Annotated in this window: 61 protein-coding genes and 2 pseudogenes (1 of these 63 running past the window's edge); 40 read left to right on the plus strand and 23 right to left on the minus strand. The window is 42.1% G+C overall.

Translation table 11 applies throughout. The features are described from left to right. Positions 1-108 precede the first annotated feature (108 nt). Positions 109-633 (minus strand): IS5 family transposase, encoded by a 525-nt coding sequence (locus Xenpb_RS08200; protein ID WP_255523082.1) that lies wholly within the window; start codon positions 631-633, stop codon positions 109-111. A 271-nt stretch (positions 634-904) separates the two neighbouring features. On the opposite strand from Xenpb_RS08200, the gene Xenpb_RS19945 reads away from it, so the two are divergent. From Xenpb_RS19945 to trmL, 8 genes are all read left to right on the plus strand, one after another. Further along, positions 905-1,216 (plus strand): ISAs1 family transposase, encoded by a 312-nt coding sequence (locus tag Xenpb_RS19945; protein WP_255523083.1) that lies wholly within the window; start codon positions 905-907, stop codon positions 1,214-1,216. 133 nt (positions 1,217-1,349) lie between these two features. Continuing rightward, a complete protein-coding gene (locus tag Xenpb_RS19950; RefSeq protein WP_368666807.1) occupies positions 1,350-1,649 on the plus strand; it encodes an ISAs1 family transposase in 300 nt (99 codons plus the stop codon). Further along, the gene (locus tag Xenpb_RS19955; protein WP_368666810.1) at positions 1,612-1,845 is read left to right on the plus strand and encodes a hypothetical protein; all 234 of its coding nucleotides are present in this window, start codon (positions 1,612-1,614) and stop codon (positions 1,843-1,845) included. Before Xenpb_RS19950 ends, Xenpb_RS19955 begins: the two co-directional genes overlap by 38 nt. Positions 1,846-1,851: 6 nt before the next feature. Next, a complete protein-coding gene (locus Xenpb_RS19960; protein ID WP_255523084.1) occupies positions 1,852-2,049 on the plus strand; it encodes a hypothetical protein in 198 nt (65 codons plus the stop codon). A gap of 126 nt (positions 2,050-2,175) precedes the next feature. Further along, positions 2,176-2,649, plus strand: coding sequence for a helix-turn-helix domain-containing protein (locus Xenpb_RS08210; protein WP_187653881.1), 474 nt, complete (start codon positions 2,176-2,178; stop codon positions 2,647-2,649). Next, positions 2,643-2,858, plus strand: a complete 216-nt coding sequence (locus tag Xenpb_RS08215) for a transposase (RefSeq protein WP_187653882.1) — start codon at positions 2,643-2,645, stop codon at positions 2,856-2,858. The genes Xenpb_RS08210 and Xenpb_RS08215 overlap by 7 nt, the downstream gene beginning before the upstream one ends. Then, a complete protein-coding gene (locus tag Xenpb_RS20440) occupies positions 2,792-3,499 on the plus strand; it encodes an acyltransferase (RefSeq protein WP_187653883.1) in 708 nt (235 codons plus the stop codon). Before Xenpb_RS08215 ends, Xenpb_RS20440 begins: the two co-directional genes overlap by 67 nt. A 171-nt stretch (positions 3,500-3,670) precedes the next feature. Beyond that, positions 3,671-4,174: a tRNA (uridine(34)/cytosine(34)/5-carboxymethylaminomethyluridine(34)-2'-O)-methyltransferase TrmL gene (gene trmL, locus Xenpb_RS08225; RefSeq protein WP_187653884.1), complete on the plus strand. Its 504-nt coding sequence runs from the start codon at positions 3,671-3,673 to the stop codon at positions 4,172-4,174. 71 nt (positions 4,175-4,245) lie between these two features. Here trmL and cysE read toward each other — a convergent pair whose 3' ends face one another. The 4 genes from cysE to Xenpb_RS08245 form a co-directional block, all read right to left on the minus strand. Further along, positions 4,246-5,067 carry a serine O-acetyltransferase gene (gene cysE / locus Xenpb_RS08230; RefSeq protein WP_187653885.1) on the minus strand — a complete coding sequence of 274 codons (822 nt, stop codon included), beginning with the start codon at positions 5,065-5,067 and terminating at the stop codon, positions 4,246-4,248. Between the two features lie 21 nt (positions 5,068-5,088). Next, the gene (gene gpsA / locus Xenpb_RS08235) at positions 5,089-6,108 is read right to left on the minus strand and encodes an NAD(P)H-dependent glycerol-3-phosphate dehydrogenase (protein WP_187653886.1); all 1,020 of its coding nucleotides are present in this window, start codon (positions 6,106-6,108) and stop codon (positions 5,089-5,091) included. Then, entirely contained in the window at positions 6,108-6,578 is a 471-nt protein-coding gene (gene secB / locus Xenpb_RS08240; RefSeq protein ID WP_187653887.1) for a protein-export chaperone SecB, read from the minus strand. The genes gpsA and secB overlap by 1 nt, the downstream gene beginning before the upstream one ends. 77 nt (positions 6,579-6,655) lie before the next feature. Next, positions 6,656-7,093, minus strand: a complete 438-nt coding sequence (locus tag Xenpb_RS08245; protein ID WP_187653888.1) for a rhodanese-like domain-containing protein — start codon at positions 7,091-7,093, stop codon at positions 6,656-6,658. Between the two features lie 367 nt (positions 7,094-7,460). Here Xenpb_RS08245 and envC point away from each other — a divergent pair, with 367 nt between their 5' ends. Together envC and Xenpb_RS08255 are read left to right on the plus strand one after the other, a co-directional pair. After that, positions 7,461-8,774 carry a murein hydrolase activator EnvC gene (gene envC, locus Xenpb_RS08250; protein WP_187653889.1) on the plus strand — a complete coding sequence of 438 codons (1,314 nt, stop codon included), beginning with the start codon at positions 7,461-7,463 and terminating at the stop codon, positions 8,772-8,774. 30 nt (positions 8,775-8,804) lie between these two features. Beyond that, positions 8,805-9,887, plus strand: a complete 1,083-nt coding sequence (locus tag Xenpb_RS08255; RefSeq protein WP_187653890.1) for a divergent polysaccharide deacetylase family protein — start codon at positions 8,805-8,807, stop codon at positions 9,885-9,887. A gap of 24 nt (positions 9,888-9,911) precedes the next feature. Here the strand turns inward: Xenpb_RS08255 and tdh are convergent, their stop codons facing one another. Together tdh and kbl are read right to left on the minus strand one after the other, a co-directional pair. Beyond that, positions 9,912-10,937 (minus strand): L-threonine 3-dehydrogenase, encoded by a 1,026-nt coding sequence (tdh, locus tag Xenpb_RS08260; protein ID WP_187653891.1) that lies wholly within the window; start codon positions 10,935-10,937, stop codon positions 9,912-9,914. Between the two features lie 9 nt (positions 10,938-10,946). Then, positions 10,947-12,143 (minus strand): glycine C-acetyltransferase, encoded by a 1,197-nt coding sequence (kbl, locus tag Xenpb_RS08265; protein ID WP_187653892.1) that lies wholly within the window; start codon positions 12,141-12,143, stop codon positions 10,947-10,949. A gap of 237 nt (positions 12,144-12,380) precedes the next feature. Here kbl and rfaD point away from each other — a divergent pair, with 237 nt between their 5' ends. Genes rfaD through rfaC form a run of 3 tightly spaced genes read left to right on the plus strand, consistent with a single transcriptional unit; the run spans position 12,381 to position 15,364 of the window. Beyond that, complete coding sequence (rfaD, locus tag Xenpb_RS08270) at positions 12,381-13,319, plus strand: ADP-glyceromanno-heptose 6-epimerase (protein WP_187653893.1); 939 nt, start codon at positions 12,381-12,383, stop codon at positions 13,317-13,319. A 9-nt stretch (positions 13,320-13,328) separates the two neighbouring features. After that, entirely contained in the window at positions 13,329-14,381 is a 1,053-nt protein-coding gene (gene rfaF / locus Xenpb_RS08275; RefSeq protein WP_187653894.1) for an ADP-heptose--LPS heptosyltransferase RfaF, read from the plus strand. After that, positions 14,381-15,364: a lipopolysaccharide heptosyltransferase RfaC gene (gene rfaC / locus Xenpb_RS08280; protein WP_187653895.1), complete on the plus strand. Its 984-nt coding sequence runs from the start codon at positions 14,381-14,383 to the stop codon at positions 15,362-15,364. Before rfaF ends, rfaC begins: the two co-directional genes overlap by 1 nt. Here the strand turns inward: rfaC and Xenpb_RS08285 are convergent. From Xenpb_RS08285 to Xenpb_RS08305, 5 genes are all read right to left on the minus strand, one after another. Continuing rightward, positions 15,338-16,225 (minus strand): GNAT family N-acetyltransferase, encoded by an 888-nt coding sequence (locus Xenpb_RS08285; RefSeq protein ID WP_187653997.1) that lies wholly within the window; start codon positions 16,223-16,225, stop codon positions 15,338-15,340. The two genes, rfaC and Xenpb_RS08285, sit on opposite strands and share 27 nt — an antisense overlap. A gap of 296 nt (positions 16,226-16,521) precedes the next feature. Then, on the minus strand, positions 16,522-17,706 hold the full coding sequence (locus tag Xenpb_RS08290) for a glycosyltransferase family 4 protein (protein WP_187653896.1): 1,185 nt from the start codon (positions 17,704-17,706) through the stop codon (positions 16,522-16,524). A gap of 523 nt (positions 17,707-18,229) precedes the next feature. After that, positions 18,230-19,123 carry an ATP-grasp fold amidoligase family protein gene (locus Xenpb_RS08295; RefSeq protein WP_187653897.1) on the minus strand — a complete coding sequence of 298 codons (894 nt, stop codon included), beginning with the start codon at positions 19,121-19,123 and terminating at the stop codon, positions 18,230-18,232. Between the two features lie 214 nt (positions 19,124-19,337). Continuing rightward, positions 19,338-20,435, minus strand: a complete 1,098-nt coding sequence (locus Xenpb_RS08300) for a glycosyltransferase family 9 protein (protein WP_187653898.1) — start codon at positions 20,433-20,435, stop codon at positions 19,338-19,340. 35 nt (positions 20,436-20,470) lie between these two features. Continuing rightward, positions 20,471-21,430, minus strand: a complete 960-nt coding sequence (locus tag Xenpb_RS08305; protein WP_187653899.1) for a polysaccharide deacetylase family protein — start codon at positions 21,428-21,430, stop codon at positions 20,471-20,473. Between the two features lie 193 nt (positions 21,431-21,623). Here Xenpb_RS08305 and rfaQ point away from each other — a divergent pair, with 193 nt between their 5' ends. From rfaQ to Xenpb_RS08375, 13 genes are all read left to right on the plus strand, one after another. Further along, positions 21,624-22,694 (plus strand): putative lipopolysaccharide heptosyltransferase III, encoded by a 1,071-nt coding sequence (gene rfaQ / locus Xenpb_RS08310; RefSeq protein ID WP_187653900.1) that lies wholly within the window; start codon positions 21,624-21,626, stop codon positions 22,692-22,694. Next, positions 22,691-23,821, plus strand: a complete 1,131-nt coding sequence (locus Xenpb_RS08315; RefSeq protein WP_187653901.1) for a glycosyltransferase family 4 protein — start codon at positions 22,691-22,693, stop codon at positions 23,819-23,821. The genes rfaQ and Xenpb_RS08315 overlap by 4 nt, the downstream gene beginning before the upstream one ends. Then, positions 23,818-24,921: a glycosyltransferase gene (locus Xenpb_RS08320; protein ID WP_187653902.1), complete on the plus strand. Its 1,104-nt coding sequence runs from the start codon at positions 23,818-23,820 to the stop codon at positions 24,919-24,921. Before Xenpb_RS08315 ends, Xenpb_RS08320 begins: the two co-directional genes overlap by 4 nt. Positions 24,922-25,024: 103 nt before the next feature. Next, the gene (gene waaA / locus Xenpb_RS08325) at positions 25,025-26,302 is read left to right on the plus strand and encodes a lipid IV(A) 3-deoxy-D-manno-octulosonic acid transferase (RefSeq protein WP_187653903.1); all 1,278 of its coding nucleotides are present in this window, start codon (positions 25,025-25,027) and stop codon (positions 26,300-26,302) included. Further along, a complete protein-coding gene (locus Xenpb_RS08330) occupies positions 26,302-27,075 on the plus strand; it encodes a glycosyltransferase family 2 protein (protein WP_187653904.1) in 774 nt (257 codons plus the stop codon). Before waaA ends, Xenpb_RS08330 begins: the two co-directional genes overlap by 1 nt. Further along, complete coding sequence (gene coaD / locus Xenpb_RS08335) at positions 27,075-27,557, plus strand: pantetheine-phosphate adenylyltransferase (protein ID WP_187653998.1); 483 nt, start codon at positions 27,075-27,077, stop codon at positions 27,555-27,557. The genes Xenpb_RS08330 and coaD overlap by 1 nt, the downstream gene beginning before the upstream one ends. A gap of 260 nt (positions 27,558-27,817) precedes the next feature. Beyond that, positions 27,818-28,345 carry a transposase gene (locus Xenpb_RS08345; RefSeq protein ID WP_368666808.1) on the plus strand — a complete coding sequence of 176 codons (528 nt, stop codon included), beginning with the start codon at positions 27,818-27,820 and terminating at the stop codon, positions 28,343-28,345. Then, the gene (locus Xenpb_RS08350; protein ID WP_187653905.1) at positions 28,342-28,575 is read left to right on the plus strand and encodes a hypothetical protein; all 234 of its coding nucleotides are present in this window, start codon (positions 28,342-28,344) and stop codon (positions 28,573-28,575) included. Before Xenpb_RS08345 ends, Xenpb_RS08350 begins: the two co-directional genes overlap by 4 nt. A 96-nt stretch (positions 28,576-28,671) precedes the next feature. Continuing rightward, positions 28,672-29,856 (plus strand): hypothetical protein, encoded by a 1,185-nt coding sequence (locus Xenpb_RS08355; RefSeq protein WP_187653906.1) that lies wholly within the window; start codon positions 28,672-28,674, stop codon positions 29,854-29,856. Next, positions 29,853-30,473 (plus strand): hypothetical protein, encoded by a 621-nt coding sequence (locus Xenpb_RS08360; protein WP_187653907.1) that lies wholly within the window; start codon positions 29,853-29,855, stop codon positions 30,471-30,473. The genes Xenpb_RS08355 and Xenpb_RS08360 overlap by 4 nt, the downstream gene beginning before the upstream one ends. 72 nt (positions 30,474-30,545) lie before the next feature. Further along, the gene (locus tag Xenpb_RS08365) at positions 30,546-31,184 is read left to right on the plus strand and encodes a hypothetical protein (protein ID WP_187653908.1); all 639 of its coding nucleotides are present in this window, start codon (positions 30,546-30,548) and stop codon (positions 31,182-31,184) included. A 155-nt stretch (positions 31,185-31,339) separates the two neighbouring features. After that, positions 31,340-31,969: a hypothetical protein gene (locus tag Xenpb_RS08370; protein ID WP_187653909.1), complete on the plus strand. Its 630-nt coding sequence runs from the start codon at positions 31,340-31,342 to the stop codon at positions 31,967-31,969. A 77-nt stretch (positions 31,970-32,046) separates the two neighbouring features. Further along, positions 32,047-32,481, plus strand: a complete 435-nt coding sequence (locus Xenpb_RS08375; RefSeq protein WP_368666809.1) for a hypothetical protein — start codon at positions 32,047-32,049, stop codon at positions 32,479-32,481. A gap of 164 nt (positions 32,482-32,645) precedes the next feature. Here Xenpb_RS08375 and Xenpb_RS08380 read toward each other — a convergent pair whose 3' ends face one another. The 3 genes from Xenpb_RS08380 to Xenpb_RS08390 all read right to left on the minus strand — a co-directional run bounded on the left by Xenpb_RS08380 (position 32,646) and on the right by Xenpb_RS08390 (position 34,334). Then, the gene (locus tag Xenpb_RS08380; RefSeq protein WP_187653910.1) at positions 32,646-33,020 is read right to left on the minus strand and encodes a type II toxin-antitoxin system death-on-curing family toxin; all 375 of its coding nucleotides are present in this window, start codon (positions 33,018-33,020) and stop codon (positions 32,646-32,648) included. Beyond that, positions 33,017-33,238, minus strand: coding sequence for a type II toxin-antitoxin system Phd/YefM family antitoxin (locus tag Xenpb_RS08385; RefSeq protein WP_187653911.1), 222 nt, complete (start codon positions 33,236-33,238; stop codon positions 33,017-33,019). The genes Xenpb_RS08380 and Xenpb_RS08385 overlap by 4 nt, the downstream gene beginning before the upstream one ends. A gap of 232 nt (positions 33,239-33,470) precedes the next feature. Beyond that, the gene (locus Xenpb_RS08390; RefSeq protein WP_187653912.1) at positions 33,471-34,334 is read right to left on the minus strand and encodes a YicC/YloC family endoribonuclease; all 864 of its coding nucleotides are present in this window, start codon (positions 34,332-34,334) and stop codon (positions 33,471-33,473) included. 125 nt (positions 34,335-34,459) lie between these two features. On the opposite strand from Xenpb_RS08390, the gene rph reads away from it, so the two are divergent. Next, on the plus strand, positions 34,460-35,203 hold the full coding sequence (rph, locus tag Xenpb_RS08395) for a ribonuclease PH (RefSeq protein ID WP_187653913.1): 744 nt from the start codon (positions 34,460-34,462) through the stop codon (positions 35,201-35,203). Positions 35,204-35,278: 75 nt separating this feature from the next. Beyond that, on the plus strand, positions 35,279-35,920 hold the full coding sequence (gene pyrE / locus Xenpb_RS08400; protein WP_187653914.1) for an orotate phosphoribosyltransferase: 642 nt from the start codon (positions 35,279-35,281) through the stop codon (positions 35,918-35,920). A gap of 281 nt (positions 35,921-36,201) precedes the next feature. Here pyrE and slmA read toward each other — a convergent pair whose 3' ends face one another. The 3 genes from slmA to coaBC all read right to left on the minus strand — a co-directional run bounded on the left by slmA (position 36,202) and on the right by coaBC (position 38,643). Next, on the minus strand, positions 36,202-36,801 hold the full coding sequence (slmA, locus tag Xenpb_RS08405; protein ID WP_099113052.1) for a nucleoid occlusion factor SlmA: 600 nt from the start codon (positions 36,799-36,801) through the stop codon (positions 36,202-36,204). 161 nt (positions 36,802-36,962) lie between these two features. Further along, a complete protein-coding gene (dut, locus tag Xenpb_RS08410; protein WP_187653915.1) occupies positions 36,963-37,421 on the minus strand; it encodes a dUTP diphosphatase in 459 nt (152 codons plus the stop codon). Continuing rightward, positions 37,399-38,643 carry a bifunctional phosphopantothenoylcysteine decarboxylase/phosphopantothenate--cysteine ligase CoaBC gene (gene coaBC / locus Xenpb_RS08415; RefSeq protein ID WP_187653916.1) on the minus strand — a complete coding sequence of 415 codons (1,245 nt, stop codon included), beginning with the start codon at positions 38,641-38,643 and terminating at the stop codon, positions 37,399-37,401. The genes dut and coaBC overlap by 23 nt, the downstream gene beginning before the upstream one ends. 217 nt (positions 38,644-38,860) lie before the next feature. Here coaBC and radC point away from each other — a divergent pair, with 217 nt between their 5' ends. The 7 genes from radC (at position 38,861) to Xenpb_RS08450 (ending at position 45,067) form a co-directional block, all read left to right on the plus strand. After that, on the plus strand, positions 38,861-39,553 hold the full coding sequence (radC, locus tag Xenpb_RS08420; RefSeq protein ID WP_187653917.1) for a DNA repair protein RadC: 693 nt from the start codon (positions 38,861-38,863) through the stop codon (positions 39,551-39,553). A gap of 307 nt (positions 39,554-39,860) precedes the next feature. Next, a complete protein-coding gene (gene rpmB, locus Xenpb_RS08425; protein WP_038239873.1) occupies positions 39,861-40,097 on the plus strand; it encodes a 50S ribosomal protein L28 in 237 nt (78 codons plus the stop codon). An 11-nt stretch (positions 40,098-40,108) separates the two neighbouring features. Then, on the plus strand, positions 40,109-40,276 hold the full coding sequence (rpmG, locus tag Xenpb_RS08430) for a 50S ribosomal protein L33 (RefSeq protein WP_010847629.1): 168 nt from the start codon (positions 40,109-40,111) through the stop codon (positions 40,274-40,276). A 165-nt stretch (positions 40,277-40,441) separates the two neighbouring features. After that, positions 40,442-41,557, plus strand: coding sequence for a glycosyltransferase family 4 protein (locus tag Xenpb_RS08435; protein WP_187653918.1), 1,116 nt, complete (start codon positions 40,442-40,444; stop codon positions 41,555-41,557). A gap of 221 nt (positions 41,558-41,778) precedes the next feature. After that, positions 41,779-42,768 (plus strand): glycosyltransferase family 9 protein, encoded by a 990-nt coding sequence (locus tag Xenpb_RS08440; protein WP_187653919.1) that lies wholly within the window; start codon positions 41,779-41,781, stop codon positions 42,766-42,768. 17 nt (positions 42,769-42,785) lie between these two features. Continuing rightward, entirely contained in the window at positions 42,786-43,889 is a 1,104-nt protein-coding gene (locus tag Xenpb_RS08445) for a glycosyltransferase family 4 protein (protein WP_187653920.1), read from the plus strand. Further along, the gene (locus tag Xenpb_RS08450) at positions 43,889-45,067 is read left to right on the plus strand and encodes a glycosyltransferase family 4 protein (RefSeq protein ID WP_187653921.1); all 1,179 of its coding nucleotides are present in this window, start codon (positions 43,889-43,891) and stop codon (positions 45,065-45,067) included. Before Xenpb_RS08445 ends, Xenpb_RS08450 begins: the two co-directional genes overlap by 1 nt. Before the next feature lie 78 nt (positions 45,068-45,145). Here Xenpb_RS08450 and rfaL read toward each other — a convergent pair whose 3' ends face one another. Then, the gene (rfaL, locus tag Xenpb_RS08455) at positions 45,146-46,390 is read right to left on the minus strand and encodes an O-antigen ligase RfaL (RefSeq protein WP_187653922.1); all 1,245 of its coding nucleotides are present in this window, start codon (positions 46,388-46,390) and stop codon (positions 45,146-45,148) included. Positions 46,391-46,507: 117 nt separating this feature from the next. On the opposite strand from rfaL, the gene mutM reads away from it, so the two are divergent. The 3 genes and pseudogenes from mutM (at position 46,508) to Xenpb_RS19970 (ending at position 48,033) form a co-directional block, all read left to right on the plus strand. Continuing rightward, positions 46,508-47,329, plus strand: a complete 822-nt coding sequence (mutM, locus tag Xenpb_RS08460) for a bifunctional DNA-formamidopyrimidine glycosylase/DNA-(apurinic or apyrimidinic site) lyase (protein ID WP_187653923.1) — start codon at positions 46,508-46,510, stop codon at positions 47,327-47,329. Positions 47,330-47,470: 141 nt separating this feature from the next. Then, positions 47,471-47,623, plus strand: coding sequence for a hypothetical protein (locus Xenpb_RS19965; protein WP_255523085.1), 153 nt, complete (start codon positions 47,471-47,473; stop codon positions 47,621-47,623). Positions 47,624-47,722: 99 nt separating this feature from the next. Beyond that, positions 47,723-48,033, plus strand: a pseudogene (locus Xenpb_RS19970) (transposase). Positions 48,034-48,248: 215 nt separating this feature from the next. Here Xenpb_RS19970 and Xenpb_RS08470 read toward each other — a convergent pair. Beyond that, on the minus strand, positions 48,249-50,795 hold the full coding sequence (locus Xenpb_RS08470; protein WP_187653924.1) for a restriction endonuclease-like protein: 2,547 nt from the start codon (positions 50,793-50,795) through the stop codon (positions 48,249-48,251). Positions 50,796-50,822: 27 nt separating this feature from the next. Continuing rightward, a complete protein-coding gene (locus Xenpb_RS08475; RefSeq protein WP_187653925.1) occupies positions 50,823-52,742 on the minus strand; it encodes a DUF3578 domain-containing protein in 1,920 nt (639 codons plus the stop codon). Positions 52,743-53,308: 566 nt separating this feature from the next. Between Xenpb_RS08475 and cml the strand changes: the two are divergent. Next, positions 53,309-54,499 (plus strand): annotated as a pseudogene (gene cml, locus Xenpb_RS08480) (CmlA/FloR family chloramphenicol efflux MFS transporter); the annotation flags it as partial. A gap of 168 nt (positions 54,500-54,667) precedes the next feature. Continuing rightward, the gene (locus tag Xenpb_RS08485) at positions 54,668-54,997 is read left to right on the plus strand and encodes a DUF305 domain-containing protein (RefSeq protein WP_187653927.1); all 330 of its coding nucleotides are present in this window, start codon (positions 54,668-54,670) and stop codon (positions 54,995-54,997) included. Positions 54,998-55,200: 203 nt separating this feature from the next. On the opposite strand, the gene Xenpb_RS08490 is transcribed toward Xenpb_RS08485, so the two are convergent. Further along, positions 55,201-55,995, minus strand: coding sequence for a hypothetical protein (locus tag Xenpb_RS08490; RefSeq protein ID WP_187653928.1), 795 nt, complete (start codon positions 55,993-55,995; stop codon positions 55,201-55,203). Between the two features lie 413 nt (positions 55,996-56,408). Further along, positions 56,409-57,107 carry the 3' portion of a YgcG family protein gene (locus Xenpb_RS08495; RefSeq protein WP_187653929.1) on the minus strand. The gene runs 213 nt beyond the window's last position, so 699 of the gene's 912 nt are visible here — the last part of the coding sequence; the start codon falls outside the window, past its right edge; it ends in the stop codon at positions 56,409-56,411.

A 57,107-nucleotide genomic window follows, 5' to 3' on the forward strand; every position in this document is an offset into this window, starting at 1 on the left:
CCGGACTTGAATCCCATAGAACACAAATGGGGTGGGGCAAAAGCGATAAGAAGACAAAAAAGATGTTCCGTTGATGAGTTGTTCACCGAGCACATCGAATGTGTCAGATCATGTTGATTCTGCTATATCATAGCCCTTATCTGCAATCACAAAATCTGAGGCCGGAGATTGTGTGACGAGGCTTTCAGCATGAACTATGTCATGGGTTTGACCACCGGAAAGCTCGAAATGCACCGGTAAACCATAACTGTCTACCGCTAAATGGATTTTGGTTGAGAGTCCGTCGGCTTTTTCCGATGGCTTCATCTTCCTTTGTGGCGGCACCCGAACTATGCTGATGTGCCTGTACAATACTGCCATCAATAACCAACCATTCGGTATCTGTATCCTCTGATAACATTTTGAAAAGTAAATGAAAAATGCTTTTTTTGACCAAACATTAAAACGTCGGAAGACGGTGTTCCATTTTCCAAATACGTCAGGTAAGTCCCGCCACGGGATCCCCGTTCTCATGCGGTAAAGAATACCTTCGAAAGTAAGACGATACTCTTCCTTGTTGTAGACAAGTCCATTTTGTTGCATGAATAAAAATAGCTTATTCCACAAAGAAGCTGGTAACATCGTTCTCGGCATGATGGTCTCAAGGTAACCGTTTTTTGGCAAAAACAAGAATACCAGATTATCATGCCGTTCAAGTTTCCTTCACAAAACGTCCACAGCCCCTAGATAGTACGTCATGAAATGATATCTGTTATGAGTATTGTCCATTTCATGTACAGGGCAAACGGGTCTAAATTAACCAATTAATTTTTTTGAGATACTTTTGCTCATTTCAGTACGTTATTAATGGCTGATTGTAGTTTATCATGGGGTTTTCCATCTCCAATTACCCTGAAACAGCACGATGAAAGCGACCTCTATCAGTCACACCTTCGGGCATCTCAGTGATCCTCGAGTCAATCGAACTCAGCGCCACTCGCTTATCGATATTCTCACTATCTCAATTTGTGCCATCATCTGCGGCTGTGAGAATTTCAATGACATTGAAGAACATGGAAAAACCAAAGAAGACTGGTTCCGGCAATTTCTGGCGTTACCTAATGGAATACCCAGTCATGATACCTTCAACGATGTCCTCAACCGACTCAATCCGCACGAGTTTGGCCACGCCTTTACGCCTTTACGCCTTTACCGCGTGGGTGAAAAGTCTGGCTAACCTGACCAAAGATATTATTGCGTTAGATGGCAAAACGATGCGGAGCACACTGGATAAGGCCAAGGATGTCCCAGCTATCCATCTGGTGAGTGCCTAGTCGGTCGCCAATCAGCTTTGTTTTGACCAAGTGAAAGTGTCGGACAAATCTAATGAGATCACCGCGCTCCCCAAGCTGCTGGCCTTGCTGGATATCGAAGAGGCGACAATCACGATTGATGCGATGGGCTGCCAGTATCAGATAGCGGAGCAGATTGTGGCAGGTCAGGCGGATTATGTGTTGGCACTGAAAGGCAATTTTATGAGGATATCAAGCTGTTTTAGATACTCATCTGATCAATCACTTTGCCGGGATAGTACATGGCCGAAACCGATGTGTCGAGGGGGATCATGGGCATATAGAACAGCGGCAGGTATGGCTGGTCAACGATGTTGACTGGCTGAAAGAACGCCATCCACAATGGAAAACACTGGGCGGAATTACCGTGGTTGAATCTCATCGGGAAGTCAAAGGGAAAGCGGAGACGTATGAGCGACGTTACTACATCACCAACCATCAGGCCAGAACCGCCCAGTTTATCGCGTATGCAATACGCAACCATTGGCACATTGAATCGAAATTACACTGGTAGTTGGATGTGAGTTTCAATGAAGATAAAAACCGCCTGAGGAGTGGATACGGTGCGGAAAATCTCGCCTTAATGAATAAAATCGCGTTAAACCTGCTGAAAAATGAGAAAACGGTTAAGGTGAGCATCAAAACCAAGCGGCATAAAGCAGGCTGGGATAATAGTTATATGCTGAAAGTCCTTACGGTGGGTTTTCCATCAGTATAATTTAGACCCGTTTGCCCTGAGACTCAAAACTCAAATCTCAAATCTTTAAAAAATACAATTTAAGTTAATAAGATAAATTACCTGCATTACTGTTATAATCGATAACCCGATTTTCCACCTGTTCTTATGAAATCGAAGATAACACTTTCTGAGTCTGAACGAATTACATTGCAACAACTGGCCTTGAATCACCCACACCGGGACGTCCGTACGCGAGGAACGGGTTTGCTCATGCTTGCCAGAGGCGTCAAGCCGTCCCAGATCACCGCTGAGATAGGATGCAGTCTCCGGGTTATCTACAACTGGGTTCACACATGGCACAATTGCGGGATTGCGGGATTATTAGGGGGTCATGCCGGCGGCCGATATCTCGCCATGACGCCTGAAATGATTGCCACTGCGGTCGAAGCGGCCAGCGCAGAATCCCTGACGCTCGCCCGAATAGCTCAGTGCGTTGAGGCAAAGCAGGGTTCCCTGCCCTGTACGCTTGAAACGCTGGCGAATACCCTGAAAAAGCAGGGTCTCACCTATAAACGAACCCGCCTGTCGCTTAAAAAAAGCGCAACGAAACGGAGTTTGCTGAAAAATCCGCCTTGCTGAGCAAAATTAAGACCGGAGCACAGTTAGGCCATTACCGACTGGTCTATTTTGATGAGGCCGGTTTTGCCGCGTCCCCTCCGGTGCAATATGGCTGGAGTCCACGGGGTAAGCCCCATGAGACTGAGCCTCAAGCCCATGGCAGATGGTCAGTTCTGGGGGCGTTAAATTACACGGACAACATTTTTATATTATTTTTTTCTTATCATTAATAATTAGTCATAAATATAGGGGAGTCATTTGCTCAACCTTAATACTTATTATTTTTTTAGCTTTGCAATTAGGATTTAATGAGACTATCTCTTTAAATGTTTTTCATGATTTGTCAATTCCTTTTGGCGGAATAACTAAAGTAATAATTTCAATATTTTCATCACCCATGATTGTTGAATTTGTTTTAGGGATCTTTTGTTATTATTGTTTAAAATATATAAGAAGTGATTTTCTGAAGCTTCAAGAAGTTAGATTTATTCTTATTTCGTTGGTATCTTGTTGCTTTGTGATTCTTCTTTCTGAATCTACTTTCAAAGGTCATGGTATTCACAAATGGGGATTCATTAGCTTTATGTTAATATTTCTATTTGTTTTATATGAGAGAATTTTTAGTATAAAAAAAATGAAATCACTGTTTTTTTTAGGTGATATATCATACTCCATATATATGACTCACATAATAATTATAAATTTTTTATATAGAGATGAGTTATATTTTAATTTAAATGGAATTCCTAAATTTATATTTTATATTTTTGTGACAATTATATTTTCCACATTAACTCATTTTTTTATTGAAAAGCCATCAATCAATCTATGTCGTAATATTTTGAGAAAAATAAAAAGAACCAATAAATGAACATTATTCATTTGATTGTTCCTGAATTCAGTAACTCTATTGGGATAACATCCCCATCGCTCTATTCGACAAGATAGAGGTTGGTACTATACACTTAGTAGAAAAAACACACGCAGCAGAAATGGATACTGTAGAAAATTACAACTACATCCGTAACAATTTGATCAAACCATGCTAAACATCGTCCTATTCGAACCAGAAATCCCGCCTAATACAGGCAACATCATCCGCCTGTGTGCCAACACAGGCTGTCAACTTCATTTAATCCAACCTTTGGGTTTCACATGGGATGACAAGCGCCTGCGTCGTGCAGGATTGGATTACCATGAGTTTGCCAATATCAAACAACATCACGATTACAACGCATTCCTGGAAAGTGAAGGACTCAGTTCAGTCAATTCACAATCTTCTTCTGGAGCACGTCTATTTGCCTTAACCACAAAAGGCACTCCAGCTCACAGTAATGTAAGTTATCGTGATGGTGATTATCTGATGTTTGGCCCGGAAACCCGTGGTTTACCACCTTATGTGTTAGATAACATGCCCGCAGAACAAAAAATCAGAATACCCATGCTACCAGATAGCCGTAGCATGAATCTGTCCAATTCTGTTGCTGTGGTCGTGTTTGAAGCATGGCGACAACTGGGTTATCCTGGTGCGTTATTGCGGGATTAATATATAACATTCAGCGCCTAATCCGCGCTGAATGTCCTATCTATTGATGATGATAAAGAAGGAACAAAATTTCAAATCCCATCCCCGTTCTCAAATCCATTATTGATACCATTAAAGAGCTGGTTCATATCCAGTGATGGCTTATCACTTTCCGGCTTTCCGACAATCCGCGCCGGTACGCCCGCCACTGTGGTATGTGGTGGAACTGGCCTTAATACAACAGACCCTGCCCCAATTTTTGCGCCGCGACCAATCTCGATATTTCCGAGGATCTTAGAACCCGCTCCAATCATCACCCCTTCACGTACTTTCGGATGACGATCTCCGCTAGTTTTACCTGTTCCCCCAAGAGTCACAGATTGCAAAATGGATACATCATTCTCAACAACCGCCGTCTCACCTATCACAATGCCGGTTGCATGGTCCAGCATGATACCGCAGCCAATTTTCGCGGCAGGATGGATATCTACACCAAATGAAACTGAGATCTGGTTTTGCAGATAGATTGCCAATGCGTTGCGCTCTTGTTTCCACAACCAATGTGCGATGCGGTAGGCCTGTAGTGCATGGAAACCCTTAAGGTAAAGTAATGGAGTAGAGTACTTGTCTACCGCCGGATCACGCAATCGGACAGCTTTGATATCACGTGCTGCCGATTCAATCATCTTAGGGTCACTGCGATACGCGCTTTCAACGACTTCTCTGACTTCAATGGGAGGCATAATCGGGGTTGCCAGCTTATTTGCCAGCATGTAACTCAGGGCACTACCAAGATTTTCATGCTTGAGTAGTGTCGCGTGAAAAAAACTGGCTAACATGGGTTCACAGTCTGCCAGCGCTTTTGCCTCATTTTTTATATTTTTCCAGACTTCGTTCAGTTCTTCTCGCGACATATCAGTCGTTCCTATCATTGCTTAAGAATGAGAGCTTTCTCCTTCATCTCTTGTAGCTCTTCCCAATAGTGCTTGAGCAGCTTCAATCACATTTTTATCGCAGTACAGTATCTGGTAAATCTGTTCTGTAATAGGTAGTTCAACGCCTACTCTTTCCGCCAGCGCACGAACTTCTTTGGTGTTGCGATACCCTTCAACCACTTGCCCAATCTCGTATTGAGCATCATCAACATTGATTCCCTGCCCCAACATCATGCCAAAACGACGGTTACGGGATTGGTTGTCAGTACAGGTCAGGACGAGATCACCTAATCCAGCCATGCCCATGAATGTAGATGGGTCAGCCCCTAATGCCACTCCGAGGCGGCTCATCTCTGCCAATCCGCGGGTAATCAATGCCGTGCGAGCATTCGCGCCAAATCCCATACCATCAGAGATACCCGCACCAATTGCAATAACATTTTTTATTGCACCGCCGAGTTGTACCCCAATGAAATCAGGGTTTTTATATACCCGGAAGCTTTTGCCACAATGGAAAAGCTGCTGGAGTTCCTCGCCAAATTCAGGTGTTGTAGCAGAAACGGCGATCGCGGTTGGTAAACCTGCCGCCAGTTCTTTTGCGAATGTCGGGCCAGAGACGACTGCCAATGGGATTTCATTGCCTAATATCTCACGAGCCACATCTTGTAATAAGCGCCCTGTTTCAGCTTCTAGGCCCTTAGTTGCCCAAACAATGCGGCTATCATGTTGCAAATGTGGTTTTATCTGCTGTAAGACATTACCGAAAACGTGGCTGGGAACCACTATCAGGATATTCTGGCTGGCTGATACCGCGCTCTTCAGATCAGCTTCAAGCAGTAAGCTATCAGGGAAAGAAACATCCGGCAAAAATGCCTGATTGCAACGTGCTTGTTGCAAGGCATGAATGTGCTCAGGGTTATGTCCCCAGAGCACAACCTCATGCCCATTGCGCGCCAACGTAATGGCTAAGGCGGTGCCGTATGAACCGGCACCGATCACTGTCATACAAACAGTATTCATTAGGCTTCCTGTTCTGCCTCATTAGGCTGAGATTCAGCCTGCTGTTGCAGGTAGTTCATGAACAAAGCATCAAAGTTAACTGGAGCCAGGTTCAGTTGTGGGAAAGTACCACGTCCGACCAGACTGGTGATACATTCACGAGCATATGGGAACAGGATGTTCGGGCAATATGCGCCTAAGCAATGTGCCAGTTGGGTTCCTTCGATACCATCAATAGAGAAAATACCCGCTTGCTGAACTTCACACAGAAATGCGGTTTCTTCTCCTAATGTCGCCGTAACGGTGACACGCAGAACAACTTCATAGACTCCCTGAACCAATTCACTGGAAGCCGTATCCAGATCCAATTTGACTTCCGGTTGCCAATCCTGCTGGAAAATCTGAGGCGCTTTTGGTGCTTCGAAAGAAACATCTTTCGTGTAAATACGCTGGATCTGGAAAGCCATTTCTGTGCTGTTTTGTTCTGACATAATAATTACCTTTTTCAGACGTCCTTATTAAACCTTCGATAATGCAAGCATTCTGCTTGCACCTAAACTCGTTATCGCTATCGCTTGCCTCGGGCCAATGGCAAGTTTTCACCCGCCCACCCGGCAACTCCCTCTTTCAGGGAATAAACCTGCTCAAAGCCGACACGAACCAAATTTTCTGCCGGTGTTCTGGATTCCAATCCATTCGCTGAAACAACAATGACAGGCTGTTTTTTGTGTTTTTCCAGCTCACCCAGATTATTATCTTTAATCTCGGATGGTGTCAGGTTAACGGCACCAATAATATGCCCTCTGCGGAAATCGTCACGGGAGCGTAAATCCACGACGATAGCATCTTCCTTATTGATCAAATGAATAGCTTGTGCACGGGTGATCTCTTTACTCTTGGAGAACACACTTTTTGCCGTCATGACGATGACAGCCACCAGCAATGCAATCCAAACAAGACTCAGGATCGTGTTCCGGCTAATAAATTGCATGATTTCTTGCAGCATGGAGGGCAACAACTCCCGTTAGTTAATAACAAATATCTAAGGTAGCAGAGTATACCTGTGTGTTGCGTCAATTACAGCCAATTAGCACTAACACTATGCACATTTGTGCAGATTTTGCGGAGAGTTTCGAGAAAAATTAAAAAATACACCGAGAAGTTCTTAATTGTAATACGTCATTAAAATATTCCATGTCACATTGAGCCGGGGCAGGATCTTCGACAATATATGAACTAAATTAACTAAAACTCATATTGACGATAAAAAACAGGCTGTTCTCTGGTCAGGGGCAAGTCCTCATGAAATAATCGGGCACTATATAACAGAAAAAAAGATAGCAGAAAGGCATAGCAGCAGGGTATTCAATAAGATGGCTGAAAGTAAGGACCTAAAGCGCCGTGCGAATCGGCAGAAGCAATATCAGTGGCAAAAGAAAACCGGAGTGTTATCGCTCTGTGTCTTGTTGTTCGCCTTTTTCAGCCTCAGTATAAGCGCTTTCGCCAACCAAATCTCAGAGAATAAAAATCAGCTCAAAGATATTCAACAGGATATTGCCGAGAAAGAGAAAAGTGTAAAACAACAACAAAAACAACGCACCGACCTCGTTAATCAATTGAAAGAACAAGAAAGCACGATCTCAGAAGTAGGCCGATCTCTGCACGGTACACAGGCTCGCCTGAATAAACTGGGAAACGAACTCTCATCAATGAATACAAATATCAAACGGCTGCAAACGCAACAAAAAGAACAACGTAAATTACTTGCCAGTCAATTAAATGCCGCATTTCGGCAAGGAAATCACCAAGGATTAGAGTTGTTGCTCAATGGCGAAGAAACTCAACGCAAAGAACGTATTCTTGCTTATTACAGTTACTTGAATCAGGCACGCCAAGAAACTATCTCCAAACTGCAAAAAACAACAGAAGAACTTAACCAGCAAAAAAAATTACAACTGGAAAAACAAAGCGAACAAAAAGTAATACTGAACAACCAGAAGCAACAGAAACAAAAAATGGAAGTTGCCCGAACCGCACGACAAAACACGTTAACAGTGCTCGAATCTTCATTGAAAAAAGATCAACAGAGTCTGACGGAGCTTAGGCAAAATGAAACCAGCTTGAGAAATAAAATTGCCAAAGCTGAACGAGAAGCCAAAGCCCGTGCTGAACGTGAGGCTCGTGAGGCTGCTCGCGTCCGTGCTCAAGTTGCCGCTAAACAGAAACAGGCTCAGCAAAAAGGCGCCAGCTATAAACCTACAGAAGATGAACGTGCTCTCATGGCCCGGACAGGTGGTCTTGGGCGTCCGGCAGGGCAAGCAATCTGGCCTGTACGCGGCAGTGTCATCCATAGTTTTGGTGAAGCAATACAGGGTGAATTGCGCTGGAAAGGCATTGTTATCGCCGCCGCAGAAGGTACAGAAGTGAGAGCCATCTCAGATGGGCGCGTATTACTGGCAGATTGGTTGCAAGGCTATGGTTTGGTTGTCGTGATTGAGCACGGTAAAGGTGACATGAGCCTTTACGGCTACAACCAAAGCACACTCGTCAAAGTTGGGCAGCAAGTTCGGGCTGGTCAGCCAATCGCACTGGTCGGCAGCAGCGGCGGACAAAAACAACCTTCACTGTACTTTGAAATTCGTCGTCAGGGGCGGGCTGTTAATCCATTACCGTGGTTAGGTAAATAGGATAAAACACAACATAGGATGAATATACTAATGATGAAGATGCAGTATCTATTAATAAAACATGTTAGTTCGCTAACTCTGTTATTTTGGATACTGCTACTCGTCATATCATTGACGTTTACCTTGAATGCCCACGCTGCACGCTTAGCCATTGTCATTGATGATGTTGGTTATCGTGTTAATGAGGAAAACAAGATATTACAAATGCCCGTTGCGATTTCTATCGCAATACTACCCAATTCTCCACACGGCAGGAAAATGGCAGAAAAAGCCCATCAACAAGGGCGGGAAGTGTTGATCCACCTGCCGATGGCACCACTAAGCAAACAACCTTTGGAAAAAAACACCCTGCATCCGGCCATGAGTCAGGAAGAAATTGGTCGTATTATTCAAGATGCGATACAGAAAATTCCCCATGCTGTTGGCATGAATAACCATATGGGTAGTGCAATGACATCCAATCTCCGTGGCATGGAAAAAGTGATGCAAATATTATCTCGTCACCATCTCTATTTTCTGGATAGTGTCACGATTGGGAATACACAAGTTACTAAAGCAGCAATAGGAACATCCGTTCCAGTCATCCGCCGAAATGTTTTTTTGGATAATGTTCAATCCGAAGCTGAAACAAAACATCAACTCAACCGGGCAATTGCCCTTGCCCGTAAACAAGGTGTTGCTATTGCTATTGGGCATCCGCACCCAACAACTGTACGCGCCTTACAGCAAACTCTTGCAACATTACCCAGTGATATTGAGTTGGTAACACCTAGCATGTTACTAAGCCATAGACCTACAAATAAGAACAACCAACAAATAGCACGCAAGTGTAAGCCTGGCGAATCAGAGCCAGTCACTCAGTTGGCTTATATCAAGATGATAGGAAAAGAATTAGCTAACAATATCGTCATCAATACCTTAAATCAGCACATTCAAAAACTCTTGGGTAATGCCCCAAAACAAGAAGCTTCCGATCTCTTAGATAAGGCAGAAAGAAACCAAACAAAGAAAAACAAAGCAGCAGACAAGCTAAAATCACAGCAAAAAAATGTTCACACAGGCACCCATAAAACAAGCGTCCATAAAACAAGGGACGCCTGTTCTAACCTTTAACTTCTTTTTAGGTAGTTAAAATTTTTAATCCCAATTTAGGATCACTTTGCCAGATTGCCCTGACCGCATGATATCAAAGCCTTTCTGGTAATCATCAATCGGGAATTGATGAGTAATAATCGGAGTCAGATCTAAGCCAGATTGGATCAACGCTGCCATCTTGTACCATGTTTCGAACATCTCACGTCCATAAATACCTTTGATAAACAGCCCCTTAAAGATGACCTGATTCCAATCTATCGCCATGTCTGAAGGTGGAATGCCCAATAATGCAATGCGTCCACCATGATTCATGGTATTAAGCAAAGTACGGAACGCAGGTGGTGCGCCGGACATTTCCAGTCCAACATCAAAACCTTCTGTCATTCCCAACTCAGCCATCACATCAGTCAAATTTTCTTTGCTGACATTCACGGCACGGGTAACGCCCATTTTACGCGCTAATTCAAGGCGATATTCGTTCACATCCGTAATCACGACATGGCGGGCACCGACATGCTTACACACCGCCGCCGCCATAATCCCGATGGGACCAGCGCCGGATACCAGTACATCTTCCCCGACCAAATCAAAAGACAGCGCTGTGTGTACCGCATTACCAAAAGGATCAAAAATAGCCGCCAACTCATCCGGAATATTGTCTGGAATTTTAAAGGCATTAAATGCCGGAATTACCAGATATTCAGCAAAAGCGCCCTCACGGTTCACACCAACGCCAGTGGTATTACGGCATAAATGAGTACGGCCTCCACGGCAGTTACGGCAATGTCCACAGGTGATATGCCCTTCACCGGAAACGCGATCACCAATTTTGAATCCTTTTACTTCCTGACCAATCGCAACCACTTCACCGACATATTCGTGCCCTACCACCATCGGAACAGGGATCGTTTTCTGGGACCAATCATCCCAGTTATAGATGTGAACATCCGTACCACAAATGGCCGTTTTACGTATTTTAATCATCACATCATTGTGCCCAAGCTCCGGAATGGGCACATCCGTCATCCAAATCCCTTCTTCTGACTTTAATTTTGATAGTGCTTTCATAGTGATACCTTATGCAATGACGGCCAATTGCTTGCCAATGCGTGTAAACGCCGCCACCACTTGCTCAATTTGTTCTTCAGTATGGGCTGCTGAAATCTGGGTTCGAATACGCGCTTGGCCTTTAGGAACAACCGGATAGAAGAATCCAATCACATAGATGCCTTCTTTCAGCAATTCAGCCGCAAATTCTTGGGCTAATTTCGCATCACCCAACATGACAGGGATAATCGCATGATCTGCTCCTGCTAAAGTGAAACCTGCGGCAGTCATTTTCTCACGGAACAGATTCGCATTTCTCCAAAGACGCTCACGCAGGTCATCTCCATTTTCCAACATCTCCAGCACCTTGATAGATGCAGAAACAATGGCAGGAGCCAGTGAGTTGGAGAACAGATAAGGGCGTGAACGCTGACGCAGCCACTCAACAACTTCTTTACGTGCAGCGGTATAACCACCCGACGCGCCACCCAGAGCCTTACCCAGCGTACCCGTGATAATATCGACACGTCCCATGACATCACAATATTCATGTGTGCCACGGCCATTTTTACCAACAAAACCAACTGCATGTGAATCATCCACCATGACCAATGCACCAAATTCATCAGCCAGATCACAGATGGATTTCAAATCAGCAATCACTCCGTCCATTGAAAAGACGCCATCTGTTGCGATCAGAATATTTTGCGCACCTTCGGCCTTCGCTTTCTCCAACTGCGCTCTCAATTCCTGCATGTCATTATTGGCATAACGGTAACGTTTCGCTTTGCATAAACGGATACCATCAATGATGGAAGCGTGGTTCAAAGCATCAGAAATAATGGCATCTTCCGGCCCAAACAGCGTTTCAAACAGGCCACCATTGGCATCAAAACACGAGGAGTACAGAATGGCATCTTCCAAGCCTAAAAATTCAGCTATCTTAGTTTCTAATTCTTTATGGGAGTCTTGCGTACCACAAATAAAACGAACGGATGCCATACCAAAACCGTGACTATCCATTCCTGCTTTTGCAGCAGCGATCAGGTCAGGGTGATTAGCCAAACCTAAGTAGTTGTTGGCACAAAAATTAATGACTTGGTTACCCTCTGCGACAGCAATATTGGCATCCTGGGAAGATGTGATAATACGTTCAGTTTTAAATAAACCTTCAGAGCGGGTTTGTTCCAATTGCTCATTAATTTGCTGGTAAAATGACGCTGACATTTTTCTCTCCTGAGTACCTAAGTAAGTGGAAGGCTTGGCGTATTTTACTGATAGATGCTGCCAGTGACGACACACCAAGAAAGATAAAATGTAACTTTGTAAAGCCGATCACAGCTCGAAGTCTGTTCTGAGACAATATTTCAGGATATTCCCCTGTTTAACCTACTGTCGTCAGTAGGGTTAAGTGCTATTATACGCGCCAAAGATATACCAACTGACTATTTAGAGGTGAGCCAAATGATTATTGTCACTGGTGGCGCAGGGTTTATTGGCAGCAATATTGTCAAGGCACTGAATGACGAAGGCTATAAGGATATTCTTATTGTTGATAACCTGAAAGACGGCACAAAGTTCGTCAATTTAGTTGATTTGGATATCACCGATTATATGGATAAGGAAGATTTCATTGCCAGCATCATTGCCGGTGATGATTTAGGTGATATTGATGCCGTTTTCCATGAAGGTGCATGCTCATCCACAACGGAATGGGATGGTAAGTATATGATGGACAATAATTATCAGTACTCCAAAGATGTATTGCATTATTGCCTTGAGCGCCAAATCCCGTTCCTGTATGCCTCTTCTGCCGCAACTTACGGTGGCCGCAGTGATAATTTCATTGAAGAGCGTCAATACGAAAAACCTCTCAACGTTTATGGTTATTCCAAATTCCTGTTTGACCAATATGTTCGCGATATTTTGCCTCATGCAGATTCCCAGATTTGTGGATTCCGTTATTTCAACGTGTATGGGCCGCGCGAAGGGCATAAAGGTAGCATGGCCAGTGTCGCCTATCATTTAAATGATCAGATCCACCAAGGGCAAAATCCGAAATTATTTGCCGGTAGCGAAAATTTCCGGCGCGATTTTGTCTATGTCGGCGATGTTGCCGCAGTCAATCTATGGTTCTGGAAAAACAATGTATCCGGCATTTTTAACTGTGGAACAGGTCGTGCTGAATCTTTCCAGGCTGTTGCCGATGCCGTTACTGAATTCCATACAGAAAAATCTCCGGTTGTGGAATACATCGATTTCCCGGAAAAATTAAAAGGTCGCTACCAGAGTTTTACTCAGGCAGATCTGACCAAACTTCGTGCTGCTGGCTATAACAAACCGTTCAAAACCGTTGCCGAAGGTGTCACTGAATATATGCAATGGCTCAATCAGGATAATTAATCGACGTCTATGAAGATACTGGTGATCGGCCCATCATGGGTGGGTGACATGATGATGTCACAAAGCCTCTACCGTACTTTGAAGGCTTTGTACCCGAATGCAGAAATTGATGTGATGGCGCCGGCATGGTGCCGTCCATTACTGGCAAAAATGCCAGAAGTGAATCAAGCACTCGCCATGCCGCTTGGTCATGGTGCACTTGCCTTGGGTGAGCGCCGCCATCTCGGAATCACATTGCGTGAAAATAAATATAATCGCGCCTATGTGTTACCCAACTCATTCAAATCTGCACTCGTGCCTTTCTTCGCCAATATCCCGTTACGTACAGGCTGGCGTGGTGAAATGCGTTATGGGCTGCTGAATGACATCCGAGTCCTGAATAAAAATGCTTTTCCACTCATGGTACAGCGCTATGTTGCTCTCGCGTATGAAGGGAAAAACATACATAGCGCCGATGACATTCCACCGCCTCTCTTGTGGCCGCAGTTAACCGTCAATGACGAAGATATTGCAGAATCGACCTCGGCTTTCAATATTGCCGATCACCGCCCTATTATTGGCTTTTGCCCAGGTGCTGAATTCGGCCCGGCTAAACGCTGGCCGCATTATCACTATGCCGCGCTTGCCGAACAATTAATTACCCAAAAGGGCTATCAGATTCTGCTATTTGGTTCCGCCAAAGATCATGAAGCGGGTGAAGATATTCGTACTCTTTTAAGTGATGATGCCCGCGAAGATTGCCTCAATCTGGCGGGGAAAACGTCACTTGAGCAAGCAGTCAATATCATCGCAGCTTGTGATGCCATCGTGACGAACGATTCAGGTCTGATGCACGTTGCAGCAGCCTTAAATCGTCCGTTGGTGGCACTATATGGCCCAAGCAGCCCTGATTTTACTCCCCCTCTTTCAGATAAGGCTGAAGTGATCCGTCTGATTACGGGCTATCATAAAATCAGAAAAGGTGACAGTGATGGCGGTTATCATCAAAGCTTGATTGATATTCAACCTGAAAAGGTTTTAGCTTCATTAGAGACACTGCTACAGGTGGAGAGTCAGCATTAATGCGTGTTTTACTGGTAAAAACATCTTCAATGGGCGATGTGTTACATTCTCTGCCAGCATTAACTGATGCTAAAAAACATTTTCCGGACATTCGATTTGATTGGGTGGTGGAAGAAGGATTTGCTCAAATTCCAACCTGGCACAGTGCAGTCGAAAATGTTATTCCCGTCGCGATTCGCCGTTGGCGGAAAAATTGGTTCAGAAAAGATATTCGTGAAGAGCGAGCGCTATTCCGAAAACAACTACAACAGCACCAATATGACGCCATTATTGATGCCCAAGGGCTGTTAAAAAGTGCTTTTTTGGTGACTCGGTTAGCTCATGGCCCAAAACATGGCTACGACAAAAAAAGCATCCGCGAACCTATCGCCAGCTTCTTCTACGATCATCGTCATGCCGTTAGTAAACAACAACATGCGGTTGAGCGCATTCGGGCCTTGTTTGCTGATAGCTTGGGCTATAAAAAGCCATCGGAACAAGGTGACTATGCCATTGCCCGCCATTTTCTGAATCAACAAACAGAAAACCAAGGCCATTATCTCGTTTTCCTACATGCAACTACCCGCGATGAAAAACACTGGCCTGAAAATCATTGGCGACAACTTATCGCAGAACTCCAAACAACAGGACTGCGCATCAAACTCCCCTGGGGTGCAGAGCATGAGCATCAACGGGCATTACGGTTGGCGGAAGGATTTTCTCATGTTGAAGTATTGCCTAAACTGACTCTCGCAGAAGTCGCCCAGATCCTTGCTGACGCACGAACGGTGGTTTCCGTCGATACAGGGCTAAGCCATCTGACAGCCGCGCTTGATAGACCTAATATCACCCTATTTGGCCCGACAGATCCCGGTTTGATCGGTGGATATGGTAAAGAGCAACATTCTCTAAAATCGGCGGATAATACGATGCAAAGCATCACACCATCGGAGGTTATGTTGCTCTTACAGCAAGTGTTAAAAAAGCACTTTTCCCAGTTGTAATGTTTCACACCAACGGCTTTTATACTCAAACGTAGGATTACCCAAGGAGTAACGCATGGTTTTGCCACCTTGCTGACACAGTGCTTTTGCTTCTTGGATATTTACCCACATCAAAACGCTACCCACACTGAGATGGGCATATTCTGCATCATAGCCACCATTAATGGCATCAAAAGAGATCCATTTGGGGCTATCTGCCTTCAAAACAAAATCATAAGCACAGGGTTTGCCGTTGATCAGTAACACATTGCCAAATATATGTTCACGAAGTTCTGTATAGATTTCAACCAGATGTTGTTTTTGTTCTTCAGAATGACTGTAGTTCCAACGTTTCTGGTATAGATCGATATAGATATTCACTAACTCTTCGGCACTAAACTCACTTGAAGAACGAATTTCCCCTCCGGCTCGCTTGAATTTATTGATCTCGTTGCTGCGATTACGGCGAGTTTTGTAAGAGAAACTGTCTTTGATAAGACAAATTTTTCGTTTATTTAGCCGAGGATTATAGCTGGTGTTCAGGAAATTATCTTTATGTATTGGGGATAATCTCTTTGATTTTATTGGCAAAAATAGCTTAGCGTCTGTTGTGATAGGGAAAATAATTTCATCATATGAAACTGGATATTTAGTTTGCACATTTTCAATTAAGTCATTGTTATTTAAAGAAAAAAAAGCCCCTTTAATTACATTCCCTGTTTTTTTAATATAAAAGCAGAGCTTTTCATCAAGATGTCTATTCAGAAAAGATATAATGTTGGGGTGTGTTGATACACATCCTCCAAACAGATCATAAGCCTCTTTATATTGTTTAAAATCGCAGGTTTTCCATCCAAAAAGAAATGGCTTTATTTTTTCCATCATAACTCCACTAAATTACTTTAGTTTTAATATAAAATTACTTAACAAAGGATTTTATATTACCAAAGACAAAATGAATAATATGATTCAGTTAATAAATTATATTACTGGAAAATATAAAACTATATTACATTTTATATAGTTACTGATAGCTCAGACTATAAAAACCGTCAGAGCAGGGTAATTCGCTATTTTCTAACAATGGTTATGGAAAAGAGCAACATTTCCTAAAATCTCTGGATAATACGATACAAAATATTACGCTATCGGAAGACATGTTGCTCTTATAAAAGATTTTAACTTTTTCGAGGTAAAGTGGACTTAGCTAGTTCTCTGAAAGCATCTTCGAATTCGTTTTTGAATTTTTCATAATTCATACTTTCTTTAGACCACTCAATAGCATTTTTACTCATTGACTCATACAAAGATGGCTCCTTGAGTAAACGTTCAATCGCATCAGCACAATCAATATGCGAAAGCAACTTAGGTTCTGTTAATTTATCGTTAATGGGATCATACACTTGATGAGGAAAATCTATATCAATACCAGCTAGTTTTTCATGTTCATCAATTGATACCGTGGGTTTTAGACCAATCCCACAATATCCATCTTTAATGGCCTCTGGCTGGCCATCAACTAAAGGAAAAATTACTGGTACTGCATTGCTGAGAGCTTCGATGCATGATAAACCAAATGCTTCAGTTACAGGAGTACTCATATAGACATCAATTTTTTCATAAAATTTCTTCATATCTGATTGATATCCCACAAAATCCACAAAATCCACAATATTCAAATCAGACGCTAACTCTTTCAATTGAAGTTCACAGTTTCCACTTCCTGCAATAAATAATTTTGCATTAATCCCCCTCTTCTTAAGTTCATCCAATACTAACAAGGAAATACTGATTCCTTTCAAGCCGACTAAGCGAGATGCTGTACCTAAGACTATATGTTTTTTATTGATAATTTTCTTTGAAATTGTTACTGGTTGCATATCCAACCGATTCAATACAGTAAAGATTTTCTTCTTGAAAGAATACTTAAGCTGCATTACTCTTTTGGATGCATGACTATTTGAGATAATGGCATCCAACATATTAAGGAAACCAAGTGTTCTATTATTTAAGGCATAACGCCAGCCACAACCACAATCATAATAAATAAATGATTTACATTTAGGTTTCATGAATAGCTTGGGAACAAAATCCCAAACAATGACACAATCTGCATTAAATCTGTTGATTTTAAAATTCAATATATATTTTCTGATAAATGTTGGCCACTTAGCTTCATAGGCATCAAATACTCTATTAACCCTATATACAGCAATCCCTGACAAGGTTGAAGCCACATGTTCATTAATAGAATTGCTTAGACATAAGACTATATTTTTGTAACTACTATTTTTAATATATTTTACAAAGCGTTTTTCAACACCACCAAACCCCTGTAAATTAATAAGATGAACAATCTTCATAATGTTTCCTAAATTAACATTTAGCATACTAAGCACAAATAAAATAAGAGTTTTTGAAAAAACCGCACATTTAAAAAATATTCATAATACGGTTTTTATAACATCATTTTAGTGTAAAAATAAATGTTTATTTTCAAGGGATGGATTAGATAAATAAATGAATTTTTTCAAAAACACCACCGTTACTATAGAAAACTACTGCTCATTCCAGTTCGTAAATAAATGCAATATTGTCGTATGATAATTTACCTCAAAATCACCTGATTAGACTAGCTTTTTAAAGTAAAATTTGCTATATTTATTTATACTGATATCTAGTGTGGTCTATATTTCTAACGTCTAAGCCATTCATTACCATATTAAAACTTTCTCTTTCCCTCCAATCTTGTAACCTTTGTAGAAATAGGCAAGTTGAAAGGATTTTTGGCAATTTTTGTAATAATAGTTAGGAAAACCAGCCTTATCTGCCCAGTGTTTTGTACACACTCAGCCTGGTAATTGTATCAACAAGTCATTTTCCTCATTAATCATTTTTTAGTGTTAAATGCCATTTCTGCCCTAATTTGTAATCCCATTCTTCAGGGAGAATCAGATCTAGTCCATTACATGGCGTAAATGTTATCTCTCCAAAATAAATTGTATCTCCCAATAGATAAAAATCAACCCTACAATAATCAAAACCGTTAGATAACTTCTCAGCTAAGTATATCAATTCTTTCAACTTTCTAGGTTTTTCTAATTTAAAATTAGTATTTTTACATCCCATAACAAATGGCTGTAATACCCATTCCCTATCATATACATTTATAAACCTCTCTTTTCCAAATCTATTAAATTGAATTTCAAAAAACTCTACCCTTCCGCCAAAACAATGCAACTTATAATCTTCTGGCAAAAAATTATTATTTTCCTCTCCGAAAATATCTAAATATTCTTCACATATTACCTTAGGTTGAATGTTTTTATAATGCCATTCTCTAGTTCTTTTATACATGTCATTTTTCAGATGAAAATTAATCTTTTTATTTGCTTTTTTATAATCAAATAATGATTTGTTTTTACATATTATAACACTGCCAGCATCATGATTACACTTCAATACAAATTTATCTGGAAAACAATCATATTCTATGTCTTTTGTATTTTCATAAAAACCTAATAATTTTATTAGGTATTTTTCTCCTATAGTTCTTTTAACATACTCTCTGACTTTAAGCTTATCAGCTAATTCAGTATATAGCGGATTTCTATCCATTAATATTCTATAATTAACCTTTTCATTAAAAGTCTGCGGATCATTCAAATTTAATTCCTTTTTGAACTTTTTCCTGAATAATTTTCTTCTATATTTTTCATCTGAGACAAAATGAAAATTAATTGTATTTAAGATATTTTTAAACACTTTTGATAACGACATAATTAACTCTTATATTCATATAAGAAAATAACTACCGTACTGAGTCACGGTACCCAAGATACATATTATACTATATAATCCTGTACAATGTCTTCTCATAAAAATTTCTAATTGGAAATTAATTTTTCATAAACACAATTAAGAAAAAAGAGTACATAAATATTAAAAGCCCGTAACTATATACCCCCTTCACACCACACAAACCAGAGAAATATTATTTATATCTTACGCGTAAGACCTTATTGATTTCAGATATAACCATATCTGAAGATATAACGTCCATAATATGTATTTTCTTATTTAATGACATAATTGAACCCAAAATTACCTTATGAAGCTCAGGATCTTGATACGGACCCGTTGCAAATGGAGCAGCAGTAACAAATAAACTCACTGTAGGCACCTTTAAAGCTATTGCTATATGCATAGGCCCTGTATCACCTGTAACAAGTAAATCGAGTTCATTTATTGTTTGAGTTAATTCGACTAAGGTTGTTTTTCCAACTAATTGATTAACTCTGCTATGAAACTCGCCTGGTAATAATTTAATGAATTCTTGTTGTAATTGTATATCATTAGGTGATCCTACTAATACTATTTGTGTAGTATTATCATTGTGTAAAATGTAAGATGCAACCTGAACAAAGTTCCTCACAGGCCAACAACGTTCAGATGACGATGCGCCCATTTGAAAACCAATTGATAAATGATCTTTCTTAATAGAATTAACATGACATGGAACACGCATCTCAATACAGGATTTTGACGCTGTTTCACATCCTAATGGCTTTATTAGTTCGAGCTTTCTTTGAATAATATGGCCTGTATATTCATCAACATAATTAGTCAGCCATTTCTCAATTAATTCATTTTTACTATAGTTATCCCTGAAGATAAATTTAGCACCAGACATAATGGCACTTAAATAATCATATGGATTATGTGAATGTAGTATGATTGCGATATCAGGTGTACCTGATTCTTTTATTTCCTTTAAAAGTCTCGGAACATTATTTATTTTATTATTCCATGTAATAACTCTATCCCAATCAACTCCATTCTCTAGAAATGACTTAAAGTTTTGATGACAAATCAATGTAATAAAAGCATCTTTAAATCTATTTCTAATAGAATGTATCGCAGGTGTATTCATCAAGAAATCACCCAGTGCGGTAGTGGAATAAATAATTATATTTGAGAATTTTTTTTCTTCTAATTTATTAAATTCAATTCTTGATTGAGTAAAATCAGCTTTCCTTGTATAAACCTTCAAGAAGAGATCTACCAATTTGTGCTTTAAATACTTTTCCATTCCATACCTTTTTGATATATAAATTTTACAGGCTGTTATTTAATCAATTTCATCTGGTAATACTCCGCCAGCGTCATCCCCTGCATCAAGGGTTTCAAAAACTCAAACAACCCTTCCAAATCCCGATAAAGCTGTTCAATCTGTTCTTCATCTTTAAATGTTGGACTTCCTCCCGGCATAAATTCGGAAGAATGCAGCATAAACTCAACATAATCACTGCCAGATGCTAAAGTTTGCCGGACAACCGCTTTCATCGGCTCCAAATTTCCACCTTTTGGCCGCAACCAATTAACCGATGGCGAACGCTGTTTCCCTCTCAATCGATCATATTTCTGCTTAATAAAGTTCATGACCGGAGAATGTTTATATTGAATACTCATCGGAACTTGCAGTAATGCAGAATGCCCTTCTTTGGAAATATCTTGTAAATCCATAAAATAGGCATGAGCAGGAAAACGGCTATAGTCCGTTCCACCGTTTCCATTAGGGTTTCCCTTAGTAAAGCGCCAATCAACTTTAGGGGTAACGGAACAATCTACTTGATACCCATATTCGACCAATAATTGCGCGTAATACTCATTAAATGCCCAACGGCCTGCACGATGACTCAGCATCTTTGTCTGAAGTCTTTCTTCCAGAAGATTGGTCATAAAATCAATCTTTGCTTTAATTTGCTCTTTCGGATATTCAATCAGATAAGGTTTATAACGCATATCATCATCAGTCAGGGAAACTATAGGAGGGTTGTTCCAGGCATGCAAATGCATCCCTATTTCCCCGGTATTTCTGGCAATCACATCTTTGGCAAATTCGATATAGCTATCATCCATTGCCATTTCATAGTTGGTTAGCCAGACTGGTTTGAAGCCAAAACGCTCACAGAGATCCTGAAATCTTGGCAGATAATATGTGTTTTTTGTCGAGATCTGCTCCCGATTTTGCCATAGATCATCACCTTCAGTGTCAATCGTGATAATAAAAGCGGGTAATGACATCAATATGCACCAAAATATGATAAAAATAGTTATTTCAATGGTACGCATAGCAAGCACGTAACGCAATTAGAGAATCCTAACGACGCGATTGAGTGTAAACTTTATCCAGTAAGGTAGTCCTGTTGAGGTGGCTCTCTGTGATTTTTAAATTAAGATCGCTATATGACATTGATATTCTAACGAACTCAAAAAAATGACAAAAAAAATCAATAAAATCAAACGCATTTTGGTGATTAAACTGCAACATCATGGTGATATGCTGCTAGTAACACCGGTTATCAGCACACTCACTCATCACTACCCAAATGCAAAAATTGATGTGCTCCTTTATCAAGAAACCTCACCTATGCTGGAAAATTCAACAGAGATTTCTCATATTTTTTCCATAGATCGTAAATGGAAAGAACTAAGTATCAGAAAAAAATTATGGCATGAGTGGACACTGCTCAAAACATTACGGCAACAACACTATGATTTAGTGATCAATCTTGCTGATCAATGGAGAAGTGCCTTTATCACTCGTTTTACTGGGGCACCTATTCGTCTGGCACTTGATTACCCTAAACGACAAAATTGGAAATGGCGTTTCTGCCATACTGAAGTTATACCAACAGATGATCACGATTCATTACATATTGTAGAACAAAATCTCTCTATCCTAAAACCATTGCAACTTCCTTCACTCATCACAAAAGTAACGATGAGTTATAATAGTAAAGATGCACTATGGGTAAGTGAGACGCTGGCTAAACATAAATTTCCAGAAAAATATGTCGTCATTCAACCTACATCCAGATGGTTTTTTAAATGTTGGGATGAAAAAAAAATGGCAGAAGTGATAACTTCACTACAAAAGGATGGACACAGTATTATCATTACTGCTGGCCCAGATAAACGGGAATTAGAAATGGTAAATACCATTTTGTCGTACTGCCCTAATGATAAAAAATACATCCTTTCTCTGGCAGGGGAATTAACGTTACCCAAGCTGGCTGCATTGATTGACCATGCCAAGCTATTTATTGGCGTAGACTCAGTACCAATGCATATGGCTGCTGCTCTGAAAACGCCCTGCCTTGCATTATTCGGTCCATCTAAACTAACATTTTGGAAACCTTGGCAATCTGTCGGAGAAGTGATTTGGGCTGGTGATTATGGCGACATTCCTCACCCCGACGATATAAAAACCCACACAAACAAACGTTATTTAGACCTAATACCTGTGGATGCAGTCATTTCAGCAGCAAGGAAATATATTTCATGAAACCGTTACGTTTAGCCATTGTCCGTCAAAAATATCGCCCAGATGGAGGCGCTGAACGTTTTGTGTCAAGGGCATTAGAAGCGCTAGAACACCAACAAATTGAACTTAATGTCATTACTCGTTCCTGGCAAGGTATCAGTAATCCCAATTGGCATATTCACTTATGCAATCCTATTAAATATGGAAGAATAAGCCGCGAAAGGGGTTTTGCCAAATCAGCGCGAAAATTATGGCAAAAAGAACAATTTGATTTAGTCCAAAGTCATGAGCGTATTGCTGGCTGTGACATTTATCGGGCCGGAGATGGGGTCCATAAGCGGTGGTTACTACAGCGTGCTCGTATCTTACCAAGATGGAAAGCAACGTGGCTGCTGAATGATCGATATCATCGTTATGTAATGAATGCCGAGACAGAAATGTATACAGATCCTGCCTTAAAAAAAGTGATCTGTAACGCTGAGATGGTCAAAAAAGAGATCATAGAAGAATTTGGGTTAGCTGAAGATAAAATTGTCGTTATATACAACTCAATTGATAATACAAAGTTTTTTCCGGCTGATGAGCAATCCCGCCTACAACTTAGGCAGCAATATCAAATCCCTGCGACTGCAAAATGCTTGATTTATGTTGGTTCCGGCTTTGAACGAAAAGGATTATCCGCAACCATCAACACCGTTGCCAAAACAGGTGATTATCTCTTGGTTATCGGCAAAGACAAAGAGCAGAAAAAGTATCAGGAACTTGCAAACACTTTAGGATGTACCCATCGCGTCCGTTTTATGGGGTTACAAAAAAATACACTGCCTTTTTATCAGTTGTCTGATGGTTTGCTTCTGCCAACACTCTACGATCCCTTCCCCAATGTTATCCTTGAAGCTATGGCATGTGGTTTACCTGTTATCACAAGCACAACATGTGGAGGGGCAGAATTCATCAACGAAGGAAAAAATGGTTTTATCTGTGACGCATTAGATATTGAAAAATTGAGAGATGCTGTTCATTCCATTCCTGATAATATATTCGGCACAGATATGTCAATTGCAGCCAGAAACCAGATAATCTCTGCAACCCCTGAGAATTTATCTAAACAATTAATTGATCTTTATCAACGAGTTTTAGCACAGTGAAAGAGCACATTCTTTTTATTATTGATGGGTTGCCAGGAGGAGGTGCTGAGAACGTTACCCTCCGTCTTGCGGCTGGTTTAAATCAATCAAGCTACCAAATTTCATTACTTTCACTCAATACTCAGTTGGATTATACCATTCCAGAAGATATTCATTACATTGTCAGTTCAGATAACTATCAAGGGCCATTCAGAAAGCTCAACGAGATAAACCGCAGAGCTAAAGCAATGGATAAAGTTTTATTTAAGCTTTTTCAGGAAAAAGGCCGACCTGCGCTCGTCGTTTCTAATCTGCATAAAACTGATCGTATCGTCGTTAAATCAGAAATATTAAAAAATTGTAATGTATGGCATTGTATTCATGGTATTTATTCTCAATCATATTTAAGCAACAAGAGTGGCATTTCTCATTGGATAAAAAAAAGAAAAATCCAAAAAGTTTATAAAAACAGGAATCTCATTTGCGTCTCCAAAGCCGTCGGCGACGATCTGCTAAACAATATTGCGATACAACCCAAGCAGATAAAAACCATCTACAATCCCTTTGATTTTGAGCAAATAAAAGCAAAAGCATCAGAAACCAACCCTTATCATGGTCTGGATTACATTCTACATGTTGGGCGCTTCCATCAAGTAAAACGTCAAGACAGATTGATAGAGGCTTTTGCAAAAGCAAATCTCCCATGCAAGCTGCTCATAGTGGGAAAAGGTTCCAAGGAAATTGAAGAGAGTCTAAAAGTAAAAATCCATGAGCGTGGGTTAGATGGTAAAGCCATCCTGGCAGGTTTTTACTCTAACCCACACCCCATTATCAATGAAGCAAAAGCAGTTGTTATCAGTTCAGACAGTGAAGGATTACCAACAGTATTAATTGAAGCGTTAATTTGCCATACCCCGATTGTCAGTACTGATTGCCCTGGTGGTGTCAGGGAAATAATGACAGGTGAATTGGAAGGCTATCTATCCGATCTTGATGCGGATTCTTTGGCGAAAAAAATACAATTTGCTTATGATTCTCCCCCACACATCACAGAGAAGATGTATGACAAATTTGAAGCACACTATATACAGAAACAATATATTGAATTAATAGAAAAATAAGTAAGCAACTCTAGATCATGAGTAAACAGGGACTGCATTTTACACACTTTCTTCAAGCCAATGTGATACTATAGCCGCAGTCTATGTCAGTGAATTTGATAGAATGTTGCTTCGCTTATATCAGGTACTTCTCTACCTTATCCAACCAATTATCTGGTTACGCTTGCTGTTGCGCAGCCGTAAATCACCTGCGTACCGAAAACGCTGGGGGGAACGTTATGGTTTCTGTGCCAAAAAAGTTACCCCCGGTGGGATCTTACTGCATTCCGTTTCTGTCGGAGAGACATTGGCTGCCATTCCGTTAGTGCGGATTTTGCGGCATCACTATCCTTTTTTGCCCATAACAATAACAACCATGACACCGACGGGTTCTGAAAGAGTTCTGTCTGCACTGGGCTCGGATGTTAATCATGTATATCTTCCTTACGATTTGCCCGGTTCAGTGAGCCGCTTTCTTGATAACGTCAATCCAAAGCTAGTGATCATTATGGAAACCGAATTGTGGCCAAATCTGATCACTCAGTTGCACCAACGCGAAATACCATTGGTTATCGCCAACGCAAGGTTATCAGCCCGTTCTGCTGCCGGGTATCAAAAAATTAGCAGCTTCATTAAGACCATTTTAAATAAGATCACACTGATTGCTGCGCAAAATCAGGAAGATGGTGACCGTTTTATCGAATTGGGATTAAGGCGTTCCCAACTCTCTGTGACCGGCAGTCTTAAGTTCGATATTTCTGTGACGCCGGAATTGGCAGCCAAAGCCATCACACTACGTCGCCAATGGGCTCCTCATCGCCCTGTATGGATTGCAACCAGCACCCATGACGGGGAAGAAAGCATCATTCTGGATGCACATTGCAAGCTACTCAAACAATTTCCCGATCTCTTGTTAATTTTAGTACCTCGCCATCCTGAACGTTTCGGTAAAGCTGCTGAGCTGACACAAAACGCCGGGTTGAACGCGATATTGCGGAGTGCTGACACAATCCCGGGTGCCAATGTACAGGTAGTCATTGGAGATACCATGGGCGAATTAATGCTTTTGTACGGAATCGCTGATTTGGCTTTTGTCGGGGGAAGCCTGACAGAGCGCGGTGGACATAATCCTCTGGAAGCGGCAGCACATGCCATTCCTGTTATTATGGGTCCGCATACATTCAATTTTAAAGATATCTGTGCCAAGCTGGATAAAGCTGACGGGCTGATTACTGTCACGGATAGCCAATCATTAAGTTCAGCCATCAACAGCCTACTGACAGATGAAGATTACCGACTCTATTACGGCCGTCATGCCGCAGAAGTCCTGCACGAAAACCAAGGCGCACTTCAGCGCTTGCTAAAATTACTGGAACCTTATCTCCCGCCAAGGAGCCATTGATGAGTGCGCAAAAACGTCTGTCCGTTGTCATGATTGTTAAAAATGCAGCCGACTTGATTGAAGATTGCCTGCTTTCCGTAAATTGGGCAGATGAAATCATTGTGTTAGATTCCGGCAGCACCGATGAAACCAGCCAGATAGCCAGTGAGATGGGTGCAAAAGTCTATACGAATACCCAATGGCCTGGTTTTGGCCGCCAGCGGCAGCGCGCTCAATCCTATGCCAGCGGCGATTATATTTTTATGATTGATGCTGACGAACGCATGACTCCAGAACTAAAAGCATCGATTGAACAAGTCCTAGCCAACCCTGATGACAAGAAAGTCTATAGTTGTTCACGCCAGAATCTCTTTATGGGGCGATTCATGAAACACAGTGGCTGGTATCCTGATAAAGTGATTCGTCTCTATTGTCGTGAACGTTATCAATACAACGACAATCAGGTTCATGAGTCCCTTGATACTCAAGGTGCGTCCATCGTGACACTAAAAGGCGACTTGCGTCATTTAACCTGCCGCAATCTGATGGAATTCCAGCAAAAACAATTGAATTATGCGAGAGATTGGGCAAAACATCGCTACGAACAAGGCAAAAGGACTCATTATTTTTCTATCTTCAGCCATATGTCAGGCGCATTTTTCAAAACCTGGCTGTTAAGGGCGGGCTTTCTTGATGGTAAGCAAGGGTTGGTGTTAGCTATTGTGAATGCTCAATATACATTCAATAAATATGCTGCACTTTGGGAATTGACTCAAACAAAGAGTAAAAAATGATGAAAAGAAAAGCGATTTATCCTGGTACCTTTGACCCCATCACTTACGGTCACCTTGATATCGTTACTCGTGCAGCAAATATGTTCGATCATGTTCTACTGGCTGTCGCCAATAGTGACAGAAAAAATCCGATGTTCAGTTTGGAAGAACGCGTTGCTTTGGCAAAAGAGGCCACAGCCCATCTGGAGAATGTCGATGTGGTTGGATTTTGTGAATTAATGGTCAATTTTGCTAAAAAACAACAAGCTACCATCTTAATTCGCGGGGTACGTTCTGTTTCCGATTTTGAATATGAGTGGCAACTTGCCAATATGAACCGACATTTTATGCCAGAGCTGGAAAGTGTCTTTTTACTGCCTTCTCAAGATCTATCCTTCATCTCTTCATCCTTGATCAAGGATGTTGCACGCCATGATGGTGATATTTCATCATTCCTGTCTGAGCCAGTTGCTCAGGCAATGCGACAGAAATTAGGTAAGTAACCTGAGATTCATTTAAGAAGGGAACTAAAGTGCCTGAGGCACGATCAAAGTTTTTGCTAAAGAAAACAAAATCGTGGAGATCCTCAGGCATGTATAATTTAGAAGAACTTTACTGCTGTGTCGATGACTTTTGCCAAAATGTATCCCTCTTTGGCATCAACAGCTCATTGAAAGCGGATTACTCAAACAGCGACGCGAAGCTTCCCTTTCTCTCAGTGAAGTCATAACGATCCTCATTTTATTCCATATGAGCCATTATCGTGATTTTAAAACGTTTATGCGCTTTTCTTTCGTCATGTAAGGTTAAAACTCAGGGGATCGCTTTTATTGATTCCACCAAAATTGCCGTTTGTCACAACCTTCGTATTCCCCACCATAGGGTATTTGGCGCACTGGTGCCAGCCTTCACGCCCAGCGACTGGTCACTGATGTTGTCGCCTGTTATAGAGCTGGTGATAGACCGGCCGCAACCGATGCGGTTTTGCCGTCCCGAAGCGTGTAGCGAAGGTAACAGCGAAATCCCGTTTACATTGGGTGATCACTTGCTGGCAGTCTGGTTACGTTCTCCCTACGGACTGAAAGTGTTAACCAATTCACTGTATTGTGATTTATGGGAAAACCACGGCGAGATGGCGAAACAACTGGATAAGCCTGAAGGCAGTTTGGAACAACAGATTGAACAATGGTTGCGGCAAAAACTGGAAGCCGGACAACGTATTGAAAAAGTGTCCAGTCGGGATTACCTGCTGGCGATAGAACAAGAAAAAGAACAGGAGAAAGATCGATGAGTGATGAAAATTCGGTTTATTGCCATGATTGCCAAGCAATACTTAAAAATGATTTATATATTGAACTTGTCAGAGACTACACCAATGAGCCTATACCTAATGTGCCTTACACGCTGACAAATAACAAAATGGTGCATTCGGGAACGAGTGATAGTGATGGGATAAATCTTGAAAAAGGTTTAACCAGTACACCGTTCACCGTAAAAATACATCCTTCTCAGTCGGTTTAGTTGGCGCGCCTCATTAAAAATATAGATGAGGTGAATGACGGATATAAACAATAGTAACGGAATGATATTAAATCTATTTTAATCAGAAAGACATAAATGACGGAAGTCTTTAAAAAACATAAATACGATGACATAGAGTTGTACAAAAGCACTCAATCAGTGGCCGCGTGTGATTGTCATTTCGAAGAAAAAGATGGAAAACAAATTAAAGTCATTGACGTACCGATTCTCACCTGTGAATGTGTTTGGCGCAGGTATCAAAAAGAGGCCGAAGATATTGTTGCACCGGGAGGTAAATTAATCGCTGATCCCATAGAACGCAACCAAAAAATTAGTGCAGCTTATGCTAAAATTTGGTTGGAAGATAACCGCTTTCAGTGGGCTGGTCTTGCAGCTTTCGCCTCTAAGCAGGTAGGGTGTGGATTGATGCATGCTTCTACGGTAATGAAAAAAGTGGAAGCGGAGCATGATGCCCGAAAACGCTCGACTAAAGTCATGGAGGAAGCAAAAAAAGAAGTAGATAATCCGATGTTTCCTGGTTACCCACCGTTTATTATTGCCAGTGAAAGTGCGGATGATGTTAGTCAAGCTATAGAAGAAACTAGGGAAGCTAGCAAAAATAATCCAGTACCTGCCGATTTGCCTATTGGTGAAAAAGGATTAGCATACGCAGCAGTCAACCATGTGTATCAAATGATGGCACTGGGAAATACATCGTTATTTCTAGATGTATATCCGCTGCACGCTTTCTACAAGCAACGTGGGTTAGAGGAACTCAAAACTTGTCTAGGTGCGCGTAAAAATATCTACGGTAATAGCCAATTTCCAATATTGTGGCCGATAGAGCAAGATAGATTGGAATTTGGTTTTCCTCATAAAGAAATTCTAAAAACCTTTGAAGCGATAGAAGCGGGCAATATTGCTAAAAGCGTTGAGTATCTCGCCTACCACGAGCAGGTTAATATACTACAACCCTCAATGTACAGTGATAACAGTTTCGTATGGGCATTACGTAGCAACCATTGGACCTATATCAGCGGTTTGCTTTCTAGTGCATCAGAATCTGTTGAATTAACGCTAACTAGTCAGTGCGCACCTGTTAACGATGGTAGAACTATCAAATTTATCGATGACTGGGGATTAGACCTATCCAATATCAACTCACGTATGCCATTCGTTCTCAAGGCGGCAACTCGTTTTAATGAATTGCTAAATGGTAGCAATCGAGGTTTGATACAAAAATCTATAGAAGAAATTGCTGCAAGAGGCGGTGACAAATGAGACTGTTACAATCAATAAGCCGACGGCATGGTGGTTTTATCTTAGCATTGTCAATCGTTCTGGGCTTGGCGATAGCTTATATCTATTATTCCTTTTATTCTCGTGACCCAGAGATAGCTCTGGTGATTGGTGAACCCTACGAGGCTATGCGGCAGCGATCCAGTGCAGATATTGCTCCACACCTTCCAGACCACGCTTGGTATAATACCCCAAAAACAGATGCACGTTTACGCTTTATCGATCCCAAATATGGATTTGTTACGCCACCTGCCCGATTTTTTACTGTTATGTTTGATGACGGAATAATCGATGGTGTACGTATGTCGCCACAAATAGAGCCGTTGCTTTACGACGATGCGATCAAGATAGTGTTATATTTACAAGATCAGTGGCGCAAAACGGGTTGGGAGCCTACCAGAGGATACTATCCCTTAGTTAATACATCCGAATTACACGACAGCCTTCGTAAGATGAAAGGTACTGGAATAACCTTTTGGCAAGCAGATGATAAATATCAGATCATGCTGAATGTGGCACGTTTCAAAGATGACAGACATCCTGATGAAGAGCGATATTTGATTACACTGGCGATTGCCAAGCCGTGGATAAATCAATAAAACAAACTCAGATGGGAGTGAGGATCTTATTTCTCACACCCACTCTTCGAATGTTTCAGGATAAGGGATTGAATGAACCTTTCACAACATATAGATCGGCGGCGCAGTGGTTTAATATTAGCATTATTAATAGTTCTCGGTTTGACTGTCGTCTATCTCTACCATTCTTTTAATTCCCGTGAACCCGCCGAGATAGCCTTAGTAATCGGTGAACCTTATGAGGCGATGCGACAGCGTTCCAGTGCCGAAATTGCCCCACAAGGTGCCAGTAACATCGGGTTCAGAATCCCGAAAACTAATGCACGCTTACGCTTTATCGACCCGAAATATGGATTTGTTACCCCTCCGGCTCGATTTTTTTCTGTTTCCTATGAAAATGGAATAATCAATAACATACGCATGTCTCCACAAATCGAACCGTTGCTTTATGAAGATGCGATTAAGATTGTGCTGGATTTACAAGATCAGTGGCGCAAAGCAGGATGGGTATTGACCCGAGCGGGCGAATTTCCAGCCTTGGAAAATACCCCCGAATGGCATGACACTCTTAGTAATATGAAAGGCCCTGGAAAAACCTACTGGCAAGCTGAGGATCGGTACCAGATCAAGATGAATTTGGGGCGTTTTAAAGATGACAAACATCCTGACGAAGAACGATATTTAATCACGTTGGCGATTGCCAAACCGTGGGTAAGGAATTATTCAGACTGATGCGCTGCGCTTGTCTTCTCCGATTTACCGGGCTAATGAATTAACTCGATAAATCGGGGAGCTGCACAACGTTTTGATGAATTGTTACACAGGAATAGTAAACGAAATTTGATCGGAAAATTGATACAAGCAATTGCTTCAGAGCGAGGTGTAGAATGAACCTATTACAATGTATAGGTCTACGACGTGGTAGTTTAATCATAATATTATCCATCATTTTTGGTCTGACGATCACCTACCTCTATCATGCCTTTTATTCCCGTGTCCCTGAGATAGCGTTGGTGATCGGTGAGCCTTATGAGGAAATGCGACAACGTTCTAGTGCTGTTATTGATCCTCATATTCCTGGTCACGCTTGGTATAACACTCCAAAAACGGATACACGCCTACGCTTTATTGACCCCAAATATGAGTTTGTGACCCCTCCAGCCCGATTTTTTACTGTTATGTTTGATGATGGAATAATCAATAGTGTGCGCATGTCACCACAAATCGAGCCATTACTTTACGATGATGCGATCAAAATTGTGTTGGATTTACAAGATAAGTGGCACAAAGCGGGTTGGGTACTTACTAAATCTAAAGAACGCCCGGCCTTAGCCAACACTCCTGAATTGCATGCTCAACTGCGTAGTATGAAAGGGGGGGCTGGAACAACTTTTTGGCAAGCAGGTGAACAGTATCAGATAATGTTAAATATAGCGCTTTTCCAAGATGATGATCATCCTGGTGAAGAGCGCTATTTGATCACATTGCAGATTGCCGAGCCGTGGATAAAGCCATAGCGTAATCTCAGGTGGGTGTGAGAAGATAATATTTTCACACCCACTATCTAGGATGTTGCGTCAAATGGGGGTGTCAAATGAAGCTGTTACAAGGCATGGTGCAACAACGTGGGCGTTTAATATTGGCATCATTAATCGTTCTAAGTCTGATAGGCATCTATCTCTACCATTCTTTTAATTCCCGTGAATCCGCCGAGATAGCCTTAGTGATCGGTGAACCTTATGAGGAAATGCGGCAGCGATCCAGTGCCGCGATTGATCCAGACCTTCCAGGTAAAATTTGGTTTAATATTCCAAAAACAGATGCGCGTTTACGTTTTACCGATCCTAAATACGGTTTTGTTACCCCCCTTGCCCGATTCTTTGTTGTTAAGTTCAATGATGGAATAATCGAGAGTGTACACATGTCGCCACAAATAGAGCCGTTGCTTTACAACGATGCGATCAAGATAGTGTTGGATTTACAAGATCAGTGGTGCAAAGCGGGTTGGGTATTTACTAGGGGATACTAACCCTTGGCTAATACACCAGAATTACGTGCTCAGCTTCGTAGTTTAAGAGGCCTTGAAGCAACTTATTGGCAAGTCGGTGATCAGTACCAGATCAAACTGGACATACACGACAAAACAAGGTGTTCATGTTGAAAAGGTCTTGTCGCATTTGGTCATAACCTCCGCTAGTCTACCAACTCACGCAGGTGCTGTGCCAACTGGTCAACGGTTTTCTCACCCGTCGCAGCCTCTACCGTTAAGTTTTCCAGTGTATTGTCGTTATCACGGATCTTAACACCGTTACGGTAGAGAAAGGTCATGGTAACAAAAAATGCGGTGCGCTTATTGCCATCATTGAAGATATGACCACGAGCAACAGCAACCCAGTAGGTGGCTGCAAGTTCAAAAATGTCTGTTACGCCTTCGTAGTGTGTACGGTTTTGAACTCGATAGATGAGTGCTTCGGCTCTGCCGGAGTCGGGCATTCCAGCAACGCCGGGAAGCCGCTGCAATATACGATCATGAAAAGCGATAACTTCCTGTGCGCTGACCCATATCATCGGTTTGTCAGTGCCTCTACCGTATGCCCATGACGCTGCATTATCGAATCGAACTCTGCATCCAGCTTAGCGTTTTGCCAAACATCGAATTCTGCTTTACTGATAACGACTACTGAGCTGCCATCTCGACGGGTGATTTCAACAGGTTCGCCGTGAGCTGCTGCATCCAGTACTTCCGCGATGTTGGCACGGGCTTGAGTTGAGGTGTATGTACGCATAATATGCCTCCAAATATGTACACATTAATTGTACATGTCTTGGGCGCTTATTCAACTTAATCAACAACACAGATCTCGGTATGGCTCACCTTTAACCATGACCTTTTTATGCTTTGATATACGCCCTAATCATGCGCTATTGTGATTCGTTCTGTAATGCTCTGATAGTAAAAAAGCCAGATATAACAATATATATCTGGCTTTATGATTTTCTCTGAATTGCTAAGAAATGTTATTCAATATTTTGGATCTGCTCGCGCATCTGCTCAATCAGGACTTTCAATTCAATCGCAGAATTTGTCACATCCGCATTAATTGATTTTGACGCCAATGTATTTGATTCGCGGTTAAATTCCTGCATCATAAAATCCAGTCGGCGGCCGACGGCTTCTTTCTTCTTCAGGATATTACGCGTTTCTTTGACATGGGCATCCAGACGATCCAATTCTTCCGCTACATCAATGCGTTGTGCCAGCAAAAGCAGCTCTTGCTCAAGACGGTTATTCTCTAACTGAATTTGTGCTTCTTCCAGCTTGGTCTGTAAGCGTTCACGTTGCCATTGCAGGATTGCCGGCATTTGTTCGCGGACTTTAACCACTTCCACGGTAACCGCATCCAAACGCTGTTCGATAAGTGCCTTAAGTGCCTGCCCTTCGGTTTCTCGGCTTTGGATAAACGCATCCAATGCCAGATCTAACTCCGCCAGTAATTGTGTGCTGATGGTATCCAGATCTTGCTCTTCGGCAGACATGACACCCGGCCAACGCAGAATATCTGCCGGGTTAATTTCACCTTCATTACTTTGTTGTTTAACCCAGCTTGCGGCTTCGACCAGTTGTTTTGCCAGCTTTTCATTCAGAATTAACGAGCCTTGAGCACGGGTATCCAGTTCAAAACGCAGGTTACATTCCACTTTTCCGCGGGTCAGACGGGAACGAATGCGCTCACGGATGACAGGTTCAAGGCTTCTGAATTGCTCTGGCAGGCGAATATAAGTTTCCAAGTAACGCTGATTGACAGAGCGTAGTTCCCAAGCTGCGTTTCCCCAATCTGCCTTGATATCTCGCCGTGCAAAAGCAGTCATACTACGGATCATAATTCGTTCCCAATTTATAAAATGTTGGGCAGATTATAGCGCTCCATGTAGATGCAGGATAGGCATTCGCCGCTTTAGGCCGTATAATGCGCCCCCAATAATGTTTTAACAGCGGAGATAACACTATGAGCTTAGTAGGAAAGCGTCCGGCGGGAAGAGCAGCAGGGCAGATGCGTCCTATTAAAATGACCCGTCATTACACCAAACATGCAGAAGGCTCGGTTCTGGTGGAATTTGGGGATACCAAAGTGTTGTGTAATGCCTCCGTTGAAGAAGGAATTCCACGTTTCCTGAAAGGTCAGGGGCAGGGTTGGATCACAGCCGAATACGGCATGTTGCCACGGGCGACCAATAGCCGTAATGCACGCGAAGCTGCCAAAGGTAAACAAACTGGCCGAACGATGGAAATCCAACGCTTAATTGCGCGTTCGCTGCGTGCTGCGGTGGATTTGAAAAAGTTGGGTGAATTCACTATTACGCTGGATTGTGATGTGATTCAGGCAGATGGTGGTACTCGTACCGCCGCTATCTCTGGCGCTTGTGTGGCACTGATCGATGCCCTGAATAAGTTGGTTGCGGATGGCAAGCTGAAAGAAAGCCCACTGAAAGCGATGGTTGCGGCAGTGTCTGTCGGTATCGTTGAAGGCGAAGGTCGTTGTGATCTGGAGTATGTCGAGGACTCAGCGGCTGAAACTGATATGAACATTGTCATGATGGATGATGGCAGAATGATTGAGGTGCAGGGCACGGCGGAAGGTGAACCCTTCAGCCATGATGAACTGCTCTCACTGCTCTCTCTGGCTAAAGAGGGATTAGCAACTATTTTTGAAGCGCAGCGGTATGCCTTGGAACACGAACCATTAAAATAATAAATTTATCAGGCGGCTGAACAGTCGCCTTTTTTATGTCTGCAATATAGTAAAAAACAATGAGGAGAAACTCCAATGAAAGCCTATCAGCGCGAATTTATTGAGCTGGCACTGAAAAAACAGGTACTGAAATTTGGCGAATTTACGCTGAAATCAGGTCGCAAAAGCCCATATTTTTTCAATGCAGGTTTGTTTAATACCGGACGTGATCTGGCGTTGATTGGTCGTTTCTATGCAGCAGCACTGCTGGATAGTGAAATTAAGTGTGATTTGTTGTTTGGGCCGGCTTATAAAGGAATCACGATTGCGACCACGACTGCTGTGGGATTAGCGCAACATCATGATATCGATATGCCTTATTGCTTTAACCGCAAAGAAGCCAAAAATCATGGTGAAGGTGGATCGCTCGTTGGCAGCCCACTGCAAGGCAATGTCGTCGTTGTGGACGATGTCATTACGGCAGGGACAGCGATTCGTGAATCAATGGAAATTATTAAGCAGCACGGAGCAACACTATCTGGTGTGATTTTGTGTCTGGATCGTCAGGAACGTGGGCGTGAGACGCTTTCAGCTATTCAGGAAATTGAGCGTGACTATCAATGCCAGGTTTTTTCTATCATTACTCTGAATGACTTGGTCAGCTACTTGCGTGAAAATCCAGAGATGCAAACTCATCTGGAAGCGTTGGAAGCTTATCGCAAAGAATACGGTATCTGACGGTGTAAGCGTTGGTAATTAGCAAAACCAGATGAAAAAAATCCCTCGCCCAAGAGTGGGCGGGGTGAGTAGTAGAAATGGCATCCGCACATTACACACTATTTTGTGCATTACACACTATTCTGTGCATTACAATGTGGTACTGATTGCGATAGTGATACCATCATTGAGTGACTTTACAGCGAACTCAACTAGCTGGACATGTTAACACAACTTACTGAAAAAACCGCACGTTATCATCATTTCCTATATGAATATAGGCAATTAGGTACAGTGATAATCTATTGCAGTTGGGTCAATATCAATGGCCAGCGTATTTCAAACTCGGTTGTTGGGCGATAGCGAAATTCAGAGCGGACAAAACGGGAGAGCATCCCTTCACAAAACGCCAGCAACTGTGATGCCAATATGGTTTCATCATAATTGAACCCCTGACCATCACGGATTTTTTTCTCTTTTAAGATCTGACGAAGCTGTGCTTCAATCCGATCAAATAGCTGGTTGATGCGACCTTGTAGCCTATCTTGTTCGAACATTAGCGCATGACCAGTCATGATGCGGGTTAATCCAGGGTTTTTCTCCGCAAAGCCTAAAATTAGGATTAGGATTAACCGAATGCGGGCAATGGTGTCTTTCTCATCTTGCAGGATCAGGTTGATGCGTGAAATTAAGGAGTCTTCAATAAACTCAATCAGGCTGTCAAACATCCGGGTTTTGCTGGGAAAATGACGGTAAAGCGCAGCTTCAGAAACACCAATGCTTGCGGCAAGTTTTGCCGTAGTAATACGCTGGCTGCCATCACTGGATTCCAACATATGCGCTAGTGCCTGCAAAATTTCTTCACGTCTGTTTTTCTTCTTTGTACGTTCTTTTTCTGCCATGTCTGATAAGACCCCTGCTAAAACAGCAAAAACAAATCCAGCTATTTCTCGCCACAATGTCATTCCTGAAAGATGTGATTGCTGGCAAAAACAGCTTCAGGAAAAAACATTGTGGGCAAAAAATATGAAAATCGGTTGACGGTATCAGGCTCTATGGAAAGTTATTGACGACCGGAATGACCAAAACCACCAATACCGCGTTTACTGGTTTCGAAGTCTTCAACCACATTAAATTCAGCCTGAACAACGGGCACGAAAACCATTTGGGCGATACGCTCGCCTGGTTCGATGGTGAATGTTTTATCACCACGGTTCCAAACTGAAACCATCAATTGCCCCTGATAATCGGAGTCAATAAGACCTACCAAATTACCTAGAACAACGCCGTGTTTGTGACCTAATCCAGAGCGAGGAAGAATAACCGCAGCTAATTGTTCATCCGCGATATGGATAGCGATTCCGGTTGGCAGAAGTTCAGTCTGGCCGGGAGCCAGTTCCACGGCATTATCCAGACAAGCACGTAAATCTAAACCCGCAGAGCCAGGTGTAGCATAAGTCGGTAAAGGAAAATCTTGCCCGATGCGGGAATCAAGGATTTTAACGTCGATTTTTTTCATCATAGCGTTTGAATATCTCGTCTAATAAGCGGTGGCTGAGTTGTAATTTACCACTGTGGGGTAAATGAACGCTACCATCATGCCAGAATAGCTGTAGTGCATTGGTATCACTGTTGAAACCGTGTCCGGCCAGAGATACATCGTTCGCGCAAATCAAGTCAAGATGCTTTTGCTTGAGTTTTCCGCGGGCGTATTCTTCCACATTCTGGGTTTCGGCTGCAAATCCAACGACAAATGGACGATTTTTTTCCATTGCGGCAACGCTCGCTACAATGTCTGGATTTTTGACGAGGGTAAATGTGACTTCATCACCCTGTTTTTTGATTTTTTCGGTTGCTGTTTGCTTGAAACGGTAGTCAGATACGGCCGCGCAGCTAATGAAAATATTCTGTGAAGCTGCTGTTGCCTGAACCTGTTCATACATTTCCAGTGCACTGGTTACATCAATGCGTTTGACGCCTGATGGTGTCGGTAAATTAACCGGGCCGGTAATCAATGTGACTTCTGCGCCGCGTTCTGCCGCCGCTTGTGCGATGGAGAAACCCATTTTTCCTGAACTGTGATTGCTGATAAAACGAACGGGATCTAAGGCTTCACGGGTTGGCCCTGCGGTAATCGTTATACGCAAGCCAGAAAAATCTTGCTTGGTGTTGAAATGTTGCGTTGCGAGTTCGACAATCGCCATGGGTTCCAGCATTCTTCCTGGCCCAACATCACCACATGCCTGACTGCCTTCATTTGGACCCCAAATTAATACATTACGCTCTTTCAGCACGTTCAGATTATGTTGGGTTGCCTGAGCTCGATACATCTGCTGGTTCATTGCGGGAGCGACCGCAATAGGGGCTGCGGAGGCCAAACAGAGAGTGGTAACTAAATCATTTGCCATACCTGCGGCCAGACGGGCGAGCAGATCCGCTGTAGCCGGAGCGAGAATAATTAAATCAGCCCATTTTGCCAGTTCAATATGCCCCATCGCGGCTTCCGCTGCTGGGTCTAGAAGATCATCGGAGACGGGATAGCCTGAAACAGCCTGTAATGTGAGCGGAGTAATAAAAGCTTCTGCGGCGGGAGTCATAACGACACGTACCTGCGCCCCGCGATCACGTAAACGGCGTACCAGTTCGGCTGTTTTGTAAGCGGCGATGCCTCCGCTGATACCGAGGACGATTTGTTTACCAGAAAGCTGATTCCCAGAAAGTTGTGTGCCGGAAAATCCTGTCATTTTGATTGTCCAGATGTAAGTTGCAATTCCTTAAGATTCTACCATAAGAAAATATTGAGTTGAGAAGCGGGTCTATTTAGCTACTCAAAAATGATAAGTTTGCGAAGCGTTGCGCAAGCCATGAAAATGAGGCTGGCGATGATTTTTTCATCATGGGATAGTGAATACGTGAATGTGAGTAGCTGAATATCGGATGGATTATTAAGGGGAGGGGTATATGGATATCACGATAATGGAGAAAAGTGATGAATTGCATTCAAATCTTGCTCCCCGGGAAAAGCTGCTGGCTTATGGTGCGGTTTCTCTGACGGATGCTGAGTTGCTGGCTATCTTTTTGCGTACAGGCGCCAGAGGTGTTCCTGTTGTGCAAATGGCGGAGCATCTTTTGAAATCATTTGGCTCGCTTTATCACCTGCTGTCTGCTGATTATGCCGACTTTTGTTCACATAAAGGCATGGGAGCGTGTAAATATGTCCAATTGCAGGCGGTATCTGAACTGGCAAGACGTTTTTTCTCCAGCCAGTTTGTGCATGAAGATATTATGAGCAACCCTACGATGACTCAAAATTATTTGCAGGACTTGTTGTCCTGGCAAGATCGGGAAGTATTTGTAGTGCTGTTTTTGACGAATCAGAATAAAGTCATCTGTCATGATGAAATGTTTAAAGGAACGATAAACAAAGTTGAAGTTCATCCGCGTGAAATTGTGAAACAGGCGGTTAAAGTTAATGCAGCATCAATCATTCTTGCCCACAATCACCCTTCCGGCAATCCAGAACCGAGTCTGGCAGACAAATTGGTGACAGAAAAAATTATTGAGGCTTGTGACTTAGTTGGCGTTAAAGTTTTGGATCATATCGTCATTGGTAAGCAATATTGTGTTTCATTTATGGAAAGAGGTTGGATTTAATACGGTTTTTTCACTATCAGATCAGATCTTAGTTGTTCGGGACTTGAGCATAAACGAATGAGGGCGTATACTACGCCACCTTTGAGGATCTTGGGTTTGACGAGAAGAGCCTATCTCAGTAAGTTTTTTACTGAGAAAATGTGAATCTTTTCAGTGCGCTCTTTCCGGTAAAGTCAGTATGTTCTTTCCGGTAAAGAGTAAAGGCGTTTTTTTAGTAGCAAAAATGTGCTGAGATGGGCTCCTAAGCCTGACGAGGCGGTCACACCCAATACAAAGCTCGAGCTGATTTGATTTTTGGAGAATAGACATGTCCCGAGTCTGCCAAGTTACTGGCAAACGCCCGGTGAGTGGTAACAACCGCTCCCACGCATTAAATGCGACTAAGCGTCGTTTTCTGCCTAACCTGCACTCTCACCGTTTCTGGGTTGAGTCTGAGAAACGTTTTGTAACTCTGCGTGTATCTGCTAAAGGTATGCGTGTGATTGATAAAAAGGGTATCGACACAGTTCTTGCTGAACTGCGTGCCCGCGGTGAGAAGTACTAAGGAGCTGAAAAATGGCTAAAGGTATTCGCGATAAAATCAAGCTGGTTTCTTCTGCTGGTACTGGTCACTTCTATACCACTACGAAGAACAAGCGTACTATGCCTGAAAAACTGGAAATGAAAAAATTCGATCCAGTTGTTCGTCAGCATGTAATGTACAAAGAAGCTAAAATTAAATAATTTTAGTGGATTAAAAAAACCCAGCATAATGCTGGGTTTTTTTATATCTGTTTGTCGATAGTGCCTCAATAGTCTGAGGGAAATCAGGTTATGCGTGGACGCCATACACTGTTCAGTTATACTAACGCGCGTTTTTAATTCTTAACTGTCAGGCGTGACTCTAAAATGGCTAAAAAGACCTTGAATATCTTACACACAGAATCATCGTGTGGTTGGGGAGGGCAGGAGATTCGTATCCTGACCGAATCCCAGGGCATGATACAACGTGGTCACCATGTCGTTATCGTTTGTTGTCCAACTTCAACCCTTTACCGTGAAGCCCACCATTATGGTGTACCTGTCGTTGCGTTGCCGATTGAAAAAAAACGCCTTTCTTGCTTTCGGATCATGCGTCGTTGGCTAAAGACAGAAGGCCGTCGATTTGATGTAATCAATACGCATAGTTCCACTGATTCCTGGCTGGTCGCTGCGGCATGTGCCACATTAAAAGATACGCCTGCGATAGTCCGAACCCGCCATGTTTCAACCCATGTTTCAACATCTATAGCAACTCGTTGGTTATATTTGGGCTCTTGTCAGCATATTGTGACAACCGGGGAAAAATTGCGTCAATATCTGCATTCTCATAATGCTTATCCACTTTCTCATATGACTTCTGTACCAACAGGGATCGATTTGACGCGCTTTCACCCTGAAAACAAGCAGCAGAGCCGTCAGCGTATTGGCATCAAAGATAAGCCCACGCTTGGTATTGTTGCTACGATGAGAACCTGGAAAGGACATCGTTATTTACTTGATAGTTGGAAAGTCCTGCACCAACGCTATCCAGACTGGCAGTTATTGTTTGTGGGAGATGGCCCTCAGAGAAAGAACTTAGAACCCTATGTTCATCAGGAAGGCTTGACTGAGAGTGTTATTTTCCTTGGCAATCGGCAGGATGTTCCTGATTGTTTGAATGCGATGGATATATTTGCTTTGCCTTCTTTCGGCAATGAAGGTGTGCCACAAGGCATCATGCAGGCGATGGCATGTGGATTGCCTGTTGTATCTACGTCAGTGGGAGCGATTGCAGAGGCAGTGATTGATGGGGACACAGGATTTATTATCGAACCCAAAAATGCCGAGCAATTAACAGAAAAATTGAATTTGTTAATCAGTGATGAAGCACTGCGTTTACAAATGGGGAATGCGTCATTAAAGCGGGCCACTGATTTATTTAGTATGGATAATATGTTAGAAAAAATGGAGTCTATTTTTTATCGTAGTATGGATAGTCAGTGATGATATTTTGTTTCTATTGTGTTATTTAACACTTTGGGTTGCGTATTCGATATTTTTTTAACCATATGAAATATATTCAATTTAATTTCATATGGCTATCACGTTTATTTATCGTTAAATAGAACATCCAATCGCTTTGTTGTATAGTGCTTCGTTATACAGTCTTTGTTATATAGCGCTTTCAGGCTAATGCTTGAATTGACAACTTAATGTTCATTATTATGCAACCCCAAAATATTTTAATTATAAATATTGCCCGTTTTGGTGATACCTTACTGATGACGCCCGTCATTCGTGCATTGAAAGCAAAATGGCCGAAAGCAAACATTGATATATTTGCGCATAAAAAAACAAAAGAAATTCTTGAAAATATACCGGAATTAAATGAATTAAAGGCTTTTTCGAAAGGAAAAGCCAAGTGGAGCGGATGGTTTTTTCGTCGGAATTATGATTTGGCCTTGGTATATGGCAATGATAACGCACTGTTACAATACGCCAAACGTAAAGCAAAATTAACGGTATATTTTTCGCCTATCTCTGAAGCAAAATCCGATGAGTACACTGTGGCGAAACCGCAGGAGCTTATGCCAGCACAGCAAGAGCGAGCTTTATTGATTAATGCTCTTGGGGTTGAGGTAACTGATTGGCGTTTGCAGTATTGTATGAGCCTGAGTGAAGAGGAGTACGCCAGAGATTTTCTTCGGAGGCAGGGATTAGAACAGCAATTGAAAATTGGTTTTCAGCTACAGAGTTTTCCAGCAAAAGCCTATCGTGACTGGCCTGTAGAACACTTTTACGAATTGGCCCAACGTATTTATCGCGATTATCCGCATGCGCATATTTTACTGTTGGGCAGTAAAGATGGTGAAGAGAGTGCGCAAATACTCGCTGAAAAACTGGGAACAAGCAGGTGTTCATCGTTGGCGGGCAAAACGACAATGCGCCAGAACGCGGCAATAATGAGCCGACTTAATTTATACGTTGGTGTTGATACTGGAACGACTCATCTGGCGGGAGCATTGGGAATACCCATGGTTGCCCTGTATCATAGCTTCCATCCCGGCCGTTTTCTCGCTCCTCAGCAACACTCCAAATTGGCAGTAATTGAACATCCGGTAGATTACAATCAGGCAACCCGGAAAGATACAATGTCAGCAATATCGGTGGATCAAGTTTGGCATTCTGTTCAGAAATTGCTAGAAAGCGAATGAAAGGATAATGAATAAAAATGAAAATAGGATTTATCGATGTGACTGTTACCATGTCGTATGGCGGCATTCAAACGGCAGTTTGGGAGTTGGCTAAGGCTTTGACAGATGCTGGGCATGAAATCCATATTTTTGGTGGTACGGGTGATGTTCGCCCTGCATTAGGCGGACGAGATATCCATGTTCATACTTTTCCGTTTGTTCCCAGAGAACGAGTGTTTAACATTGGACGTCGTTTTCAACGCATTGTTGAGCGCTATTCTTTTGCCCGTCATGCCCGCGAAGCCGTTATTGCCGAGAATTTTGATTGGGTGATCCTGACCAAACCCTTTGATTTCTTTTGGCCTGGAATGATGCCTAAAACATCCCGCACTAAATTTTGCTATATGAGTGGTGGAACCAGTTTTTTTAAAGGGGATAGGCTATTAGGTAAGAAAATATCTGCATGGGTTGCCTGTAGTCATTTCAATGCCTGGCAAATCCAGCATCACTTTAAGCAATTCCCAAGCGTCATTTATAATGGCGTGGATATCGATAAATTTAAACCTGCTGACTCTGGAGTTCGAACTCGATTAGGCATCAGTGAAAAGGCGTTCCTGTTAACGTTTGCTGGCCGGTTGGTGGGCTGGAAAGGAATGAAAGTAGCCATTGATGCAATGGCTTTATTGCGGGATAAGGATATAAAGTTATTGATTATTGGTGCAGGTGACGATTTGAAACTGCTGGAAAAACGAGTAACTGCATTGCAATTGGAAGAATCTGTCATTTTTCATCCGCCTGTTGGCCATGATCAATTACCTGAATTTTACGCTGCGGGGGATGTGGGTATTTTCCCTAGTATTGGCGATGAGGCATTTGGTATCACTATTGCTGAAGCGATGGCATGTGAGCGTCCTGTGATTGCCAGTTATATTGGAGGAATACCTGAGGTGGTTGGTAATGAGAACCAGGCTGGTATTCTGGTAACCCCTGGCGATGCCTCGTCTATTGCTGATGCGGTTAATCATCTTTTGTCTCTACCGGATAGAGGGCAAGAGATGGGCAAATATGCCCGTCAGCGGATTGAAACGATGTATACTTGGGAACATTCAGCGAATCGCTTATTAAACGCCATCAAAAAATAATGAAAATCGCGTATATTGATCCTTACCCTGTCCCGGATTATCGGGTTGCATCATTGCAAATTTTGCAGAACGTAGATGCTTTTACTCGTCAGGGCCATAATGTTTACTTGATTACCCCAAAAGGCCAAAGTCAGGTTGAGGAGATTCTTGGGAGATCATTACCGCCTGCATCAAAGCTAATCGCCTTGCATAATATACGCAGAAAATGGTATTTCCCTTTGAATACTCAGAAGCTGTTTTATATTCAGGTTTCTCGCTGGCTCAAAGAGAATCAGGTTGATGCTGTTTTTACCCGCAATATAAAGATGGCAAATTACCTGTTGTGTAATCATCCGGGTATTCCTCATTTCTTTGAAAGTCACGAAGTATTTGCTCAGTCATTCAAAGAGTCCCATGATCTGGTCAGTCGTAGAAACCAGCGTAAATATCAGAAACTGAGAAAAATTGAACAGCAGGTTTATGAATGCTCTACGGCTGTTTTTGTTCTGACTTCACTATTGCGTGAAGATATTTATGGGCAATATGGTGTCAAAACGCCTATTGTTGTGGCACCTGATGGCGTTGATATGCTGGCGGTTGAATCGACGAAACAGATGCTTTCTGACAGAGAACATAAAACAGGGGCTCCAACTCAGGTGCTTTATTTAGGCAGTTTACATCGCTGGAAGGGAGTTCCTACCGTAATGAAAGCGATGTCTTATCTTGATAATGTTGCATTGAATATTGCTGGTGGTACTTCTGAACAAATTGAACGATTACGACAAACGGCCGAACAGATTGGCGTAAATGATAAAGTCAATTTCCTTGGTTTTGTCCAACCTAAAAAACGCTTTCAGGTTATCGCGGATAGTGACATTTGTGTTCTACCACTAACGAAAACCAGTATCGGTAGTCGTTACACTTCCCCTCTCAAGCTTTTTGAATATATGTCCATGGGTAAACCAGTGGTTATTTCTGACTTCCCTTCTATTCGCGATGCTGTCGATGAAAAAGCAGTAAATTTTGCTGATAGTGAGAATGCAGAAAGTTTTGCGGAACAAATCCAATGGCTGATTAATAATCCCGCTGAAATGAAAGCAAAAGTTGAGCATTCGCAACGACTGGTTGCGGAACGTTTTAACTGGGATCAACGAGCGAAGTTGATTACCAAAGTGATTGCGGAAAAGTTATTTCAGTGACGACCTAATTGAACTAAGAAACCTATAAAACCAGTCCATACCATTCGTTGTGCATGGACTAGTATTTTGTTGATTAATTTATTTTTTTTCGATTGTTTTTTTATTATACAACGCAATCATTAAGCCAAATAAGATACCTATCTCATTGATATAGGCGTTTTCAAAAGCGCCCCTGACAATGAACAAGCTCATGAAAGCTGTTAGAAGGATAAGTGCCGCTTGCCGAATGACGCCACTATGTTGACGAATGATTCGGCTTCCCGTCAGTAGTGCTGAAATTGTCATCACGAATGTCGTTATCAGGCCGAGAATGCCTGCGGAGAACCAAAGAGATAAAAAGACATTATGTGGGCCAATTGAATTTCTAAACGTCCAGTCAGGGTAGTCTGCCACTCGGCTATTATAAACTTGATGATAAACTTTATTGCCAAAACCATATCCCTTGACGGGGTTTTCCATGATTAGAGACCATGCAGAACCTTGAGTGCCGTTGCTATAGCGATGACTACTGTCTGTTTGGGTGAGTTTATGGATCAATAACCGGGTATTTGGGTCAGATGCAGTTACCCAGTGTGTGGCACCAGCCAATAATCCCAAACATATTGCAGCGGTGAGAGTGAGTTTCCACTCTTTGTTAATTGTGATGATAAATACAGTCGCTGCCACAATGGCAACCCAGGCCCCACGAGAAAGTGTTCCAAGCAGCAAGAATAGACTAATTGCTGAGGCGATAATCAAGAGTGACCAACTTAGCAGTGAGTGTTTTTTCCATAACGCCCAACTACATAACAATACAGGGAAATAAAAAATAAACCCGTAGGAAAATTCACGGTGATTGTAATTTGTAAAGGGTATTTCCCCCGTTGCCTGGTAGTTGATGATGTATTTCACAATGTCTGCCAGCGAAATAGCGATCATCCCGATGATAAATGTAACCAGAATTATCTTCGCAATACGTTCTTTGCTTTCTTGATACAGCACAATGGGGAAAGTAAAACTGAATAGCAGTAATCCATTTAAGATGGGTTTGTTCATTTCTTTGAAACTCAAAGCAGGGTCAATTGAGATTCCAACAGAATAGAACATCGCCAGAACGAACAGTAAAATGGATAAAAATAAATGACCTCGTAGCGAATTCACTACTTGGCGAAAGTCTTTTACCAAATAGTACAGTGCTGTTATACAGATCAGGATCATAACAAGATTTTTGTATCTTGTGATATCAGGTAGATAAACAAGAATAATAAACAGCCCAACAATGGATAAGTTCCATAAGGATTTTTTGTTACTAATTGTGGTAAAGCTATTTTTTATATTAAGCATAGTGATTAATCTATTTTCTCGACTATCCCAATTAAATTTGGCTGCAAATAATACATGAAAACGGTATTGTAAGCTGCTGAGATGTAATGTCGTAGATAATTTATTCAAGGAGCCGGTATGCCGGAGCTACCAGAGGTGGAAACCAGCCGCAGGGGGATTGAACCTCACTTGGTTGGTAATGTAATCCAATATGCCGAAGTCAGAAATTCACGTTTGCGTTGGCCTGTTGCCGAGCAAATCATGAAGCTTTCAGATAAGCCCGTGCTCAGTGTTCAGCGCCGGGCAAAGTACTTATTGCTTGAGCTGCCTGAAGGCTGGATTATTATTCATCTGGGTATGTCGGGCAGTTTACGTATTTTGTTGGATGAACTTCCGCCGGAAAAACATGATCATGTCGATTTGATTATGGCTGATGGCAAAATTCTCCGTTATACCGATCCCCGGCGTTTTGGTGCATGGTTGTGGAGTGACAATCTAAACACGTGTTCTGTACTGGCTCATTTAGGCCCTGAGCCTCTTTCTGATTTGTTTAATGGTGAATACCTTTATTCTCTTTCCCGTAACAAAAAGACAGCTATCAAACCTTGGCTAATGGATAACAAAGTTGTTGTTGGTGTTGGAAATATTTATGCCAATGAAGCGTTGTTTGTTGCACGTATCTTGCCTGAACGTCCCGTAAATTCACTGACGCAGCAAGAGGCCTATTTATTGGCCGATATCATTAAACAAATCTTGCAACGTTCGATAGAACAAGGCGGAACGACGTTGAAAGATTTTCTGCAATCTGATGGCAAACCGGGATATTTTGCTCAGGAATTGTTTGTTTACGGCAAGAAAGGCGAACTTTGCCCGCGCTGTGGTGGAGAAAGTGGTGAGAAAATTGAAAGCATAAAATTGGGGCAACGCAGTACGTTTTTCTGTCGCCAATGCCAGCATTAAAGCGGCTTGGGGGCTAAAAAAGATGCCCTCCGGCATGATGATATTACTTAACCTGAGAGTCATTTTAAGAAGAGAACTAAAGTGCCTGAGGCACGATCAAAGTTTTTGCTAAAGAAAACGAAATCGTGGAGATCCTCAGGCATGTATAATTTAGAAGAACGTTGCTGCTGCGGCGATGACTTTTGCCAAAAATTTATCCCTCTCTGGTATCAACAGCTCATTGAAAGCGGATTACTCAAACGGCGCCGTGAAGCTTCCCTTTCTCTCAGTGAAATCATGACGATCCTCATTTAATTCCATATGAGCCATTATCGTGATTTTAAAACGTTTTATATTGAACACGTAAAACAATACTTTACGGCCGATTTTCCCGGTTCAGTCAGCTATACCCGAATGCTAACCTTGAAGAAAAGGGCACTGATTCCTTTATGCGCTTTTCTTTCATCACATAAGATTAAAACTCAGGGGATCGCTTTTATTGATTCCACCAAAATTGCCGTTTGTCACAACCTTCGTATTCCCCACCATCGGGTATTTCAGGGGGTTGCACAACCGGGGGCGTCCATATATGGTTTTATAGTTTTAAACTTCATCTGGTTATCAATGATTGCGGTGAACTTTTGGCCGTAAAATTAACGGCAGGAAATAAGGATGATCGTCACCCTGTCAAAGCGCTGGCAAAAGGGTTAACAGGATATTTATAGGATGATAAAACATGTTCTCTGACCAATCGCTCACATTGGCCTAATTGGCCCAAAACCATGGATCTCATTTCATTAGCACCATCCAAATGTAATCTGTTGATGGTCTTTGAGTGATCAACAGATTTAGCATCCTAAATGCTCTACTATTTTTCTGTGTGTCTATGAGATAAATATACGCCTCTAATCAATTACCAACACTACAGTTTTACTTTCTTTCACGCTAATGCTTCTCCGTACACCGTGTCCAACTCACCGAACTGCTGCACATTTTCCAGACGAGTTAGAGTGGTGAGTTTCATTGAGTTTTTAATTGGCCGATGAGGTACACAAGTAACCCTGCCTTTCAACATCAATGGCTTACCTAACTCAAACAAATAATAAAGCTCGTCAGAAATAGATGCCTTGCCCGCTTGCTCTCCCGTAATAGCATATCTTGGTACCAGTACCACTGTTTTCACTGGCCAGAGTTTATCGATTTGCTTACTACCAGAGTTTTGTTCAGGCGTTGCAGCCAACGCTAAGTAGCGGATTTCACTGGCGACATGCAACTTGTATTTGGTTAAAAAAGTCTTCTGCGGCAGGTGATACCAATTGGCTGTGCCGCTCTCAAAAGCAGAAAAATATGCAGAGTCGCGCCCCTTTTGGCCTGCCAGCGCAACCGTCAACGTCAAATCTGGATACAATACTTGCTTCATGCCGTAGTAAGGAATACGAGCAGCTTCTTGCACGTAAAGTCGCTCTTCCAACGTGTTGATGTTGTAGGATGCAGTGTGGTTTTTATTCTCCCCCACTTGCTTGCGTAAAAAGTCTAATAACCAAAAGTTGCCATTATTACTTGAATGGCAACTTGAACTACCTTCTTCTGTCACGCTAGCGCTAGGTAGCAACGCAAAAGCTCCGATACCTATTTCGTTAATGGCATCGCGGTAAGGGTTTTCAGTGTTTTCTTGATCAAAATAGCCAGGGTACAACGCAAAAGCACCAAACACAGGGCGGCTTTTATGTTGGCTTAATGATTGTCTATCTTGAGTGATACGGATCAACGCATCGCGATAACGGTGCATTTGATTGATCGCATCATCGGGGACACCGTCTTCTATTCGATAAGGAAGCTTATTTTGGTCTTCTGAAGTACTCGTTTCCCATTGTTTAAGCTCTTTACTCGCAGGGTTACCTAAATATGAGTTATTGTGGTCTGTCTTAATTGGGTTTAAACGGTATTTTGCATCGAACAACCAAACGATCCTCTTGTCATTCGGAAAGACAATTTCTAAAACAATATCGGGTTTATGAGTCAGCAAAAAAGTGCGAATCTCAGTAGTAGTTCGTGCAAACGCTCTTTCATGATATAGGTTCACGCGAATACCATCGTTTCGATTAAACTCAAAAGCTCCTTTGTCAGCATTTATGAGTTTGTGACCCCAATAGGGATCTTCATTGAGTTTTGCTTTGCGATTTTTTTGTAGCTTAAAGCCCAACTCCTTCTCAAGGATAGTCTTAAACTGAAGAAAGCACCAAACCTCGTAGATTTCCGCTACCGACTTCATTGACACACTGGACTGATTGGCAAACACATCCAAGTAAAACTTTAACTCTTGCCAAACTCTGTAAACGGCGCTGTAACCCGTTTTTTGCTGCAAGACTAGGGATTCACGACTAAGCCCTACATAACAGCCTACTTCCTTTAGGAAACTCTGTCCGAGGATTTTCTGCAACGGCTGCTGCCAGTTGTGCAATTCGTCCAAGAATACATCGGATAAGCGCTGCTTATCTGGCGTTTGGTTGCTTTGCCTGAGTTTATTTTCAAATCCAGCCAGATGCTTTTTACACGTAGAAACCACCATTTTGATAAAGCGGTTTTCTGGAGTGTCTACGCTCAGTTGCTTCTTCTCAACTCGATAGCGTTTGTCATAATGCCCACTGGTAAGATCTTCTTTCACCTTTGTACCAAGCTGGTATGGCAACCGACCTTTTAAACGCTCCGCCTTGGTATAAGACACATGCGGCTGCAAGCGGCTATGCGGAGCCTGTGTGATCACTTTGAGCCCTTGTTCAAAGCGTTTTCGTAGATGACCAAAACTGGCTAACCACAGCAGTGGGAAATGCCCACGTTGTTGGCTTCTAGCGGTATCCTGCTCGGTTTTCTCCACCAAACTAAAACGCCAAAGTGGAAATTCTTCGTCAATGGACTGATACATGGCAGGTAAATCCCGATGTAAATCCATTTTGGTCGGGAGCACTTCAAAAGAAATGTGGCTTTTAATGGCTTGCCTTGCTACCACATACTCAAGCGGAAGGCGCATCCAACCAACATCATTACCCGTATTGATGGTGCCTGTTAAGCGAGCAAATATCGAGTGGCGCGCTTTGACAAAGCGAAACCCCTCATTGATTAAGCGGTTTCTGTGCGTCAACCGAGCTTCTTCAACAGGTTCAAAAAACACCCATTCAAACTGATACTGCACATTTTCAAAAAAGAGCGATTCATCCAGTATAAGTTCTGCTGTCGGTTCAGTCAGTGCAGCATTTTCCCCCTTTATGCTAGCTTCGAAAATGGACACCTCGGTTATCAGTAAAGGAGGGGAAAAACGGATAATAGGCAGTCTATTTTGCTCGTCAATCGCTTGCCTCTGCTCAACTTGCGTCTGTTTTGATGCACGCTTTAACAAAGTTGCCTGATAAACTTGCTGACGTTTGGCAATGTCGTTACACCAAATCGAAAATTCAAACTGAGCGGTTTGCACACGGAGTAATTCTGGCATCCCCGAGCCTCCTTCATGAATGCGGCATTAAGGCCAGAAACTGGTGAAACCAGAATTTTCTAAACGCTTTTGCATCCAATCGAGCTTTTCTTTGCTGCGACAGGCAATGCGTATCACCTGATCATCACCCTCTTTATATTCTCGGTACAGATCAGGACGTGCAGTTGGGGAATCACCTAGCTCATTCCAGAACTCAGCAAACTCCGTGGCTAATAATTGTTCTAATTGTTTAAGCAGTGATTGGTCTGTGCTATTGATCACCAGCTTATCGCTATCACCTTCAATACGCGGCAATACCTTACACATTAAAAAGTCATCCCAGGCTGCTTTTAGTTCAATATCGTCTTGCGGATTTTGGCTGACCACCGCCAACAGTAACTCGTTCAGCGCCCGATAGGCCAACATAAATGGCGTGTTATCCAACACCTGGTTCACCGCCTTTAAAAAACCAATACTTTTTTTGCCATCACTGTCTATGGCAGGTAAATCCTCAAGCCGTGCGTGGGACCAAATCGGGTAACTCAGAGTTTTATTTTGAGTATTCGAGGTAAAAAAGTGATCAAAATCGTTAGGGAAGAATTCACCAAAATCAAAACTCAGTGCACGGTCGATCACCTTGCGGGAGAAGCCATGAGTGGTTTCATCCATATTCACCGTTCCAGCAACGATGAGGTTAAACGGAATTGCTATACCGTGATGTAAGAAGTATTGCCAAATATCACGCTCTAAATCATTGGATAAGTCTAAATCTAAATCCGCTGCAAGCTGCTCGATTGAGTTTTCTTTCCCACCCTTGGCCTCACTTTCAAGAGCCTGAAATATTTCGCCTTTGATCAGAGGCTCACACTCATAAACATAATCGAGTCCAGTCTCCTGTAGTTTTTTAGGATCATTCCAACTTCGAGTTTCAAGGATAGAAAGATAATCCGAAAAATACTGCTCTACCGGAGCTAAATTCATTTCATCAAGACACAACCAATATGGCCGGATGTATTCCAATGATCTTCCATGCCAGTCGTACGGCACCCCTGTAGTATCAAATGTAATCAATTCGATAATTTCTTTCCAAGCTCTAACGATAAACCGCAATACATCGGTCGCAATATAACGTGGCTGAGAACCCAAACGAGAAACATAACCCAGCAAATCGCTCGGTTCATGCCAATCTGGGCGGACTGAAATTAAACAATAAGTATCATTAAGGTTACCTGTTGCTTGGGCTTGCTCTCGAATAAAGCGGGTTTTACCCGTACCAGAAATGCCGGCTAAAAGGAGGAAGGGTTTTGAGAGAGACGTTGAAGCTACATGTGGCATTTTTTTCATCTCCTTGGGCGAAGGATATGGCTTTGCTTCACCTAGCTCTTTCTTAATATCAATAAATTCAATTTGTTTATAATATGCCAATAGTTCTAACAGATCTTGCTTCAGAATTAGGTCATCTGGAATATTATTTGCCTCATAATATTTCGCAGATATGTTGGGCTTTTCGTATGACTTACCAAGCGCAGTGTCCGCATTTAAGTCAATTTCTTGAATTCCCCATTGCTTCAACTCGGGGAGTTGTTCGAGTAAGATTCTTTTAATCTTTTGGGATCTTTCTTCCGCACCTTTTTTTGTCAAATTTTTTGTCGGAATTGTTGTTCCTTGGTTTAAGGATAGATAACAACCTGAACCGTCTGCTTTAAACAAATACACAGGGTAAATTCCATCCTGTGTCGTTGTTGTGATTTTAGGATTGAGAATTGAAAGCCAAGGAATATTAGCCCAATTGCCTGTACCAACGCTGGCTTTCACTTCAAAAGACGGCTCAAAAGCCTTAACTAATCTCTCTATTTCCTCTTTAAAATCTTGTCTGAACAGATTCGCTGTTGGATGGCCTGTAAACTGTTCTTGGGTAGCTTGAACCCACCCACTTATGAATTTTTCTATTTTTTCTTTCAGGTTCATCCTAATCCCTTAAACCAAGACTAAAAATTTGCTGTATTCGAGGCTAAAAAACTTACTTCTATTGTCTGTCGCTATACCGAACTCTACGATTCCAGCCAAGCTCATGCTTTTTAATGCCCGCGATACATTATACACAAGCAATGCTCTAGCAGCATTGAGCCAAGTGAACTTGTACTATTCCGACACTAAGCCGTACATGCAAAATACACTAGCGGTTTAGTTATCCAGTAGGTACACACTCTGTTTTATATTGGAAATGCACAATGCCAAAGCTCATAGATTAGCCAATAAATGCTGTTTCCGTCACCAATCAAGCAAAAATAGTTAGAAAAACTGAACAATTATCTATAAAGTGCCATCCGTAATTTAAGGCGTTTTGCATCTCGGTATGAAGATCTTACGATACGAATTCACTACAGGATAACCTATATATGAGTACTCTCAAAGAGCACACAACAGAGAGATAAGCCGCAGCAACCCTAGTTTTTTCGGTTGTTGCGGCGTCCTCAAGAACCTCTCAATTCTATGAGCACGCCGCCAGTTCCTTAACTTTAGGAGATGGATTCGTGCACTCAAAAGATTTTTCCTGGCAATATTCTCTTACCGCCACAATATTACTGTTATCACCATTCGATTTACTGGCATCACTGGGTATGGATATGTATCTGCCCGTCGTTCCTCTCATGGCCGATGTACTTGATGCCGGAACAGGAACGATCCAGCTAACATTGACTGTATACCTGATTCTGTTAGGAGCCGGTCAGCTTCTATTTGGCCCATTGTCAGATCGGCTCGGTCGCCGCCCTGTTTTACTCAGCGGTGGGATTGCTTACATTGCAGCTTCATTCGGTCTCGCCATGACTTCATCATCAGAAGTCTTTTTGGGCCTCCGGGTTATTCAAGCCTGTGGGGCTTCGGCATGCCTCGTAGCCATGTTCGCGGCTATACGCGATATCTATTCAGGTCGCAAGGAAAGCAACATCATCTATGGCTTGTTCAGCTCTATGCTTGCCATAGTTCCGGCAGTAGGTCCTTTGCTCGGAGCGCTGATTGACACCTGGCTGGGGTGGCGCGCGCTCTTTGGTTTATTAGGATGTGCAATGGTAGTTGCTGTTATTGCAGCCTGGAAATTCTGTCCAGAGACCCGGCGGCAACGGACGGCAGGCTTACAGTGGTCGCAGTTACTTCTTCCTGTAAAACGCCTGAATTTCTGGCTGTACACTCTCTGCCACAGTGCAGGGATGGGGAGCTTCTTCGTCTTTCTTTCGACTGCCCCCTGGATAATGATGGGCCGGCAAGGATTATCGCAGCTTAGTTTCAGCATGCTATTTGCAACAGTAGCCATCGCCATGATGGTGACTTCACGATTTGTGGGAGGTCTGATTGTCCGGTGGGGAAGCTTGAATATGTTACGGGCAGGAATGTACTGCTTAATGGCAGGAGCGCTGTTGCTGGCGGTTGGAGAGACTCTTATACCTGATTCGGTATTTGGCTTCATTTTCCCAATGTGGCTTGTCGGTGTTGGTATCTCTACTGCGGTTTCTGTAGCACCTAATGGTGCACTTCGAGGTTTCGATCATATAGCAGGAACGGTTGCAGCAGTCTACTTCTGCTTGGGGGGATTACTGTTAGGGGGGATTGGAACGCTCACGATTACACTTTTACCCAACGCTACTACCTGGCCAATTATCGCTTATTGCCTAATCCTGGCAACAGTAGTGCTTTGCCTGTCCTGCTTTAATTCCGGCAGACACCATTATTAGAGATATTAAATTTAAACAAGAATTAATAACCCGTAACTTTACGTATATAGAACGTAAAGTTACTAAAATTTTTCTTCACATTATTGACCTTCCCTTAAGGGGAAGCTTTATCTTCTTAAGAAGAACCTAAGGAGAACCTAAGGAGAACCTAAGGAGAACAGCATGAAAAAAACATTAGTTTTTGCATCAATAGTTGTCGGCACACTTGCTTTCAGTGCTGTAGCGAATACAAATACCGAGATGAAAGAAGAACTTAATGCCTCAATGACAAAAATGCATGATGATATGCATAAAAGTATGATGGCAGATAATGCTGATCAAGCTTTTGCTGAAGGCATGTTGGCGCATCATATCGGAGCGGTTGAGATGGCTAAGATAGAGCTTAAATATGGCAAAAATCCAGAAATGAGACAGCTTGCAGAAAATATTATCAAAGCACAGGATGCTGAAATTAAACAAATGCAAAATTGGTTAGAGAAAAATAAGAAATAATCTTTTATACACAATGGATTTCAAGTTACGTCGCGGTGACAAGGGAATGAATCCCCGGGAGCATAGACCACTATGTGACCGGGGTGAGCGAGCGCAGCCAACAAAAAGTCTGGGTAACGTGTTCAATAAAAAACGCTTATAGAAAAACGATAAGCGCTTTTAAATGAATGATATAAAATATTTTAATGTAATAATCGTGAATTTTAGCAAGTTCCTGTAAATCGGTAACCACCATGACTCGGAGAGAAGGTCCAAGCCCTGTTTCCATTTGGGTCTAATGCCATCTCTTCCCGTGTATAGTGGATAAATCCCATCCGTCTATAAACTTCTGAGAGTGCTGGTGTTGCAATTGATAATTTTAATTTCCCATGGCAGCCTATTTTATAGGACATATTAACGGCTTTCTCCATTAATAAATAAGCACAATTTTTGATCCCGGGATGAATGATAAGGTAAGTGACTTCAGGGTAATAACGTAAATCAGGATCATAGCGGTATAACATGACTTCTTCATAACACCTGATTATCATTATTCCTATCGGTGTATTATTAACGTAACAAATAAAATAAACAAAGTTTTTATCTTCTCCATTTTGGAGCCTATCATCAAGTTCATTTTGAACATGAATTAATAGATTAAGTGTTATACTACATTTTAAATCCCAAGAATCGTCTGCTGTTTTTCCTCTTTTATTTTCTATTTCATCGATGCAAGAAGCTAAATCATCAGAATCTTCAATGCGATTTAAGATATGATCAAACCATCCATCTTCTCCTATCGAATAATAGAGTCTCTTCGTATCTATTACCATTTTTTGTAAGTTCACTCTTCTAACGATTGATGGAATATATCCGTTAATCAATTTAGGATTATTATGATTTATATTTATATTCAATATATTATTTGGCGGTAAGGAATGGAAAGATGTTGAACGAGATAAATTTTTTGATGAGATTTTGTGTATATAACTATTAAAGGAATTTGTTCTTTTTAACATGATAAAATCCCCAAGATATGACTTATACTTCAATTAAATAGGTGGATACCCGCCGTCTTTCAAGTTGCCTCTTTGTCGGCTGCGTTCGCTCACCCCGGTCACATAGTTATCTATGCTACCGGGGATTCACTCCCTTGCCGCCGCGAAGCATCTTGAAATCTATAGGGTATAAATAAAATATTGAAGAAAGTAAGATTGATGGTTGAGGTTCTAAGCCGGAACCGCCGAAATTTCCGTCACCCTAATACTACAGTTGTAACCAATATGGTGTCACTATTATCTTCTGTTTTCTTTCTCTCCACAGAAGGGGGTGTCAAATGCCAACACCTGCTGCTTCATCTCTGACGTCCTCCATCCCGGTCAGAAAACATCGTGATATTGGCACCCTCACGGAAAAAATAACAAAAAAACCATTACCAATCGCCTGAAACTCCACCACCGCTACTGCTGCCGCCACCGCCGGAAAAATTATCATCATCATTACGATCAGAACTACAGCCACCAAACAAGCCACCAAAAAGGCTGCCGAATAGGCTTTTCAATAATGACACCACAGACGAGATCAGAAAAAACACCAGAATCACGGGTAACAGGATAATGAGCAGATAAAACTCTGCCGGAATGGAAGAAAATAACCCAATAAAGTTCAGTACATAGGTTCCTATAGCGATAGTCAGAGCACTCTTGAGAAAACGCTTAAACCAATGCCCAGTATGAAAAACTTTCAGTGGCAGTAAGATTATACTCACCAACCAAAAACCCAGTAGCATAAAGATGTCTTTACCGGATATCTGGTTGAATGCGCCATCGCCTTCTTCAAAAGCCTGAACAATCTTCGCCGTTTCTTTCTGTGCTTCCACTTGTTCAGATTTTTTCAGCCATGTGCCGATCGAATCAATTGCCTTGCTAATTCCCTGATAATAAGCACCTTTTTTGAAAGCTGGTTTCACATCCTGCAACAAAATGAGTGTAACCTTGCCATCGGATAAGTTACGTTCTAAACCGGAACCAACTGCAATACGCATTTTATGGTCATCAGAAGCGATCACAAACAAGATGCCATCATTGCGTTCTTTATTGCCTAACTTCCATTTATCAAATACACGGGAAGC

This window comes from Xenorhabdus sp. PB62.4 (assembly GCF_014467285.1).
GTDB lineage: Bacteria > Pseudomonadota > Gammaproteobacteria > Enterobacterales > Enterobacteriaceae > Xenorhabdus.

Coding starts and splice junctions, on each gene's coding strand:
- Xenpb_RS08355 (WP_187653906.1), top strand. CDS start 28,672: ATGACGGAAGTCTTTAAAAAACATAAATACGATGACATAGAGTTGTAC.
- rfaL (WP_187653922.1), bottom strand. CDS start 46,390: ATGCTTAATATAAAAAATAGCTTTACCACAATTAGTAACAAAAAATCC.
- Xenpb_RS08485 (WP_187653927.1), top strand. CDS start 54,668: ATGAAAAAAACATTAGTTTTTGCATCAATAGTTGTCGGCACACTTGCT.
- Xenpb_RS08365 (WP_187653908.1), top strand. CDS start 30,546: ATGAACCTTTCACAACATATAGATCGGCGGCGCAGTGGTTTAATATTA.
- Xenpb_RS08315 (WP_187653901.1), top strand. CDS start 22,691: ATGAAACCGTTACGTTTAGCCATTGTCCGTCAAAAATATCGCCCAGAT.
- dut (WP_187653915.1), bottom strand. CDS start 37,421: ATGATGAAAAAAATCGACGTTAAAATCCTTGATTCCCGCATCGGGCAA.
- Xenpb_RS08255 (WP_187653890.1), top strand. CDS start 8,805: ATGATGAAGATGCAGTATCTATTAATAAAACATGTTAGTTCGCTAACT.
- Xenpb_RS20440 (WP_187653883.1), top strand. CDS start 2,792: ATGGTCAGTTCTGGGGGCGTTAAATTACACGGACAACATTTTTATATT.
- Xenpb_RS08285 (WP_187653997.1), bottom strand. CDS start 16,225: ATGGAAAAAATAAAGCCATTTCTTTTTGGATGGAAAACCTGCGATTTT.
- rfaF (WP_187653894.1), top strand. CDS start 13,329: ATGAAGATACTGGTGATCGGCCCATCATGGGTGGGTGACATGATGATG.
- coaD (WP_187653998.1), top strand. CDS start 27,075: ATGAAAAGAAAAGCGATTTATCCTGGTACCTTTGACCCCATCACTTAC.
- rfaQ (WP_187653900.1), top strand. CDS start 21,624: ATGACAAAAAAAATCAATAAAATCAAACGCATTTTGGTGATTAAACTG.
- coaBC (WP_187653916.1), bottom strand. CDS start 38,643: ATGACAGGATTTTCCGGCACACAACTTTCTGGGAATCAGCTTTCTGGT.
- Xenpb_RS08350 (WP_187653905.1), top strand. CDS start 28,342: ATGAGTGATGAAAATTCGGTTTATTGCCATGATTGCCAAGCAATACTT.
- Xenpb_RS08475 (WP_187653925.1), bottom strand. CDS start 52,742: ATGAACCTGAAAGAAAAAATAGAAAAATTCATAAGTGGGTGGGTTCAA.
- Xenpb_RS08290 (WP_187653896.1), bottom strand. CDS start 17,706: ATGAAGATTGTTCATCTTATTAATTTACAGGGGTTTGGTGGTGTTGAA.
- rpmB (WP_038239873.1), top strand. CDS start 39,861: ATGTCCCGAGTCTGCCAAGTTACTGGCAAACGCCCGGTGAGTGGTAAC.
- Xenpb_RS19945 (WP_255523083.1), top strand. CDS start 905: ATGAAAGCGACCTCTATCAGTCACACCTTCGGGCATCTCAGTGATCCT.
- Xenpb_RS08470 (WP_187653924.1), bottom strand. CDS start 50,795: ATGCCAGAATTACTCCGTGTGCAAACCGCTCAGTTTGAATTTTCGATT.
- slmA (WP_099113052.1), bottom strand. CDS start 36,801: ATGGCAGAAAAAGAACGTACAAAGAAGAAAAACAGACGTGAAGAAATT.
- Xenpb_RS08385 (WP_187653911.1), bottom strand. CDS start 33,238: ATGCGTACATACACCTCAACTCAAGCCCGTGCCAACATCGCGGAAGTA.
- radC (WP_187653917.1), top strand. CDS start 38,861: ATGGATATCACGATAATGGAGAAAAGTGATGAATTGCATTCAAATCTT.
- mutM (WP_187653923.1), top strand. CDS start 46,508: ATGCCGGAGCTACCAGAGGTGGAAACCAGCCGCAGGGGGATTGAACCT.
- gpsA (WP_187653886.1), bottom strand. CDS start 6,108: ATGAATACTGTTTGTATGACAGTGATCGGTGCCGGTTCATACGGCACC.
- Xenpb_RS08490 (WP_187653928.1), bottom strand. CDS start 55,995: ATGTTAAAAAGAACAAATTCCTTTAATAGTTATATACACAAAATCTCA.
- waaA (WP_187653903.1), top strand. CDS start 25,025: ATGTTGCTTCGCTTATATCAGGTACTTCTCTACCTTATCCAACCAATT.
- kbl (WP_187653892.1), bottom strand. CDS start 12,143: ATGTCAGCGTCATTTTACCAGCAAATTAATGAGCAATTGGAACAAACC.
- rph (WP_187653913.1), top strand. CDS start 34,460: ATGAGCTTAGTAGGAAAGCGTCCGGCGGGAAGAGCAGCAGGGCAGATG.
- envC (WP_187653889.1), top strand. CDS start 7,461: ATGGCTGAAAGTAAGGACCTAAAGCGCCGTGCGAATCGGCAGAAGCAA.
- Xenpb_RS08305 (WP_187653899.1), bottom strand. CDS start 21,430: ATGTCATTACCCGCTTTTATTATCACGATTGACACTGAAGGTGATGAT.
- Xenpb_RS19965 (WP_255523085.1), top strand. CDS start 47,471: ATGTATAATTTAGAAGAACGTTGCTGCTGCGGCGATGACTTTTGCCAA.
- Xenpb_RS08375 (WP_368666809.1), top strand. CDS start 32,047: ATGAAGCTGTTACAAGGCATGGTGCAACAACGTGGGCGTTTAATATTG.
- Xenpb_RS08440 (WP_187653919.1), top strand. CDS start 41,779: ATGCAACCCCAAAATATTTTAATTATAAATATTGCCCGTTTTGGTGAT.
- rfaD (WP_187653893.1), top strand. CDS start 12,381: ATGATTATTGTCACTGGTGGCGCAGGGTTTATTGGCAGCAATATTGTC.
- Xenpb_RS08295 (WP_187653897.1), bottom strand. CDS start 19,123: ATGTCGTTATCAAAAGTGTTTAAAAATATCTTAAATACAATTAATTTT.
- pyrE (WP_187653914.1), top strand. CDS start 35,279: ATGAAAGCCTATCAGCGCGAATTTATTGAGCTGGCACTGAAAAAACAG.
- Xenpb_RS08300 (WP_187653898.1), bottom strand. CDS start 20,435: ATGGAAAAGTATTTAAAGCACAAATTGGTAGATCTCTTCTTGAAGGTT.
- Xenpb_RS08360 (WP_187653907.1), top strand. CDS start 29,853: ATGAGACTGTTACAATCAATAAGCCGACGGCATGGTGGTTTTATCTTA.
- secB (WP_187653887.1), bottom strand. CDS start 6,578: ATGTCAGAACAAAACAGCACAGAAATGGCTTTCCAGATCCAGCGTATT.
- Xenpb_RS08210 (WP_187653881.1), top strand. CDS start 2,176: ATGAAATCGAAGATAACACTTTCTGAGTCTGAACGAATTACATTGCAA.
- Xenpb_RS08200 (WP_255523082.1), bottom strand. CDS start 633: ATGCCGAGAACGATGTTACCAGCTTCTTTGTGGAATAAGCTATTTTTA.
- Xenpb_RS08390 (WP_187653912.1), bottom strand. CDS start 34,334: ATGATCCGTAGTATGACTGCTTTTGCACGGCGAGATATCAAGGCAGAT.
- trmL (WP_187653884.1), top strand. CDS start 3,671: ATGCTAAACATCGTCCTATTCGAACCAGAAATCCCGCCTAATACAGGC.
- Xenpb_RS08435 (WP_187653918.1), top strand. CDS start 40,442: ATGGCTAAAAAGACCTTGAATATCTTACACACAGAATCATCGTGTGGT.
- Xenpb_RS08245 (WP_187653888.1), bottom strand. CDS start 7,093: ATGCTGCAAGAAATCATGCAATTTATTAGCCGGAACACGATCCTGAGT.
- tdh (WP_187653891.1), bottom strand. CDS start 10,937: ATGAAAGCACTATCAAAATTAAAGTCAGAAGAAGGGATTTGGATGACG.
- Xenpb_RS08445 (WP_187653920.1), top strand. CDS start 42,786: ATGAAAATAGGATTTATCGATGTGACTGTTACCATGTCGTATGGCGGC.
- rfaC (WP_187653895.1), top strand. CDS start 14,381: ATGCGTGTTTTACTGGTAAAAACATCTTCAATGGGCGATGTGTTACAT.
- Xenpb_RS08370 (WP_187653909.1), top strand. CDS start 31,340: ATGAACCTATTACAATGTATAGGTCTACGACGTGGTAGTTTAATCATA.
- Xenpb_RS08450 (WP_187653921.1), top strand. CDS start 43,889: ATGAAAATCGCGTATATTGATCCTTACCCTGTCCCGGATTATCGGGTT.
- rpmG (WP_010847629.1), top strand. CDS start 40,109: ATGGCTAAAGGTATTCGCGATAAAATCAAGCTGGTTTCTTCTGCTGGT.
- Xenpb_RS08380 (WP_187653910.1), bottom strand. CDS start 33,020: ATGATATGGGTCAGCGCACAGGAAGTTATCGCTTTTCATGATCGTATA.
- cysE (WP_187653885.1), bottom strand. CDS start 5,067: ATGTCGCGAGAAGAACTGAACGAAGTCTGGAAAAATATAAAAAATGAG.
- Xenpb_RS08330 (WP_187653904.1), top strand. CDS start 26,302: ATGAGTGCGCAAAAACGTCTGTCCGTTGTCATGATTGTTAAAAATGCA.